Genomic DNA, 57,671 nt, shown 5'->3' on the forward strand with positions numbered 1-57,671 from the left:
TCGCCAGGGTCAGCCATTGTCGGAATGTGAGTTGAACAGGCGGGTACTTGCTCGCTAGTCTGAGCGCAATGCCTACGTAGAACGGCAGCGCAAAAAGCATGCGTAGCGTAAGCAGGGAAATCGAGTCGATGGGATACTGGTAAGCCAGCTTGATCAATATGCCTTTCATCGCAAAACAAAAAGCAGCCAGAAATACCAGAAAAGCTCCGAGCCAATAGCGAGTGTTGGACGATTGCTGCGCCATGAACCAGTCAAAAAGTGCGGCTGATAAGCGAATCGGGACCAGTCATGGATAGCTCATGCAGTAGTGAAGCTGCATCGCTAGTGACAACTGATCCCGATTTAATTTATTTCTGCCGGAAGAACACCGTAATGGGTACACCCGTGAAATCGAAATGGGCGCGGATTTTATTCTCCAGGAAGCGCTGATACGATTCCTGAACGTACTGCGGTAAATTACAGAAGAACACAAACGTGGGCGATGGTGTCGGAACCTGCAACATGTACTTGATCTTGATCAGCTTACCTTTCAACGCCGGGGGCGGATACGCTTCAATCTCAGCCTGCATGGCCTCGTTGAGTTTTGAGGTGGTGATCTTCTTGCTTTTGTTCTCGTACACTTCCATCGCCTTTTCCATCACCTGAAAAATGCGCTGTTTTTCGTGAACCGACGCGAAGATGATCGGTACGTAGTCGATCGGCATCATGCGCTGGATCATTTCCTTACGGAGAACATCGGCTGTACGGTGATCTTTTTCGACCGCATCCCATTTGTTCACCATAATCACGATGCCTTTCTTGGCCTTCACCGCCTGCCCGATGATGTTCAGATCCTGCGCTTCAAGACCCCGCGTCGCGTCGAGCATAATGATACACACGTCCGAATCTTCCATCGCTTTTATGGCCCGAAGCGTCGAATAGAACTCGATATTGTCCTGAATGCGGGCTTTGCGCCGAATACCAGCGGTGTCGGTCAAAATGAAATCTTTGCCGTACGCTTTGTAACGCGTGTTGATAGCATCGCGGGTCGTACCGGCAATGTTGGTCACGATGCTGCGCTCCTGACCCGTCAGCACGTTCAGGAAGGATGATTTACCGACGTTGGGACGGCCAAGAATGGCAATGCGGGGAATCCCGGCGTCCGGATCGGCTACACCCTCGGTCTGAAAATGCTTGATAACGTCATCAAGAAGATCACCCGTTCCGGTTCCCGTCATTGATGAGATCGGATACGGATCACCCAGCCCCAGTCCATAAAATTCGGTGGCACTGTGTGAGCGTTCGGCGGTTTCGGCCTTATTAGCAACAACGATCACTGGCTTTTTCGACCGGCGCAGCACATTTGCGAAATCTTCATCCAGACCCGTAATGCCGGTTTGCGTATCGACGACGAACAGAAGAACGGTCGATTCCTGAATGGCTATTTCAACCTGCTCCCGGATCGATTCTTCGAATACATCTTCTGATCCGACAACGTAACCACCTGTATCGATAACGGTGAAATATTTATCATTCCACTCGGAGGTGCCATAATGGCGATCGCGAGTAACACCACTCTGATTATCCATAATAGCCTGACGCTGTTCCGTTAACCGGTTAAACAGCGTAGACTTACCCACATTTGGGCGGCCAACTATTGCAACGATATTTGCCATTTTTTTGAAGAAGGAAAGGGAGTAAGGGGAAGATGAAGCCGATCAGAAAACGGTCTTCCTGTCCTGCCTCGTGTCCTCTTGCTCCGGTACTAATTATTCGTCGTATCCCAACCGTTTGAGCATCCGGTCTTTCTGGCGCCAGTCGGGCTCCACCTTGACGAATTGTTCTAAGAATACCTTTTTGCCAAAGAAGCGCTCAAGTTCTTCACGAGCCATAATGCCCGTTTTCTTGATCATTTTGCCGCCTTCACCGAGCAGAATTGCCCGCTGCGTAGCCCGTTCGACCAGTATCTCTGCCTGAACAACGATAATGTCTTCTTTTTCCTTGAAGCCAATGACAACGACTTCACTGCTATAAGGCACTTCTTTCTTATAGTTCAGAAAAATCTTTTCGCGGATAATTTCGGATGCGAAGAACCGTTCGGGTTTGTCGGTTAGCTCGTCTTTCGGGAAGTAAGGCGGATGCTGTGGCAGGCGACTGATAATTTCCTCGAAGACGCGTTCGGTATTGAACTTGTTGAGGGCCGATATCGGAATGATTTCCTGGGCATTGAAGTGTTCCCGCCAGTACAGAATCTTCTCATCGACCTGTGCTTGGGTTGCCTGATCGATTTTGTTGATCAGCAGAATGACCGGCACTTCTGACTTCTGAAGCCGTTCAATAACATCGTTCTCATCGTGTTGCTCGAAGATATCCGTGACAAACAGGACCACATCGGCATCTTCGATCGAGCCGCGCACGAAACTCATCATGGACTCATGGAGCTTGTAGAGTGGTTTGATGATGCCCGGCGTGTCCGAATAAACGAGCTGGAATTCCTGGCCGTTATGCGTTCCGTTGAGGATACCCATAATACGGTGACGGGTGGTTTGCGCTTTGGCGGTGATGATTGACAATCGCTCACCAACGAGCTGATTCATCAGGGTAGATTTACCAACATTGGGCTTGCCAACGATACTGACGAAGCCGGCCTTATGATCGACCGGAAAATTTTCGATTACTTCTGTATTCATTTGTAGGTGATCCCGCTGGCTGATTTCCAGCGGCTTTAGAAACAACTCTCTCCTGAAAAAAAACGTTTCAGAGAAGGAATAAAACTTTTTTTTACAAAGGTAATTGTTTTTCTGAAAATGTGTCTTACCTTTGCAATCCCAACATCGCGGGATGGAGCAGTTGGTAGCTCGTTGGGCTCATAACCCAAAGGTCGCTGGTTCGAGTCCAGCTCCCGCTACTCAGTAAACGCCTAATTAGCTGTAACAAGCCGATTAGGCGTTTTTCGTTTCTGATCCTGTGAGCATTGGAATGACCGAAGACACGGATAATTGTAAAAAAGCCCGACCTCAAATTGTGTCGGGCTTTCCGTTTCTATCCACACCAAGACAAACTTGTTCGAAAACAGAGCTTGTCTTTCGGTGCAAAAGTAATATTTGTTCGTTAAGATACCTGATTGAAGAAGCCAAACAGAGTAGGTATATTTGACAGGACAAGGTTAAGTATGGTCTTGCTTACAGTTCTCCGATTACCAGACTGCGATTGGTGAAAACCGCCAATGTAACTCATCATTTAGCGCTTCGATGAAAAACGTTTGATCTCCACGGGTCGGGTTGATCCGTCAATGGTCCAGTCAAGAGCAGGATATTGGCCTGTCTCACTAACGGTAAACGATGTTGTTTTTACAATTGCCTGGGGCTGTCTGCCATAGTCACGAACAAGCAATGTGTAGGTGCCGGGCTGCAAATGGACGGAAAAACTGCCATCCGGCAGTGGGCTGGTCGATGAAATGACTTGTTGATTCCGTTCTATATCAATAGAAAACCGGTTGAACTGACAAACCTGATCATACGCGTTCGTTTTGCACTGTAGCTGACCCTTGATCCGGAATGTCCGCGCTAAAGGAATCTGCTTCGTAAATGACCCGGTAATCGTGAATTTTTCCTGATACAGTACCGGATCGCCAATCCGACCGGCACTTATCGCCGAAACCGTGTACGTGCCGGGCTGAATGTTGCGATAGATAATGTTTCCTTTGGCGTTGGTCATCAATACATTTTCGTTGACCGTGACGAGTAAACTATCCATCCATCGCTCAGTAGGGTCTTTAAGTCCGTTACTGTTCGAATCCTCGAAAAAGGTTAGGTTTAATTTGCCTCGATTTCCGAGTTTGAGCTGGCTGAACCGTTTGGTAACATCCAGCCGATATTGGCTGAACGCTAATTCAGGCCGTTGACTATAAGGCGTCGCATTTCCCTCAAGGCGCATAGACAGAGTAGGTGTCGCGTCGAATTGCACACGCCCCACGGCAATATAGCGGACTCCGTTATTACGCGCGTCAGACAGATAATTGACGCCAACGGAACCTGCCAGCCGCCTGTTCAACAAATCGAAATTGACCATTGGCGTGATCGAAACGGAGGTCAACTGCGCCGGGTCAACGCTGGAAAGATCGAACAGGAAGTAGGGTCCTTTTTGCAGATACGCCAGCAGACTGAATGACCGTGTAAGCACTGATCCCATAATTCGCTGGCTCAACAAACGCGGCTGCGCCGAATGGCTCCGGTCTACAAGGGAACCAAGATCGTAGTTCAGTTCGAATCGCTGATTATTGTGCGTATAAAACAGCGAAGGGGCTATTCGGTACGCATCTGCCCGTTGGCTTACCGGCGCAGCGAGGTCGGTTTGGGCGTACCAGTAAGGACGTAATGTGAATTTTAAGGCACCCAGTTGCTGATTCAGGCTCACTTCAGCTATCGTGTTGCCAAACTCGCTTCGGTAGGTGTCAGACGGCGACGTAAACCGCACTTGCTTGTAATAGACATGGTTGAGATGAGCCGCTAGTATGGTTTTGGCCGACACCTGCCAGATCAGCTGGCTGTTTACGAGGGTAGCTCCTTTCTGAAAGCCCGTGTAAAGAGGACTACTGACATAGGAACGCAACACCCAGCTCAGCGCGGAGCCCGTGTATGTGTAATTCAACAGGCCAGCCCAACCGTAAGTCTCAGCGCGGTTGGCACCTGATCGAGCATATTCGACACTATGTCCGCCCAGCATTTCCACCGAATGCCGTTCAGATCGGTTGAGTCGGAATGCCGCAAAATTCAGATAGCCCGCCCGCAGGGTAGTAGGTTGAGTAAAGTAGTTACTGCTCCACGACCAGGATGCACCGGGCAATTTTATCAGCTGGCGATCGTAGCGAACCGAGAATATGTTGCCTGACCAGGCATTGGGATCATTAACCAGCCAGTTCGGTTGTGAGTTAATGGCCCAGACCGTCCACTGGTAGTTCGGTTGGGTAACGTTCACCTTCAACCCTTTGCCAAAGAGGGGTAGTTCATGATAGTCGAACGAACTGCCCAACCGGACAAACGCGTGCTCGGTTCGGTAGGTGATGAACGAATTCTGGAGTTGCTGAAACTGACCCGATGAGTAGTCCAGGTAGTGGACCTGAAATTCGACCTGTCCCTTACCCACCGAGTCCTGACCCCATACGCGCATCTCTTTGGCCAGTTGATTGTTACTTAACTTAGTAATGGCTGCACTGACACCATATCCTGACCGTCCGAATACATCCCGGGTGATGAATCGTTTGTCGGACGTTGCTACCACCAGTTTATACAGTACGGTGCCCACAATCGATTCCGTTTCGTCCCTCACGGTTACGATTAACTGACAAGGCGTACTGACCGACCAGTGTCGTGCTGGTTTCACCAGCATGGATAATGTGGTGTCTTGTTGAGCAAGCAGATCGATTTTCAGTGGAAACGTTGGTTGATCCACTTCTTGTGGTATGGAGCTTACTTCTATTGTAAAATTCGCTCGTTTGAGTCGGTTATGAACGATCCGGAGGGGCAGCTGTACTGGGTCGATATCTGCGTAGGTAACGATCGTTTCTTCGGGTGCGTAGAGCGAGACGGCTGACTGACGCTTTTCTTTGGTAATGAGCCGGAAAGCTACCGTTTTCGAAAAATCGCCGGATGAGTTACGCAGTTGAACCGTCACCTGATTGGCGAGCGAATTGCTTTCCCGATTGATAAGTCCTTTCACCGGAACCATAACTACTTCGCCGGGAGTCAAGGCCAGTTTCTCCGGAATTGCCGATAGCATCTGGATAGACGGAGATACCTGTAGCGCAAGAGCCAGGTCCTGTTGTTGTGAGCCTGTGTTGGCTATCGTTATGTAGTTCGTGAATGTGGTGCCGGGCGAAGTCACTATAGAATCCCGCCAAAGCGTCGTATTTATGGACTGAGCCAACAGACCATCCGCGGAAATAGTAAATATACTTAGAAGGATCAGTATTCTAAAAATGGTAACCATATTTGGTAACAGTAAGTCATCGTGGAAAAGCTGGATGATTTATTCTTACCACAAAGAAAGTAGTATTTAGTTAATGTAAGTACTTGTCTGTAAGCGGTCTATATGATGTCACTGGTTGTGCTTATCCGTAACTTACTGACAATTAGGTTAGTAACTAAAAAATGTATTTTTTGTTTTAATTATTTTAAAAAAATTATTTGTTGTAACTATGAAGATAAAAAAATTAACTCTAGGTTTGTCTTAAATATACTTAGTTCATTTTCTTCATAGTTTAAAATTTACCTCTAACAACATGCTGAATTCTATTAAAAAAGGGGCTGTCTTAGCGGCCATTGCCTTGTGTGGTCTGAGTGCCAACACGCACGCTCAAACCAACAGTCTTACCCCGGCTGTAGTCACGGTTACCCTGGTTGATATCTTAGCGGTAGCTGTTTCAACGCCTGCCATTCCAATCGTCTTTGCAACTGTTGCCGACTATCAGAATGGTAAAACGATTCCAATGCCATTGCACGTAATCGTCAGCAGTAACAGGCCGTACGATTTGAAGGTAAAATCTGCTGGCGATTTGACAAGTGCGCTCCCGAATACACCGGCTATTCCGATAAACAACGTCTCAGTGCAGGTGACAACGCCCGGAATGAACGCAGCGGCTGCCCAGGCACTGTCAACGTCGGATGTAACCCTGACGACTAGCTCGCCCGCAGCGATGGCCAGAGCGATCGACGTGACGTATTCAACGGCGGCTGGCAATTCAGCCTTCGTCAATACTGGTGTCTACACGGCAAACCTGACGTATTCGGTTACAGCGCATTGATCCTGATGTAGTAAAATGACTGGATCGCTGATTCCCCGAATGAGCACCCTGTTCCTGATTCTGTGCCTGATAAAGAACTCACTTTGTCAGGCACAGGTTGGTTTTCAGATCTCGCCCGCAAAACTTTATTTCACGCAAAAAGGGACTGCCGAACAAACGGCCCGACTGCACGTGACCAATACCATGAACGTACGATTGGTCTTGCAGACATCCTGCTCCGACTGGCGTCGTGATTCAATGGGCACAAAAACCTATTACCCGGCAGGCTCGTTGAGTACGTCCTGCTGCTCCCTATTCAAATTTACCCCCAGTATTATTGAACTGGCACCGGGCGAAGCGCGTGATGTGCTGGTTACGCTGGTAGCCAGTCCACAGGCGAAAACGAGCTTTGTTCGTAATGGCATGTTGTTCCTGACGCAGTCGAACGAACAGGAGATGGCTCGGCTGCAGGGCGCGTCTCAATTCGTGATCAAAGTACAGATGGGGGTGCATCTTTACGTGCAGCCCGAAGAAGGGTTGCAGCCGGAGATTGCGATTACGGGTATGGAGGTGGCCAAATCGGGGGAGCAAAATCTGGTGAAGGTACAGGTTCATAATGTTGGTGGAGCGATGCTGGAGAGTCAGTTGCGACTGGAATACCTGAATCTGGAAACAATGGAAGAGGTGAAGGCGGAGGCCATTCCAGTCAATACGCTGCCCAAAGAGGGTTTTAAGGTCACTGCTGCTATTCCGTCAACCGTACCGCCGGGCAAATACCTTATTGTTGCCATACTGGATAGTGGCCCGAGTCAGGCGTTAAAAGTGGCCGAACTGGAAGCTGTTCTAAAATGAATATAGTCTATAAAATAGGGCTCCTGATCGGTCTGCTACTGTGCGGATCAATGGTCGCAGCACAGCCTATGGTGGTTGACGAAGAGCCCATTGCCACGACGGCTCCCTCCTTGATTGGCGTAACGATCTTAGGAAATCCAGCCTTGAGCTTCTCGTCCGTCAATGATTACCAAAATGGCGTGTTGCTCAATCACAATACGCTCCAGCTGACTGTATCGCTTGGGCTAACCTGGTCGTTGCAGGTCCGCGCTACCGGTGATCTGCGCTACCAGACTAACTCGATACCTGTTTCGGCGATTGGTGTGCAGTCAGTTAGCTTGGGCTCCCGACCGGAGGTTTTCCTGTCGACAACCGATCAAACGCTGGCATCCGGTCTCGCTACGTCCCTTCTGAGTGCCATCATGTTGATTCGTTACCGCACAACCGGGGGGCCTAACTTTCTTAAACCGGCGGGTTCGTATACCACGGGTTTAGTGTTTACGTACAGTGCGCTGTAACCAAGAGTCTGGGCCTGGTCAGTAGCCCAAGCCATACGATACGATTTTTCCTGTCAGCACTATAGTCAGTTGCCTTCTGTATAGGTAGCTGACTATTTTTGTTTGACACGATAAACGCGATCAGATTTGACCAGAACGGATTTCTGTACCACGCTTTTTAATGGGATGCCGCTAAAGCCAAAACAACTTCCGTAGATCATAGCTTACCTATTGATAACGTTCACCAAAGGAGAGACCTATGAGATCGTATTTGATTGGCGTTGTTGCGTGTATAGCGTGCCTATACGCAACCACTGTTAACCTTCATGCCCAGCAAACGCCCGATTTTCGCGCTGTGCGTTGGGGATTAAGACCGAAAGAAGTCCGGGAAACGGAGACGTTGAAGCCCTCGTCGGTCAAGCGGGAAAAGTTAACCTATACCGGTGTGCCGCTGGCTGATCGAACGGTGGGTCTTGACTACGACTTCAATGGTGATTCACTGGTGTCGGCCTCCTATTTTCTGTATACGACGGCATCCGTTACTAAAGATGATATCATGGCCGCATCGGCTGAATTTGAAGCTTTACTGAATGCGAAATATGGGCCGGGTAAAAAGTCATTGTTGGGTGATGTCCGGAACACCGTGTGGCAGACACCGCGAACGCAGATCAATCTTTCGGTTGGAAACGTTGACCGGGGGTGGTCGCTGGAGGTGCAGTATCTATGCCGTGTCTGTACCGAAGGTCAGCCGAAAGCGCCTGCGCAAACTACCTTCAAGCCACGAAAAGACATCAAGGATTTTTAGGGAATTAATCGGTGCTACTCGGCAATAGCATAAGAAAAATAGGGCTAGCACTGTTTTTAATAGGGGCATCGACTGACCATTAACGCCGAGATGAGTCATAATAAGAGCCAGGTCGCGCAACACTCATCAGACCAGTCGTCATAAGAAATTAACAGAATGAAGAATAGCTATTCGCTTGGTCTATTAATCAGTATAGTCGCGTTTTTTTTGGGATGTAAGGAGTCTTCGGTCAATGCACCAAAGAAAATAGCCTGTATTGGTACGAGCATAACGGAGAGCTATGGACAACCCTCCGATAAGGCGTATCCGGCAGTTCTTCAGACGCTTGAAAACCCTTCGGGCAACAAAGTGCTGAATTACGGTGTCGGCGGCTGCACTGTGCTTAAAAAAGGCGACAGTCCGTACTGGCTGGCGCAGAAATATCAATACGCAATCGATTGGAAACCGACCATCGTTATCATTGAGTTCGGAACCAACGATTCGAAAAAGCAGAACTGGGCCTACAAAGGTGATTTCAAGAACGATTATCTGGCCCTGATTAAGTCGTTTCAAAACTTATCCAGCTCACCCGAAATATACCTGTGCGTACCGCCACCGGCGTTCAGCAAAAATTTTGACATCGATTCGACAGTAGTAAAAAATGAGATAGTGCCTTTGATTCGTACCCTGGCGAAAGAAAATAACCTGAAAATGATCGATCTGTATACACTCCTGCTCGATAAGAGCAACTTGTTTATCGATGGAATCCATCCGACGCAGGAAGGTAATGTGTTGATAGCGAACGAGGTGTTTAAGGTTCTTTCGGAAAATTAGGCGAATGGCATAGCCTCAGAAATTAAGACGAACATGGAGTCTCTAGTGTGTGTTGAACCCCGGCAATTTGCTTATCGGCAGGCCGTAAAACCTGTTTTAACGGCTGGAAATGCCCTGATAAAGATACGGCGTGTCGGCATTTGTGGCACTGATTTACACGCGTTCGAGGGGACACAACCCTTTTTCAATTATCCCCGGATTCTGGGTCACGAACTGGCGGGCGATCTCGTCGAAGCCGATGGTGCGCCTGATTTTCTGGCTGGCGAAGCCGTTACGTTTATTCCTTATTTTAACTGCGGAGTCTGTATTGCCTGCCGGTCCGGAAAGCCCAACTGTTGCGTACGACTTCAGGTGTCGGGTGTTCATATCGATGGTGGTATGGTCGATTATCTGTCGGTGCCGTCCTACTCGCTGGTACACGGTAACGGGCTAAGTTACGACGAGCTGGCGCTGGTTGAACCACTGGCAATCGGTGCGCATGGGATTCGTCGGGCCGACGTACAGCCCGGTGAAGTCGTGCTTGTCGTGGGCGCCGGACCGATTGGCTTGGGCGTGATGGAGTTTGCCCGGATTGCGGGAGCTACCGTTATCGCGTTGGACATCAATGAGTCACGACTTGCTTTTTGCTGCAGTCGGCTAGGCGTTGCGCACACCGTCAACGCCCAGTCATCGGATGTTGCTCAGCAGATTGCGGCCATTACCAACGGTGATATGCCAACTGTTGTCATCGACGCAACGGGAAGTTTGCGGGCGATCAATACGGCGTTTGCGTACCTGGCTCATAGCGGTCGGTATGTACTGGTTGGCCTTCAGAAAGGGGATATTAGTTTTTCGCACCCCGAGTTCCACAAGCGGGAAGCTACGTTGATGAGTAGTCGGAATGCAACACGCGCTGACTTCGAACATGTTATTGCCAGTATGAAAAACGGTCAGGTTGATCCAACGACGTACATAACTCACCGGGTCGGTTTTGGGCAGGTGTTGGACGAATTTGAGGACTGGCTGAACCCTGCCAACGGGGTCATTAAAGCAATGGTAACAATGGCATAAGCTGCGATTGGCTTATACGGGAAAACAGACCAGAAAACCATGACGAACCGGTGCCCGCTGATCATTACGCTGCTTTTGGCTTTCAGTATGAGTCAATGGCGTGGTTTATGTCAGGCTCAATCGCCGTTTCCTGCCAATGTGCATCGCGTCTTGTTTCTGGGTAACAGCATCACCTACGCCGGAGGGTACGTCACTGATATCAATGCCTACATCAACGTTCATTACCCGCAGGCCGCGCTTGAGTTTATTAATGTAGGACTGCCCAGCGAAACCGTTTCCGGTCTTTCGGAAGAGGGCCATGCCGACGGCAAGTTTGCCCGCCCTGATTTACACGAGCGGCTGGCAAGAGTACTGGTACAGACAAAGCCAGATTTGGTATTCGCCTGTTACGGTATGAACGACGGAATTTACCTGCCCTTCGACGAAAATCGGTTTCAGAAGTTCAAGGATGGAATCAATTGGCTTCATACCGAACTAGTCAAGTCGGGAGCCCAGGTTATTCACTTGACGCCACCCATTTACGATGACCTCAAGGGCGGTAAAACGGGTTATGCTGCCGTGCTTGACCGGTATGCAGATTGGCTGCTGAACCAAAAAGCGTCGGCCAACTGGGAGGTGATCGATATTCATTATCCAATGAAGCGGTTTCTGGATGCGCACCGGAACGTGGATGCTACCTTTGCCATTGCCGGGTTTTCGCTGGCCGACGATGGTGTCCATCCGGGTGCTGTCGGGCATTGGATCATGGCGAAAAGTATTTTGCTGGGACTGGGAGAAAAAACGGTAGCAAATGCGCCGGACATTAAATCAGCCATCGCTGGTCACCCGAATGGTAACCAGATTTTAGCACTTGTTTCCGAGCGCCAAAATCTGATGAAAGATGCGTGGCTCACCGCCACCGGCCACCAGCGACCAGGGATGAAGGTCGGTTTGCCGCTGGCCGACGCTCAAAAAAAGGCCGCTGAACTTGATGCCCGGATACAGGCACTCAGTCATTAGCTTGTATGAGACAATGGCCTAAGTAGTGGAGTGCTGAATGTATCCGTCCGTACGACTGCATCACTTCTTCACGAAGCGCAGAACACGGCTTCGATCCCCGTCACTAAACTGTAAATAGTAGATTCCTGCCGGTAAGTGGTTGACTGGTAAGGTGCTTTGGATTAGTCGATTAACCGGTTTAAGCGCGACTGGGGCTTGCTGGATTCGTCCCTGACTATCCAGGATACGGACCACCACACTAGCCGCTATTGGGTAGGCATACTGAACGGTGATGCTTTGTTCCGCCGGATTCGGATAAAGCCGAAATGCAGTATCGGATGGCGTGGATAAGCTCGTTATAACGGGCAGATACACTGTCCGTTCAGCCGACCAGCCTATGCAGTTCTGCTGGGTAACCCGAACGTTGTAGACGCCCAGTTCACTGACGGATAACTGAGCGCCTGTAGCCGTAGTCAGCAAATGCCCATTACGATACCATTGATAGGTGTAGTCTGGTTCGGCAGGAGCGGATAACGTCACAGTAGCCTTTTTCAAAAGCAGCAAGTCCGTTTCATCCGGCTTGAGCGTGATCTTATCAACCGTGCTTCGCCGGACCACAACTGTATCGGATAGCGTTTGGCATCCTTGCTGCGTGAGCCGGGCCTGATAGTGCCCCGTTTCGCCGATGGTCAGGGTAGCCGACTGGGCATTCGGTAGCACTCTGCCATCCCGTAACCAGTCAACTGGTAAACCCGTTGCATTCGTCACGACCAATTGGAGCGGCTTTCCGTCCGGGCAAAGCCATTGGTCAACTGCTGGACTGAGTGTAGCTATTGGCGTTTTCAACTGAATAAGTATCGGCGAGGCCGTTGCCACACACCCGCTCACATCGGTGATTCGCAGGACATAGGAACCGGCCTGCGTAGCCTGATAATCGGGACCTGTCGCGTTTGTTAGTGGTTTGTTATTGAGGAGCCACTGATACGTGGACCACGAGCGAACGTCGGAACGAAGCAGAAGGCTCCCGCCTTCGCAAAGTGTCGTGTCGCCTTTGGGCGAGCTGGTTACAGCAAACTGACACTAAGAACGACGAAGGCCGCTTATGATGAGGGTGAACGGTTGCCCGGCGTAGGTCATTTTCCCCTTGTGTGAAACGGTCAGGGTATAGGCCTGGCCGGGCGCGGGGTTTGGTACATAGATCTGCTCGATCGTATCAAGGTTGTTATCGCCGGAAGTCGCTGGCCGGTCCGGGTTGCCAGGATCGAGAACAAACGGCAACGCTATTGTTTTTCCGTCGGTCAATCGGCAGTCAAGGTCATTGATGAGCTTGGGCGTTCGGCTATTTACGTAAGCAGGAGCAACGGTGGTGGCCGCTCCCTCCGGGTCTGTCCAGCACAGCGTTATCAGCAGTGGCTCATTGCCCTGTGCGACGACACGCTCGGTAAACGTTCCTCCTGATTCAAGCGTTTTTGCTAGTAGGCGGTGTGCCTGATCCGTGTTCAGAATTACGCGCGCAGCTGCTTCGGTATTGAGCAGCCCCCATCCTTGCCGGTAGTCGGGTCCGGAGGCCGGGTTGTTTCGGGTAGCCGTATGAAGAACGAGTCCCCGCAGTGTTGCCGATCGCATAAATTGGCTGCTGATCGTGTTCTGGGAAGCGAGTGCCGTTGCGCTTTTTTGTTGAGCGTAGAGTTCCTGGAGTAAAGCCAGTGAACCCGTCACGTTGGCTGATGCCATCGACGTACCCGTGTAGGTGCCATAAGCCGTCGAACTATCGGATAGGGTAGAGAACACATCCGTACCCATTGCCAAAAGATCGGGCTTGATGCGTCCGTCGTCGGTTGGGCCCCAGCCGCTGAATGCGGTGCTGCTGATCGAAATGGCTTGGCTTTTTGGATTCACCAGAACAGCGGCCGCACCGACCGTCAGTACGTTTTTTGCCGTTGCTTCGGCGGGTATTACGTCATAAGCATTGTTGTGATTTCGGGGTAGTGTACTTTTATCGTTCGTATTTTTTAGAAAATAAGCCGTACCTGCGGGCGGGCCCGTTTCGGCCCGTTTATTATCCGCCGACCGAACCATCAGGTAAAACGGATTATTGTACGCAATCCGGTCGAGGTCGCGGGCTTTAGCCGTGTAAAAGCCAAACAGATAATCGTCCGTTGCGCTCATCGTCGTATTTCCCCACCATTCCCATTTGAGTGTTGGGTCTGTTCCAGGTCGGGACGGATTGTAAACCCAACCCACTACGGGGCCATAAGCATGATTGGATAAGAGTAATCCGGGTGCGGCTGTGGTGATTTCGCTTAGATCGTCGGTATAATCCCAGATCGACAGATTGGCCCCGTAGGCCATGCCCCGTGCTTCGGAATTGATACCGCGCGCGATCAGCGTTCCGGCAAGGTGCGTTGTGTGATTGTTCAGTGCCGAGCCTTTATCCATCTGCTGAACGGCCGATGCGTTCGCTGACAAACCAATTAATTCCTGATGCGTCGACAAAGCCCGTCCACCATCCCACATCCCCAGCTTACCCCGTAGCGCGCTACTGCTGCCTGACAAGTTCAGTTGCAGGTTTCCTCCTGTGTACAACGACTGCGTTTTGGTCGCGTGGGCTTCCTGGGCGTTATGGAGCGTGTAATAAATCGGTTGACCAGCCACATCGACTTCCTGAAGTACCAGTTGTCGGCTACTGGAATAGTTTTTGTAGCGGGGCCAGCCGTACTCCTGAGCCAATTTACGCGTTTGCTTTCGCAGACTGTCGTACCGTTGACCAAGCTCGATCTGCCAGTTTTTTTGAGGAATCAGCCGCGTCTGTGCCGGACACATGAATACGTCCAGCAGGCACACCACAAAGCAAATAGCGGTTTTTGTAATGCCTGAGCCGCTACCTGTTGCTTTGCGTTGTGCCTGAAGAATCGATGAATTAGTGGAGACGATTACCCTATTGTTTACGAATGCGCCGAACCCAGCTAGTCTGAGTTTTATCATCCGTAACCACTACAAAAAATGTACCACCGGGCAAATCGGTGACATCCAATTGTACCAAATACTCTTTTCCGTTTCGTTGAAGTGTCGCCGTTTGTATCGTCAGCCCACGTAAGTCGGTCAGACGAACGGTTGGTAGCGATTGAAAGGTCGTTGCCGAGGATAGGGAAATTGTTAGCTGACGGGTAGCCGGAATAGGATAAACGTTCAGCGTATTGTCGTCAACGACGGGCTCGGTAGCCAGAATTACCAGGTAAACATCCGCTGATGTTAGTGCGCCACAGCCGTTCACATTACCCCGAACCGAATAGCGTCCGGTTTGTACAACGACATAAGTTGGGTTTGTTGCGCCGGTGATGGGAACGCCGTTGAGTAACCATTGAATATCGGATGTGGCGTTAGCCGTCAGCGTAAAACTGTTCACCGTAATGACCGGCGTTTGGGCCGTTCGAACCGTAACGGGTATGGCTGTAGATACAACCGGTAAACACGCGTTAGCTACCTGAACCGTATAGTTTCCCGCTGTAGCCGCCAGAATCGTACTGCTTGTTGCGCCTGAAATAGGTTGTCCATTGCGCAGCCATTGAAACGTATAATCGGTGCCCGTTCCTGCCCGTAGTGTCACACTGTTGCCCTGACAGATACTGGTTGAACCGTCGGCGCTGATACTGGCCGTAGCCGCTGTTCCAGTCGTTGACGTGACAGGCGTACGCTGAACGGAAGGGCAATCGAGCGAGCGAACCTTGAGGTTGTAAAAATAATACCAGGCCGTTTTTAGCGTATCGTATGTGGTACCGTTCTGGTAGAGCGATCCCTTGATGCTGACGATGGGTACCCCTGACTGGGTCTTCACCTGGTAGGGAAATCCGGTAACGGCGGTGTTACTCCGAAAAATCGACGCGCCACCGGCATAATCGATGGTTATCTGGTAATCCCCCGCGTCCGGAATGCGCAGATTGAGGGGATAAACAGCGCCCTGATCATTCGGATCATCAACAAGTTGCCCATTGACAGTCGCCGTCAGGCTCTGGTTTCGCGTAGGAGCCACATCTAGCGTTACGCTCGAAATGGCCGTATTGTCGTATTTGCGAACGGTGAACGTCAACTGACCCGCGCTGGCTATGTAGAGCCGGGCACTTTCAAGCGTCAGCGGTACTTTGGTCGTGATCAGTGGAGCTGGACCAAAGTTTCCGGCGTAACTACCTCCGCCAAATACCCGTTTGTCGGTGGGTCCGATAACCGCTGAAAATTCGTTCAGGGCGGCATAAAACTGTCCGCTGGTCGGCAAGGTCGGCACACTCGTCTGATTGCCAGCCGCCAGTAGATTCCCACCACTTGGCGCGTCGTACCAGAAGGCAACGCCACCGCCCGTGTTTCGTAGCGATATGGCCGCATCGTTGCTACAAAGCAGAGCACTGAACAGACCATTGGTGGGAGCCGGGGCCGTTGTGCGGGTTTCGGTCAGGGTGTTGTTGGCCGGATTCTGATCCGTACTCAGGTTGGTCACCACCGTAAACCGGTATGTCTGACCAGCGATCAACGTCACACTCGCTGGCACCTGAAACGTGAGCACACTATCGCGGAAGGCACCAATCTGCTGGATAGTGCCGTTGAGCGTCGTCACCGTAGTGCTGTTCGCATCCGTGATTTGAACGGTAACCGGTACGTTCCGCTGGACGGCTGTGCCAAGGTTACGGACCCGAACCGATACGATCAGTTCGCTGTTCGTCTGCCCGCAAAAATTAGTCACCGGTGAAACTAGCGCTACGGCACTCAGGTCGTTGGCTGTACGAACCACGTTAAGCACGTAATCCTGCGTTTCGCCGTTCGCGTAACTGCCGCACGAAAGCACGTTGGCCGCGTTATCCGTTTCACTCGCTACGATGCGCAGGCGCAGAATCTGGCCGCTCTGCGCGCTGGCCGAGATGGGAACCGTTGCGGTAAATTGACCGGTGTTACTCAGAACCGCAGATGTGGCAACGGTTTCTCCGTCATCGTCGAAACTGCCGTTCTGGTTCCAGTCGATAAACGCTTTCACGATTGCGTTCTTGGCGGCTCCGCACGTACCCAGTGAGACGGTTAGCGGAATCTGCTGCCCCGCCTGAATAGTGGTGGTTACCTGCGAAAAATCGGTATACGAAGTGCATCCGTCTGTACCCGCCTGATTGATGCTGCCGAACTGTACGCGACTGATTTTGGTATCTGCCGTTGAAGTGGGTGCGGATGCGCAGTAAACTTGCCCGCCAATGCCGCTTATCAGCAACGCATAATCCTGTTTTGTGCCGCTCAACGTGCCTTTGTGGGTAACGGTAAGCGTATAGCTTTTACCCGGTATCGGATTGGTGATCAGCACCTGTTCAACATTATCGCGGATATTGTCACCCTGCGTGGCTGCATTGGCCGGGTTCGTCGGATCGAGAACCCAAGGCTGCGACGTCGTCTGACCATCGCTGATTCGCAGGTCGAGGTCATTGACGAGTTTGATGGTTCGGTTGTTTAATCCAGAGCCTGCCGTTCCGGCGGGGTCGGTCCAGCTGGTGGTTGCCACTAGTGGCCCACGTCCCGAAGCGACCACCGTCAGCGAATACGGTTCACCCTGATTGATTGTTCGTTCGTCGATCAGGTAGCTTTGATCGGCGTTTAAGATGGCGCGTCCGGCCCGTTCCATATTGAGCAACCCCCAACCGAACCGATAATCCGGGCCGGGAGCCGAACCAGCCTCATCGGCGGTATGAAGAACCAGCCCTTTGAGCGTCGATGAACGAAGGAAACGACCGCTATTCCGCTGTGAGAACAACTCCTGCAATAGAAAAATTGAGCCCGCTACGTTAGGCGATGACATCGATGTACCACTCAACGTCGTGTAGGCACTGTCGCTGTCAGAACTGGTCGAGAGCACACTGACGCCTACTCCGGCAATGTCAGGCTTGATGCGTCCATCGTCGGTAGGCCCCCAACTGCTGAAATCGGCCAGCGAAACATCGGCAGGCTGATTATAGCCATTGGTGAGGTAGCTCACCGCAGCCACCGACAGGATGTTCTTGGCCGTGCCATACGTACTAATCAGATCATAGCCATCCTGGTTGGCCCGCGCCACGGTGCTGGTGACGTTGCTGCTACCCAGGTAGTAAGGTTGACCGGCACCGGGACCATTTTCGCCCCGGTCGTTACCCGCTGACTTGACGATCAGATAGTTAGGGGAGTTTACCGCAATTCGATCCCAGGAAACGGCATTGGCATCGTAAAGACCAAATTTATAGTCGTCGGTTTTGCTGACCGTAGTGTCACCCCACCATTCCCATTTGGTGGTGGTGGTTCGGGCGTCGTTGTACACCCAGCCCGCCTTAGACCCGTAAGAGTGATTGGAAACGAGCAGGTTAGGCGCTGCCGTACTCATCTCCGAAATATCGCTGTTAAAGTCATAAGCCCGTAGATTGGCCGCATACGCCATGCCCCGTACCTGCGCATTGACACCCGCGGCCACCATGATGCCTGCTACGTGAGTCGCGTGTAAATCGACCGTACTGGCGTTGTCGATCTGCGAAATACGGCTGGCTGTACCGTTTCTGAACTCGATATGCGTATTACGTACCTTGCCACCATCCCAGTAAGCCAGTTTATCTTTCAACGTACTGCCCGACAGCGATACGCCCAGACTTCCTCCCGCGTAAAGCGTATTTGTTTTTGTGGTCTGACCCGCCCGCGTAGTGCTGTATGTCATATCGTACAGCAATTCCCCCCGCTCCGTAACACCCCGAAGAATAGACACGGTACCGTTGGTATGGCGCTGCTCGATGGGCCGATTCAGGCGTTGGGCTATAGTAAGGGCCTGTTGGTAATTGGTAAGCTGTAGCTGCGTCAGCGTCTTTTGAAGCGCCTGCTGACTGGCCCGTTGCTGCGTGTTATATTGAGGTAAAGGCTGCGCTTTAAGAACTGTACTTGTCAGGAAGAAAAGCAGACCTACCAGTGGCCGTAAACGTTGTTGCATAAGGAATTGCCGAACCACATCGGTCGGCTATCGAAGGTATATAGTAGATACGAGAAAAGAGGTGATTGTGTTGCGGGGGCCTGCTGACATAAAATCGTTTAAATGGAAATTTAATCATGCGTTCCTGGGGTTAACAACCAGTGAGAAGAGCGATTGATTGGTCCTGTTCCAAAAAGCTCGTTCATGATACAGTACCTGCGCTAAGCGTATAGCACGTCAAGACTTGATGGAGAATGAATCAATAAACTGGTTGATGGCAAAAAGTGTCATCGTCTGTTCTGGTAATTGTCAGACGATGAGCTATCTATAAGCGAATTTTAATTCGTTGTCCGTTAAACGCTCATTACCTTAGTTTGTCCTAGTAGTATAGCCAGTCAATGAGGCCTATGGATAAACTGAGCAGACAGCAACAAACCCGCTACCTCTTCACGCGGGCCGGTTTCGGGGCTACGCCGGCTGAACTTGATGAAGCCGCCCGAAAATCAATTCGGAAAGTCGTTCGTCAGTTAATGAAGGACAGCGAGTCGTTTACGGAATTGCGCGTCGTCGAACCCGACGAAAACGTGACGAAGAAGGCGCTGAAAGGGCTGGTGAAAGACGGCCAGCTTGACCGGGACATGCTGAAAGAACGCATTCGGATGAATGCCGAAAAGATCCGAGATCTGAACCTGCAATGGCTCGATCGGATGGCATCCGGGCAGGGCGTGGTACGGGAGAAAATGGCCCTGTTCTGGCATGGTCATTTTGCCTGCCGGACCATGGGCCAGAATCCGTTGTTCATGCAGCAATACGCCAACACGATCCGTAAACATGCACTGGGTCGTTTCGGTGATTTGCTGATGGCGGTGTCGAAAGAACCGGCAATGTTGCAATTCCTCAACAACCAGCAGAACCGGAAGAATGCGCCCAATGAGAACTTCGCCCGTGAGTTGATGGAGTTGTTTACGCTGGGACGCGGGCATTATTCGGAATATGACATAAAAGAAGCCGCGCGGGCATTCACGGGTTGGCAGTTCACGTCCGACGGGCAGTTTGTCTTTCGGGAGCGCGTTCACGACGAGGGTGATAAGACAGTTTTCGGTAAGACCGGTGCGTTCAATGGCGACGATGTGATTGCCATGTTACTCGAAAATAAGCAGACCGCAACGTTTATAACCACCAAAATTTACCGGTATTTCGTTACGGACAGCCCGGCCAACGACGCTGAAAGCACCACACGAATTGAGCAATTAGCCGAGCAATTCTATAAAAGTGGGTATGACATTGCCGGTCTGATGGAAAGCCTATTTTCCACCGACTGGTTCTACGACCCCAAAAACGTCGGATCGCACATTAAGTCGCCGGTTGAGCTACTGGCCGGGATGCGCCACACGCTCAACCTAACGTTTCAGCAGCCGCAAACGCAGATTTTCGTCCAGCGGACATTAGGACAGATTCTCTTTTACCCGCCCAATGTAGCGGGCTGGCCGGGTGGCAAGAACTGGATCGATTCGTCGAGTTTGCTGTTCCGGATGCAGCTGCCAAGTTACGTTCTGAACGATGCCGAGGTGACCGTTCGGCCTAAAGAAGACGGCGACATCAACACGCAACTTCTGGCCCGAAAAGGTGGGCAACGGTTTCAGGTAACGATCAACTGGGACGGCTTCGAGACCATATTTGCCAAAACGCCCGACAATGACCTTCCCGACGCTATCGCGGCTGCTTTGTTGCCATTCCCGCTCAAGGCTGAACAGAAGAAATTGATCGAAACGCAAACCGCACATGATCTAACCCGTTCCCGGCGCATCCACGCCCTAACGGCGGCCCTGATGAGCTTACCCGAGTATCAGCTTACATAGTGGTGAACGAGTGAAAGGCAAAAGGGCGAAACGCTGACGCGTAAGCCAGTTGTTCACTCGTTCATTCATTTACTCTTTCGCTCTTTAACCATGAACCGCAGAGACTTTGTAAAACAATCGGCCCTGACAACCGCGGGAACCCTGCTGATTCCGCATTTTCTGAAAGCCTACGAAACGCAGGCGATGGGTCAACTGACCGGATCGAACGGCAAGATTCTGGTGATCGTGCAACTGTCGGGGGGTAATGATGGCCTGAATACGGTTGTCCCCTACCGCAATGATATTTACTACCGCGAGCGGCCAACGATTGCTATTCGTCCCGAGAAAGTGCTGCCGTTGACCGACGAAATCGGTATTCATCCGGCAATGGGTCCGCTGAAAGCGCTGTATGACGATGGATTGCTGACGGTGATTAATAACGTGGGGTATCCCAATCCGGACCGGTCGCATTTTCGCTCGATGGACATCTGGCAAACTGCCAGCGATTCGGACCAGTACCTGCGTACGGGTTGGATTGGGCGTTATCTGGATGCTGCCTGTGCCGGAAAAGAACAGCAGCCGTTCCGAACGATAGAGGTCGATGACACGCTTAGCCTTGCGCTGAAAGGAAACAGCCTGAACGGAATGGCTGTCCTGGACCCTAAAAAGCTGTATACTCAGACGCGCAGCGGGCTGGTGACGAAACTGAGCCGCGATCATCACGACGAGCCGGAACCGGTTGCCTATCTCTACAAAACGCTGGCCGAAACGGTTTCGTCGGCTGAGTACGTGTATGACAAGGCCAGGATACAGCACACGCCAGCTACCTATCCGAACCATGAACTGGGCAACCGGCTCAAAACCGTCTCCCAGTTTATTCAGTCGGGCGTCGGAACGAGCGTTTACTACATCTCGATCAGTGGTTTCGATACGCACATCAACCAGCCGGGTCAGCAGGAGCGACTACTGGGGCAATATGCCGAAGCTGTTGGCGCATTTATGACTGACCTGAAAGCGGCCGGGCGACAAAATGATGTCATGCTGATGACGTTCTCGGAGTTTGGTCGGCGGGTGAAGCAGAACGCCAGTAACGGGACCGACCACGGAACGGCCAATAACGTGTTTCTAATCGGTGGCGGTTTACCGTCGCGCCGGGTGCTGAACGAAGCGCCTGATCTGACTAAATTAACCGATGGTGACCTAACGTATTCCGTTGATTTTCGTCAGATTTATGCTACGCTGCTTCGTGACTATCTGGGTACGGATGATGTAGCGATTCTCGGGCGAAAATTTGAACCGCTGAAGATCGTTTGAGAAGGCTGGTCACAATAGGTAGCAACCCGAGTTTTGTCGTCCTGGTTACTTACGATAATATTTCACGCGCTTACCATAAAAGTCTGCGCTAAACTGCGTTACTTCGCAAAGAGTCAATTTGTATTATTCTGAATGGTAGGTATTATTATGGGGAGCCTCTCGGACCGTAAGGTCATGCAGGAGGCTGCCGAGATTTTAACCACGTTGGGTGTGGTATGGGAGATGGACATCGTTTCGGCGCACCGTACACCCGAAAAAATGGTTGATTACGCGAAAACAGCCCGTGACCGGGGTTTGCGGGTCATTATTGCCGGGGCGGGTGGCGCGGCTCATCTGCCTGGTATGGTAGCGTCATTGACTACATTGCCCGTAATCGGTGTGCCTGTCAAATCGAGCAATTCCATCGATGGTTGGGATTCTGTCCTGTCAATCTTACAGATGCCGGCTGGCGTTCCTGTGGCCACAATGGCCCTCGACGGCGCGCGTAACGCAGGTATTCTGGCTGCGCAAATTATTGGCAGTGCCGATGAACGGGTTTCTCAAAAGCTGACGCAGTTTAAAGAAGAATTGAAAGAAAAAGTGGCTGAGATGAGCCGCCAGCTGACTACGCCCTAATTAATACATGCTCAATGGAAACTGATAATCAAACGACAAATCCACGTCCGACCGGAAGCTCCGGTTTGCCCGCTCTTACGCTCATTGTACTGGTCGGCCTGATCGCGGCTTTGCTTTATGTTGGTTATGAATATATTTCCGACGATACCAATGGCTCCGATGAACTGACGAACGTTGCCCTCGACACAACCTCTCAGCAACCAATTGCGCAGGAAAATGGGGACATGCTGATGGCACCTGAGGAAGTGGATACCTCCTCACAGCCCGCTCCGGTCGATCTGTCGCAGGCGGCTCCCCCTGCCGATGCGCCCGAAGCCAATACGCTGGCTGAAGAGGTTGCCGAAGGAAATCGGGAAACGACCGCTGGTAAACCCGGACCAAACGAAAAGGCAACCGTGGTGAAACCGGCCGCTGAGAAACCGGACGTAGTCAAAAAAGAAGAGAAACCAACGGTCGAAAAACCGAAAGAAGAGGTTGCAACCGAAAAGCCCAAAGCGGAGAAACCGAAAGAAGAGGTTGCAACCGAAAAGCCTAAAATAACCCCCGGTGGCTTGTCAAGGGCGTACACCGTTGGATCGGGAGAAACCTTTTATGGCGTAGCCAACCGCTACAACATGAAGGTGAGTACGCTGAAAGAGCTAAACCCCAATGTATCGGAAAGCGATGTGAAGGCGGGCGTTACGAAACTGAACGTGAAAGTAATGGCGGTTCATACTGTTGGACCGGGTGATGTACTGCGTGTAATAGCCCAGAAGTATGGTGTAAGTAAGGAAGCTATCATGCGGGCCAACAAACGAGATAAAGACATCGCCACGCGGGGCGAACGACTGATTATCCCATTCCCGGAAAAGAAATAATGTAGAGACCGCACCGGCGGACCGGCAATCCATTATTTTTTCTCATAGACCAGCCCCACCGTAAAGCGGAGGTCGTTATTCTGGCGGCCGGGAACGACCAGGCTTTCGTACGCATTCGCCAGTGTTGTTCGCAGACTGGTTGTTGCGGTTAGTTTTACCTGAACACTGGCACTGGCATTCCAACGGATATTGTACTGACCTAATGCGGGTTGATAAAATGTCGTATGGGTAACTGTCCAGCGGTCGTGATCGAACGTGTACTCGCCATAGAGCCGTAGCGAATTTCGGAAAATGTTGATGTCATTCAGTTCCAGAAAGTCGGTGTATTCCTGCATCAGAACGTCCGTGATGGAAATGTAAGCCCGCTTCTGGTTCAGCACTTTAAAGCCCGCTCCACTCGCAACGGTCCACCGATGGTTGATCTGTCGCAAATTACTTCGCTCGTAAGACCCAAAAGCCAGATAGTATAGCCGTTTTTCGTGTCGGTACGTCGTTCGTAGATCGCCAAACCACTCGCGTTCGGCCAGTAGTCCATTCTGCTTTCCGTAGACGAACGATGGATTGCTGGACAGTTTGAAATAATTGCTAAGCTGGTAATCGACAGAACTGGCCAATTGCAATAAAGCCCGCTCGACGTTACCGGATGTGATTGTGCCATCGGCCGCGAAGCGGTACCGGAAGAGGGGCGTTGGTGGGACGGGCGCTGCTTTAGCTGTATCCTTACGGCCGGTTATGGCCTTGCTTGAGTCGGTCTTGCTCGTGCTGATAGAGTCTGGTGTTGAGGGTCGTAACGGATCGGGCTGCTCCACGATCTGGGAAAAAGCCCTAAAATGAAAGACACAGGTACTGAAGATAAGAATAAAGACGTGAGCTATTTTCACGGTATGTTGCGTTGGTAAGGGGCGCAACTTAGGAAAAAAGTATAGATTTGACCGATGGCCGACTGGCCTATTTATCGAATAGCCTTCACTCAATCAGTAGCTACATGATCCGCTGGGGAATCTTAGGACCGGGCCGCATCGCCCATAAATTTGCGCAGGATTTGCTGACACTGCCCGATGCACAACTATACGCTGTCGCTTCGTCCAGTCAGCAACGTGCCGATGAATTTGCGCAACAGTATGGCGCTGAACATGCGTTCGGAACCTATGAAGACCTATTAACGCTACCCGATCTGGATGTGGTTTATATCGCTACTCCGCACACACAACACCACGAAAATACCATGCTGTTGTTGAACGGTGGCGTGGCAGTGTTGGGGGAGAAACCCTTTGCCATGAACAGCGAGCAGGTGCGCGAGATGGTGGAAACCGCCCGATCGAAAGGGATTTTTTTGATGGAAGCCCTCTGGAGCCGGTTCATGCCCGGCATTGTGAAAGCACTGGAACTAACGCAGTCGGGCGCGATCGGTAAGGTTGTTTCGGTAAAAGCTGACTTCGGCTTCAAAGCGGAGTTCTCCCCCGAAGGCCGACTGTTCAACAAAGCACTGGGCGGTGGAGCCTTGCTCGATATTGGTATTTATCCGCTTTTTCTGTCTTATCTGTTGCTCGGAAAACCGAAGTCGATCAAGGCATCAGCCGTATTTGGCCAAACCGGGGTCGATGAGCAGTGCGGTATGGTGCTGACGTATGAGGCTGGACAGTTAGCCCTGTTGGATTGCACGTTACAGGCAAAAACCGATTGTGTTGGTGTCATTCAGGGCGAGTCGGGTCAGATTCGCATCCATAGTCGTTTTCACGAAACGAAAGGCGTAACGCTTCTGATCGACGGGCAGGAACCGGTCGAGTTTGATTTTGATCGGAGCACGCACGGCTATGACTTTGAAGCACAACACGTGATGGACTGTCTGACCGAAGGCCGGACCGAAAGTAACAGTTGGTCGCTTGACGACAGCCTGAATCTCATGGAACTGCTGGACGCGATCCGGGCCGAAACGGGTATCGTTTATTAGACTTGTGTAACGCGGGAGGAAACCAGCGACCTTTGACATCGCTGGTTTCCTCCCGCGTTACATCGAAAACATTGGTTCCTGAGAGGGAAGGGGCCGGCGTTTTTTCAGTCTTTTTGTCCCGCTCTTCCCATTCCTCCTTACCTTTGTGGCATGACCGATCGTTACGCCCAACGCGGAGTTTCCGCCAGTAAAGAAGATGTTCACAACGCCATAGCCCAGCTCGACAAGGGATTATTTCCCAAGGCGTTTTGCAAAATCGTGCCCGATACGCTGGCTGGCGATCCGGAGTATTGCACCATCATGCATGCTGACGGAGCTGGAACAAAATCATCGCTGGCCTACCTGTACTGGCGCGAAACGGGTGATCTGAGCGTCTGGCGGGGTATTGCCCAGGATGCGGTCGTCATGAATACTGACGACCTGATCTGCGTTGGTGCCACTGGTCCCATGCTGCTATCGTCGACCATCGGGCGTAACAAAAACCTGATTCCGGGTGAAGTGATTGCCGAACTTATCAATGGTACGGAAGAGGTGTTGCAGATGCTTCGCGACCACGGCATTGAGATCTACAGCACGGGTGGTGAAACCGCCGATGTCGGTGATCTGGTTCGCACGGTTATTGTCGATAGCACGGTCATTGCCCGGATGCGACGCGATCAGGTCATCAGTAATGATCGTATCCAGGCGGGTGATGTCATTGTCGGACTCGCTTCATTCGGCCAGTCAACCTACGAAACAACCTACAACGGCGGCATGGGTAGCAATGGGCTTACGTCGGCCCGGCATGATGTGCTGGCTCATTACCTTGCTGACAACTACCCGGAAAGTTTTGACCCGGCAATTGATCGAAATCTTATCTATAGCGGATCGAAACGACTAACGGACACCATCGCCGTCGGTACTGGCGAGACGGTGACGGTCGGTCAACTGATTCTGTCGCCCACGCGTACGTACGCACCCGTCGTCAAAATGCTTCTCAATGAGTTGCGCCCATACATTCATGGTATGGTGCATTGTTCGGGTGGTGCACAGACCAAGGTGCTTCATTTTATCGATGATCTGCACGTTATAAAAGATAATCTGTTCCCGGTTCCGCCTTTGTTTCAGCTCATTCAGCAGGAGAGCGGTACGAGCTGGCAGGAGATGTATAAAGTCTTCAATATGGGGCACCGGTTGGAAGTATATCTGCCCGAAAATGTCGCTCAGCGTGTTATCGATGTGGCAAACTCATTTGGCATTGCTGCTCAATTAATTGGCCGCGTGGAGGCTTATAGCGGCAAGCGAGTCACCATAAATTCGGATCAGGGTACTTTTTTGTATTAGATTTCTTGTAAACTTCCGGTAAGTAGCTAGATTGCAATTCGTAGTGACACTGCGAATTGTTCTATCTTGCCATGAAGGTATCGGTTACGATTCTTTTGCTGTTGCTCTGTCAGCTTGCTAGTGGGCAAGTGACGCCCTTTAGCGCCAGATGGAGTTTTGAAGGGAGTGATGCCGGTAGCTCATCCAATAGCCTGATTGCTGTTTCGGATGTCAGCTACGCGGGTGGGGTGAGGCCATTGCCCGTTAATCCTTATACATCAGGCTACGCGGGGTTGGGTGTAAACGTACAATACTGGTCGACAACCCTTTGTAACCAAACACAGTACGTCGAATTTACGGTGAGACCGCTTGGCACGGCCCAGCTCACCATAACCTCGTTGACATTTGCCTTTTCCCGTTCCGCGAGTGGACCCCAGGACTTGAGCGTTCGATCCAGCGTTGACGGGTTCAGCAGTGACATTTATGCCCAGGGTACCTCAACGAACTACCAGATGGCATCAGTGGGATTAAGTAATCCGGGTTTCAGTGGCCAGACGAATTCGATAACGTTTCGCATTTACGCCTGCAATCCCACCGCCAGTAATACCGTCCTTCATCTGGACGAGATTGCCATCAACGGCCAGGCGCTACCCATTATGCTTGTGTCTTTTGTGGCCAAACCCCAGGGCGAGCAGGTGCAGTTGAGCTGGGAGACGACCTGGGAACGCAACGCTGATTACTTTGCGATTCAACGTAGCCCGGACTTGGGTGAATTCGTCACGCTGGGGCGGGTTACTGCCAACGGGAATACCGACCGGCGCCAGCACTACGGCTTCACGGACCAACGCCCGCTGGATGGGGTCAATTACTATCGACTGAGGCAGGTTGATGTGAATGGTCAGCTGGCTGATTCTAGGCCCGTTTCCGTTGCGATGAACGAGTTGACGCCTTCCCTTGAGTTGCTGGGCAACCCGGTAGATGACCAGCGAATTCTTATTGCGGTGCGGAATATGGCCAACGCTGTCTATACCCTTACGATCCTGACCGGTCAGCAGTGGCCAGTGAATGTTGAGCCTCGGCCTGATGGTTCGATGCTTGTACTCCCTGTTCAGCCACTTCCCGCTGGTATGTATATGCTACGGGCTCACAGCGGTCCAAAGCAATTGGTGCAGAAAATAGTGGTGCGATAAACTAGATGAGCCACCGTATCGTGTTGCCTTGCAATTACAGAATGCGCTCATCTTCTGAACGAGTTGCCAGTCGGGTTTAGACGCGTTCTGCGAAGGCGGGTGAGAAAGAAGCAAGAAGCCTTTTTCAGACTTCATAGAAGCGTAAATTATTCCCGTCGGTCACACGAGCTATGCATTGGTTCATTAGTTTTGGGTAACGAACGGTTACCGACGCATGCGTAGGCTTTTCCCAGAAATCAGTCGGTTAATCTTTTGGCTCAATTCGTTATCTAACAAACAAATGCTAAAAGAACCAGTACTTATGAACCGTTGGTTGCGCTTGTCTTTCCTACTGTGGCTAACGCTGGGGTTATCCTTTCTGGCCCATGCCCAGTTGCCGAAAGGATATACCCTTGGTGATGCTGTAGCCGATTTCCAATTGAAGAACGTTGATGGGCGAACGATATCACTAGCCGACTACCGGCCTCAGAAGGGGTTGATCGTTGTTTTTACCAGTAATCACTGTCCTTTTTCGAAAGCCTACGAAGATCGTCTGATTGCCATCGACCGTCGATTTTCCGCACAGAACTATCCGGTGTTGGCGATTATGTCGAACGATCCGACCGCTTACGAAGATGACTCCTTCGAAAATATGAAAAGCCGCGCTCGCGACAAAGGCTACTCGTATGCCTATGCAATTGACGAAACGCAGCGCGTTGCCAAGGCGTTTGGCGCTACCCGAACGCCGGAGGTCTATGTGTTGAAGCAAACGAATGGACAATTTATCATCGAATACGTCGGCACTATTGACGACAGCCCACAGGATGGGGCCAATGTGCAACGTCGCTATGTAGAAGAAGCTGTTACTAGCCTGTTGGCTGGTCGTCCCGTTCAGTCGCCCCTCACCAAGCCCATTGGCTGTGCCATTAAATGGAAAAATTAGCCGATTACAAACCTAAAGGTATGTGAAGGTAAAGTCAGTTGCGCTTTCGTCGTATTCACGTTTTGGCACATCATTTGCCAATCCGGTTTGTGACAATCAAACTACACTTACGTATTATGAAAAAGACTCAACTGGGTTTTTCCCAACTCAAACACATCGCCGGAACGATTATGCTTGTTGGATCGCTGGCCCTTCTACAAGCTTGTGGTACAGACAACAAAAAAGAGTCACGTACGGAAGACGCTTTAGAAAGAACGGGTGATGCCGTTGAAGCAGATACAAAAGAAGCCACTGCCGAAACGCGGGAAGATTTAAAAGAAGCGGGTGACAAAGTAGACGCTAAAACAGACGAAGCTGCTGCTGACTTTAAACGTGAACGTGACGAAGCTGTGGCTAAAATGAACATTCAGAAGGATAAATTAGACGCTAAAATCGATGGATTGCGCGCCGATATGAAGCGTGAAGGAGCACAGGCAAAAGCTGAATCGAAAGAGCAATTGGCTAAACTCGAAGACGAGCGTAAGGAATTAGGCAACGACATCGACAAAGCGAAGAACGCGACTGCTGACGCTTGGAAGGATATAAAAACCGGGTTCAAACGGGCCGGCCGCGAAGTAGGCGATGCCTTCGACAGAGCAGGCGACAAACTGGATAACGATAAAAACTAAGCTAAACAAAGGTTTACTTGGTAGTACAAAAACGCCGGTCACTAGTGTGGTCGGCGTTTTTTGTTGGGGAATTGTGGGGTAATTCTTCCACAAACGGGTAAGCCACAAGCATGAACAAATTGCCGAATAAAAAATATAGTTAGCTATCTACATAAGCTTACCGGTACAAATCTGCTGGTAGAATTGATTGACAGCCGCTGAGTGAATGTTCTTTTCGTGATGCTGAAAAAACATCTTACACCATATTTAGGAGAACATCGATGTAAAAGAATAGTCTTCTACAGGATTAAGTCAGGTCGTCTTTTTATATACTTCGGTGAGCAGGTGCGCCGTTTACAGACATTCAACAAGTAAAGTCAACTATCTAAGAGCCAATCTGCTTGTATTCGAACGAGGAAAATTGTTATTTTGCGGGCTAAATTGTACGTATAAAGCGAAATGTCTGTCATTAACAAGATCAGAGAACGTTCAGGACTGGCCGTAGGCATTATCGCCGTCAGCCTGATTCTGTTCATTGTGGGGGGGGATTTGCTCGGCGGCCGTAGTTTGCTGTTCGGCGGGAACCAACAGGAGGTCGGTGAGATTGCTGGCCAATCCATTGATTATCAAGAATTCAATGCCAAAGTAGACGAACTTCGGGCACAGTTTGAGCAGCAATCGGGCCGGGCTCCGGCTGAGCAGGATATGGCTCAGCTTCGCGAACAAGCCTGGAATCAACTGCTGTTCGAAATCGCTTATCAGAAAGAGTTTGATAAACTCGGCCTGAAAGTATCGCCCGAAGAGCTGGTCGACATGGTTCAGGGCAATAACATCAGCCCAGCCGTACGTCAGGCATTCACGAATCCCCAGACGGGCGTATTCGATAAAAGTACGATTATCAATTACCTCAAAGGCTTGAAAAACCTGCCCCCACAGCAGCAGGCTGCCTGGGCAAGTTTTGAGAAGAACCTGAGCTCTGACCGGCTGCGTGAAAAATACGAAGGGCTGATGCGTCTATCTGTATTTGCTACAACCGCCGAAGCGCAAAAAGAGTATCAGGCTCAAAATTCAAAAGCGGACATCAAGTTCCTGTTCGTGCCTTACTACACTATCAATGACACGACGGTGAAAGTGACGGATTCGCAGTTGCAGGACTATCTGAACAAGCACAAAGATGAGTATCCGGGTGTGAACACGCGTTCGCTTCAGTACGTAACATTCTCGGTCGCGCCCTCTAAAGACGATAGCGCAGCGCTCTACAACCAGATCAAATCGCTTGCGCGTGGCCTGGGTGCGGCTCAAAACGATTCCGCGTTTGCGCTTCAAAATAGCGACGTTCGTGTTCCCCTGTATATCACGGCGGGTGAAATGCCCGAACAACTCCGGGCCTCTATCCCAACATTCTCGCCGGGCGGTATTTATGGTCCTTTCCGCGAAGGAAATACCTACTTCATTTATAAGTACGGTGGTTCTAAGAAAGACACCAGCTTTACGGCTCGTGCCAGCCATATCCTGATCCGTCCAACTGCACAGACCGATTCGGCTAAATCCGAAGCACGTCGTCGGGCCGAGGGTATTCTGCAACAGATTCAGGGTGGTGCCAGCTTTGAAGCATTGGCGCAGACCAATAGTGCCGATGGATCAGCCCAAAACGGTGGCGATCTTGGTTACTTCAAAAATAATGGACAAATGGTGAAGCCATTTGAGTCGGCTGTTTTCGGGGCTTCATCGGCGGGCCTGATCCCACGTATCGTAGAAACCGATTTCGGCTACCATATCATCAAGGTAACGCAGCCTAAGACTGATGTACTGTATCGGATTGCAGCCATTGGTAAAACAATTGCGCCAAGCCAGACGACGCGTGACGAAGCCCTGCGCAAAGCCGATCAGTTTGCCTCTGACGTACACACGAAGGAAGAATTCGATGCTAAAGTGAAGGAAGACAAGTCAATAGTCGTCGCTACTGCTGACCGGGTTCCTGAAAACGCCAGTAACATTAACGCGCTGGCCGACGCTCGTTCGGTTGTACGGTGGGCGTTTGACGATAAGACAGACCTTAATTCTGTATCTGAGCCATTCGAAATCGGTGATCAGTATGTTATTGCTGTCTTGACGAACAAAACGAATAAGGACGACGTAAAGGTTGAGGACTACCGCACGGAACTGACGGCTAAAGTTCGTAATGAGATTAAAGGTGAGCAAATCATCAGCAAGCTGGGCAATGCCAGCGGCACACTCGAATCGATTGCGCAGAAATACGGTGCAGGTGCGCTGGTTGAAACCGCCGAAGACGTTAATCTGGCAAACGGATTTCTCCGCAGTGCTGGGGTCGATCCTATTGCGTTAGGTAAGGCGTTTGGTCTTAAGCCTGGCAAACGGTCCAAGCCATTTGCGGGTGATGGTGGCGTGCTGATGGTTGAGACGACCCGCTTAACGCCTGCTCCAGCTATCGCTGATTATGCGCTTTATAAAACGCAGATTCAGCAAAATACGGCATCGCGTATTGGATTCTATATTAACGAAGCCATCAAAGAAGCGGCCAAGGTAGAAGATCGCCGGGCTAAGTTTTATTAAGCACTGCTTTTACAACCCACCAAAAGAGGCCCAGTCCGTTACGGATTGGGCCTCTTTTGGTATTGCTCTAGGAACCTACAGAACACAGGCTGATATGGTTGAGCCTATTTCTAGATCTCGACTTCAACGTTGATCGAACTTATACGTTAACCTGCTGATCCAAATAAGCCACCATTTTGGTCAATGCCTGCGACCGATGACTTATTTTGTTCTTCTCATCCATGCTCATTTCGGCGAAGGTGCGATCATATCCATCGGGCAAGAAAATCGGATCGTACCCGAAGCCGCCTATGCCACGTGGTTCCAGTAAAATCTGTCCGTCGACTACTCCGTCAAACTGGTGCTCAACCGGTCCGGCGTTCCGGTCGTGTAGAAGCAGCGTAAAGACGGTAATAAAGCGTGCCTTTCGATCAGTAGTTCCGTCCAGATTGGCTAACAGCTTTTTTATATTAGCAGCCGCGTCCCGACTGCCGGAATAAAACGCACTGTCTACTCCTGGCTCACCGTTCAGCGCAGCTACTTCCAGTCCCGAATCATCGGCAAAGCAGGAAACGCCGAAGTGGGTCCACACATAATCTGCCTTCTGGCGTGAGTTACCGGGAATCGTACCCGACGTTTCCGGTAGCTCGTCCGTACAGCCAATAGCGCTGAGCGTTTTCAGGTGGAAAGCACCACCCAGTCGGGCCGATACTTCCTCGAGTTTGTGTTGGTTATTTGTTGCAAAGCAAAGCTCCATAAGAAAAAGAAAAGCCGTTCGCAGGTAAAACTACGAACGGCTTTTCTAAGAAACGAAAAATAATGCGGCTGATTAACGACCAGGCTGTGGCATTCCCTGCGGCATGCCTGGCTGAGGGGCCTGTCCTTTCTGAATGTCGATCAGGTCAATATCGAACAACAACACCGAATTTGGTGGAATGCCCTGGTTACCGCGTGGACCGTAAGCAAGCGCCGAAGGAATGATAAGCGTCGCCTTCTCGCCTTTGTGCATTTTCATGACACCTTCTTCCCAACCCGGAATCACCTGACCGACACCAACCGGGAATTGTACCGGCTTTCCACCCGCCTGCGGGTTTGTTTTTGAACTATCGAATACTTTCCCGTCCAGCAGTTTGCCCGTGTAATGCACCTGCACTACATCACCACGCGAAGGTGTACGACCATCACCCGGTTGGGTAACAACGTAATAAACACCTGACTCTGTTTTCTGAGCCTTGCCACCTAAACCGTTCTTGGTAATATAATCCTGTATAATTTTGGCATCGACCCCCTTCTGTTTTTCGAAGTCAGCGGCCTGCGTCTTTTTGTATTCCTCTTCTGACTGCACATTCATTACCTTCACCGCAATGCCGATGTCCGTACCTTTCTGAACACCCGGAGGCAGAGGTTGCATTGCCCGTGTGAACAACGAATCGGCGCTAACATAAAATGTTGCGCTGTCGCCCTTGCCAAGCAAGGTTAGCCCTTCTTCGTAACTACCTTTAAAAGGAGGTACCTGCAACAGCATCTGGAAAGGAGCCCCTTCTTTATGCGTATCGCGCAGAATGGAGTCTTTGTTGTTAAGCAGGGTTAGGTGCAACGTCATGATGTCGCCAACTTTACCTTTGCGAGGGCTATCGGCCTGCTTGTGAATTTTGTACTTCAGGCCGTTTTCCGTTACCTGAACGCGGTTCTTACCGCAGGCCGCTACTACAGCGACAATCAGAGCGGCTTTCCCGAAATTTTTAAAAGACATGTGAAAATACTGGTTTATACTGAGAATGAGTTCGTAGTTTGTTTTCGTTTAACGTTTATGGCTGTCGATAACTACAAACAACAAACCATGAACAATGCGGTAAGGCTTAAACAGTTTTCAGCAATTGCTGCTGATACTGAGGCAGGATGGATAACAACTTCTGTTCGGTTTCGGCAAGGGACAATTTAGAGCGCCCACCAGCGGCATTCCGGTGACCTCCGCCGTTGAAATGGTTGCTGACCAGATCACGGACTGAGAAATCACCAATAGAACGAAACGAAAGCCGGATTTCTTCATTGCGATCGATCAAAATCGCGGCCATAACAACCCCATCGACGGATAAGGCGTAATTGACCATGCCTTCTGTATCACCCGTTTTAGAACGGTATTGCTTCAACTCAGCATCGGTCAGTGTGATGTACGCAAATTTGTACTCCGGGATTACCTTCAGCTTTTCGTTCAGAATATAGCCGAGGAGCCTAAATTTATTGAGTGATACGTTGTCGAAAATTCGGCGGTGAATACTGCTGACATCAATCTTGAGATCCAGCAGTTGCGCGGCCATCCGATGAACATTGCCAGTTGTATTCGAGTGGCGGAATGAACCTGTGTCGGTCATCAGGCCAGCGTATAAACACTCCGCTATTGGAATATCCAGCAGGTCTTTGTCGCCTAGCTCGACAATGAGCCGAAACACCAGCTCGGCCGTAGCGGCAGCCGTTGGGTCCCAAAGAGCCAGATCGGCAAATGATTCAGGTTCCAGGTGGTGGTCGATCAATATTTTCCGGGCCCGCGACTGCCGGACCATGGGAGCCAGATCGCGGATACGGTCCAGACTCGAAAAATCAAGACAGAAAATAACATCGGCTTCCTCCATCAGCTGGGCTACCGTTACCCGAACTTTCTCGTCAAAAGCAATAACACCGTCATTGCCTGACATCCAATGCAGGTTTTGTCCGTAGTCGGTAGGCGTTACGACCGTAACGTGATGGCCTTTTTTGCGTAAGTAACCCGCCAGTCCCAGAGACGATCCCATTGCATCTGCGTCAGGATTCTGGTGAGTGGTAATCAGTACAGTTTGCGCGGAAACACCGGTTGGGTTCCCGATAACTGCACCAATCGCTTCAATATCTTGCATAAACAAACAGCCGAAGCCGTAATCGAAACTCAAAAGTACGAATAATTTGGATATCAGCGGGCTAATCGACCTACACAGCATATCAGGTAAACTGCTTACCTTTACGCCTAACCCGCGCAGGGCGGCCCGCGAAGGGTAACTAAAATTTGGATTCAGAAAATTACCAATGGCTACGAACCAGACGTTCACCATGATTAAGCCCGACGCCGTAGAAGGCGGGCATACCGGTGCAATTATCAAACTGATTGAAGAAGCGGGCTTCCGTATCGTCGCAATCAAAAAGACACAGCTCACACCCGAGCGCGCCGGTCAATTTTATGCCGTGCATCGCGAACGGCCGTTTTACAACAACCTGCGCACGTACATGTCGTCAGGTACTATCGTGCCAATGATTCTGGAAAAAGAGAATGCGGTGGCCGACTTTCGTAAGCTGATCGGTGCGACAAACCCAGAGCAGGCCGAAGAGGGAACGATTCGCAAGCTGTACGCAAAATCCATCGAAGCAAACGCTATTCACGGGTCTGATTCCGACGAGAACGCGGCTATCGAAGGCAGTTTCTTCTTTGCTGCGACCGAACAATTCTAAGGTAGACCGGGATTACGCAGATTTGAGGATTTACAGAATTCAGCTTTCAGGAGAAAAAGTCTGACGAAGTTTGATACATTCTCAAATCTGCGCAATCCCGGTTCTCGCATTCTTCTCGTAGTATTTACAAAAATCCCGTAAGGCGCATATGTTGCACTTGGGGGTGCGGGCTACGCACACGTATCGTCCGTGAAGAATAAGCCAATGGTGCGCTTTAGGAACGTATTGTTTCGGGATATAAGCCATGAGCGCCTTCTCGACAGCGAGCGGAGTAGTAGCCGTTAGAGGGGCCAGCCCTAACCGATGCGAGACGCGAAAGACGTGCGTGTCAACAGCCATCGTTGGTTCGTTGTAGACCACCGATAAGATTACGTGGGCTGTTTTGCGACCAACACCGGGCAGCGTCTGTAATTCCTCAACCGTTGCCGGAATCTCCCCGCCGAATCGTTCCATTAACGCCGTTGCCATGCCCACCAAATGCTTTGCCTTGTTGTTGGGGTACGACACGCTACGGATGTAGGTGAACGCTTCATCCGCCGATGCAGCGGCTAATGATTCCGGTTCCGGAAAGCGCTGAAAGAGAGCGGGCGTAATCTGGTTGATTCGCTTATCCGTACACTGAGCCGACAAAATGACCGCCACCAGCAACTCATAGGGGTTGCCGAAGTTCAGTTCTGTTTTGGGCTCTGGATAATGCTGGGTAAAGTAATCGAGGAACCGCTGAAAGCGTTCTTTCTTCTGCATAAACAGAGGACATCAGCAGATAGCTAACTCACCGAAGGCCAAAATAGGCAAACGAGAAGCTAGCTATCTGCTCATGTCTTAGGTACTGACAAGCTCACAGGCGCTCTACGAATGTCGCAGACGGGCGGGCGGGTTTGCCGGGTGATGTTTTGAGTAATTCAGAATTGTCTGAACGGTACTTGTTCGGGGCTGACGTTCAATTTTGTTCAGCAAGGCCCGCATTTCGAGGGCTTCGAGAAAGAACGTCATCAAGTCCGGTTCAGACATCATTGCGTCTTCGATAAGCAGGCTTTCCTCGGCGGAAGTCTCCTCATAGACATACCGGATTACATCATCTTGGGTAAATGTTTTTATCATAACTCAGCGAACGTTTGCTCAGTTGCTTGCGCAGATTAATCAGCGCATAACGCATACGTCCCAAAGCTGTGTTGATGCTGACTCCGGTTGCATCGGCAATCTCCTGGAAACTCATTTCCTCGTAGTGCCGCATGATAAGCACCTGACGCTGTTGTTCCGGCAATCGCTGAATCAGTTCGCGCAAATGCTCGTGTGTTTCCTGGCGAATTTGGAGGGATTCGACAGAATCCTCAGCAAACTCAAGCGTATTAAACACACTGCTTCCGTCTTCAAACACCACACTGGGGTAGCGTTTATCTTTTCGGAAATAGTCAATTGCCAAGTTGTGAGCGATGCGGATAATCCAAGGTAGAAATTTTCCCTCCTCGTTATATTTACCAGACTTAAGGGTGTCCACCGCTTTGATAAAGGTGTCCTGCATTAAATCTTCGGCCACATATTGATCTTTAACGATCAGATAAATGGTAGTGTAAATCTTCGATTTGTGCCGTTGCACTAATTTTGCAAAGGCTTTTTCATTACCACGGATATACAGGGAAATCAACTCACTGTCGTTTACCTGGGCTTTTTCCATTTTCAGTAAGACAATTAGGTAACGTAGAGCAGTGTTCCGATAGTGTGTGCTGGGGTTATGTTTTTTGTAAATCCGTATAATGCCGATACCAAAGTAAAGCGTTTAAAGGCTCATTTGCAAATGAATAGTCCAAAAAATTTATCAAACGACTCGTAATCTTTGGGAAATTTTAACGATTCAATAAAAAACAGGCTTCGACGAAAATTTTTAGGCCAATCTGTTTATTTGGAGAAAATATTGGACTTACGTAAGGATGTATGGTATAGATTCTTTTTAAGGGCGCCCCGTTTAATTTGAGTGAGAAAAAAAGTAGATATCTATTTTATGGTGAGTACATACGAGTTCGGAAAACGTATAATCAAGTGGTAAAGGCTAGTGTAAAAATGAAGTTTTTTTTAGGATAAAGGCTTGATTATCTGCCTTTCGTATTTACTTTTAGCCTACTTAGAAGTGGGGATTCAGTTTGGGTGGTGAGCGATGAGAAGTTTAATGATCTGGATTGTGTTGGTCAGTCTTGTTGAGCCGTGTCTGGCACAAACACGACCCCTATTGCCTGATCTTAATTTTGACCGTCAGGGTGATTATCAATACATGGACAGCCTCCGTACGCTAGGTCATCGGTATATACGAACTACGGAACGGTTACCTCATACGCTACATAACGATACGATCCAGCTGGAAGGGTTGCGTTATATGGCGATCGTATTTAAGCAATGGCGTAATGATACGAGCGATAGTAGCCTCTTTTACGCAACAAAATTGGTTCATCAGGCACAAATTCGTCGCAATACGCTCTATCTAGTCCGGGGGCTAATGTTAGAAGAGTACTATTATCGTGTTCGAAAGAACGACTATCCTAAAGCCCTGCAAATTAACCAGCGCGCGTCCATACTTTGTAGTGGATTACATAAAGCCAATTCTCCTCTTTGGCAGGTGCAAATGAACATGGGTGGTATTCACGTGCTGCTACGAGACTATCCAAGAGCTTTGCAAAGCTATCAGGCTTCGCTGGCGCTCCTGCCACAGAACACGCTTGTTTCCAAACAGAATCGTAAACTGCTCATGGCACAGGTGGTCATGCAGATTGGGGACATTTATGAACGGCAGCAAAAATTTGACGCAGCCCGTAGTCAATTTGAAGAGAGCCGTCGCCTAAACCGGGAGACGACTTCGCTGACGAATAGTATTTATGCTGATGATCGGCTGGGTGACTTCTATACCACGCGCCACCAGCCCGAAAAAGCGATCCCTTACTATCAAGAATCGCTGGTAGGGTGGAAGCAGTTGAATAATCCGGTTGGTGAAGCATCGGTGTGGGCACGTCTGGCAGAGTGCTATGTGCAAACGGGTAATGTAGCCTTGGCTATTTCGTATGGTGAACAAGCTATGGACGTTGCCAAGCGTCAGGACAATCTACGCATACGGCAAATGGCCAGCCAGGCTCTGTATCATGCTTACCGGGCCGACAAGCAACCGGAGAAAGCGTTGGCCCAACTTGAAGAGTTCAATGTAGTTAGAGATAGCCTTACTAAGCAGAAGCGGATTGATGAAACGCTGGCCTTACAAAATGAATATGCCATTCGTTTGGTACGGGAGGAGGCAGAGAAGCGGCAGTTAATCCAGCATCAGGAGCTGATGGATGTTCGTCGCCAGTCCGAAATTGCCCGGTTACGGGCAGAAGCAGAACGCGAACAGATTGCGGGCGAAAACCGGATGAATCAACTTCGTCAGCGGATTGAGACGGAACGGTTGCGGGCTGATTCGCAACGGAGCCGGCTTGAACAGCGGGGCCGCATCGAGTCGCTGAGTCACACCATCGAGCAGGCATCCCTGATGCGCTTATTTCTGGTATGCATGTTAGCCATGTTGCTTATTTTTTTCGCGGTCTATTATCGGAAAAGTCGGCTTATTGCTCATCAGAAACAGGAAATTGAAGGGCTGAATCGAGGGTTGGAAGGAAAAGTAACCGAGCGAACGGCTGAGTTAAAACTGGCCAACGATCAGCTGCGTGCCAAGAATCGGGAAATCGAGGATGCGTTGTTGCGTGGCCAAACGCTTGAACGAAAGCGCATGGCTGCTGACCTGCACGATAGTCTCGGTGGTCTGCTGGCTGCGATAAAAGTAAGCCTGTCGGCGTTGAATCCAACGCAACTGCCAGAGCGGGAACAGCAAATTTATCGAAACCTGCTTGGAATGACTAAAGAAGCCTTTGCCGAGGTGCGTTACCTATCGCATAACTTACAGCCCGACGAACTGGAAAAACAGGGTTTATCGGAAGCTTTGGCACGATTAGTCAACAAACTCAACGCATCGCAGCAGGTTGCGTTCCAGCTGGATAATGAACAGCTTCCCCGGCTGGACAAAGCGATAGAGTTTAATCTATATTCGATCTGTATTGAGCTGTGTAGTAATATTTTACGCCATTCGGAGGCAACCGAAGCCGACATTATTTTTCGACGCTTTCCAACCGAACTGAACATGATCGTGAAGGACAACGGTTGCGGTATGGACCCTGCTGACGCTACAGGTATGGGTTTGCGCAACATTCAGGCGCGCATGGATGCCATCCGGGGACGCTATGAAGTACATTCGGGTGAAAACGAGGGTACTACGTTCATTTTTATCCTGCCGGCATCGTCCGATGTGGCCTCCTCATTTCCGGTATGAGAAGGCAGGCTGATGATTCGTTGTTCCAGTCAATGACCGTTCGACCGAAAAACAAGGTGTATCTGGTAGCATCTTCTTACTTTCGGCCTATCGCTTTTTAACCGGTATGCCTCGCCTTTCAGTACGCTTCATTCTCAATCTATTTCTGTTTCCAGTCGGTGCACTGGCACAAACGATAACTACGGTTCCCAATACCGCACAGACGGACGCTATTCAGGTTGATTCGACCCGGCTGGACGCGACGGGCACGGACAAACAATCCGTTATTTTTGCACCGGCTAAAAAGCGGGTAATTATTCAGGCTACCGAAATTCACGATCGGCTGAAAATTGACGGTCATCTGGATGAAGCGGTCTGGCAGCGGGCCAAACCCATCCGAAAGTTTACCCAGGTCGATCCGAAGCAAGGACGCCCCGCATCATTCGATACCGATGTTCGGGTACTGTACAACCGAAATTTCCTGTACATAGCCGCGATCAACCGCGATTTACTGGGCCGGAGAGCACTCCGTGTTCCAAACTTCAAGCGTGATTTTTCAGCGCAGGCGCACGATTTATTCAGTGTGTCGATCGATGGGTTCAATGACCAGCGCAACGCAATGGCCTTTGCCACAAATCCCTATGGCACTCAGCGCGATTTGCTATCGTTCGATGATTTTCTGTACGATACGGACTGGGATGGCCTTTGGAAAGTACGCACAAGCCGGACTGATTCGGGCTGGGTAGCCGAGATACAGATTCCCTGGCAGACATTACGATATGCCCAGTCGACGGATTCTACCCAGTCGTGGGGCATTAATTTCCTGCGAAACCGGCGTTATTCAAACGAGATCTCGGCCTGGTCACCTTTTCCAAGAGCGTTCACGGCAACCCGAATGGCTTATGCGGGCTTGATCACGGGTCTTAAGCCACCGCCACCATCGCCCAATATCCGCGTTCAACCTTATGTACTTTTTGCCGACGACCGCTATAACGGCACTGAAGTAGGAATACGTCAGAACGCTAAGGTCAAAATTGGGGGCGATCTGAAATGGGCCATCAATCCCAATACGGTTCTGGACGTGACCTTAAACACCGATTTTGCGCAGGCCGATGTAGACCGACAGGTCAATAACCTGACTCGGTTTTCGGTGCTGTTTCCCGAACGTCGGGCCTTTTTTCTGGAGAACGCCAGTTTGTTTGGGGCCGGTTTGCCCGGTAATACGAACACGGGCGAGGGCGGAAGTATGGTTATCCAGCCATTCTTTAGCCGGACGATCGGATTGGCTAACCTGCCCGACGGGACTAGTACACCCGTTCCGATCGATGCCGGGGCCAGACTGGTCTATCGGTCGCTGAACCGGAATTATGGGGGAATGTATATCCGGCAACGGGGTATTCCCGGCAGCCCGGCTACGGATTTTGCGGTGGGGCGTTACGTCGAAAACGTTGGTAAGCAGAATCGGATTGGGGGCCTGTTTGCGCTTAAGAACGTACACGATGGCGATGGTATCGACGGCCATCAGAACGGCACAGTTGCTATCGATGGCTTTTTCAGACTAGGGCAGTCTCTTTCGTACAGCGCCATGATCATTGGTTCGCTGACGTCAGGGGCTAGTCAGCAGGGGATGGCCGCTTACAGTCAGTTTATGTACCGTTCTAATCAACTTGTCGGCTGGTTGACACAGTCAATTGTGACAAAGAGCTTCAATCCTGAGATGGGTTTCGTTTCCAGGAGCGATGTCATCACGACGACCCCCGGTTTTTATCTGGTCAATCGGTCAAAATGGCTGCCGAAGTGGGTGCGCAATTTCGAGCCTGGGTTCTTCGTCGAGCTTTATCACAAAGCCTCTACCGGCTACTTGCAGGAAGCGCAATACAATGCGAACCCGATCTGGCTGACCTTTCAGAACGGAGGGAATTTTGGCTTGTTCGTGAATCCGTCCTTCCAACGCCTGGACGACGGTGATTATCGCCCGTTGAGTCTTAACATCGCATCGGGAAACTATCGGTATACGCGTTACCAGGCTATGTTCAGCAGCGATCCGTCGAAGAAAATATCGTACCAATTCATGGGTGAAACAGGGCGTTATTACGATGGGCGGCTTAATTATGGCCGGGCCTCGCTTATTCTGGCACCCATACCGCACGCGGCCTTTACGATGAATGCGGAAGTAAACGAGTTCGACAATGTCGGTCAATACTCCGGAACGATCAAGCTCTACAGCGTGGAAAGTCGGCTGGCGGTGAACCCACGGTTGCAATTGATTAGCTTTTTCCAGCGGAATACCTACACTGATAAGAACGTCTGGAATATTCGGCTTGCCTGGGAGTTTCAACCGCTGTCGTTCCTGTATATCGTGTATAATCACGGAACCTATGCCGGATCGATTCGGGCAATGGATCGCCAGCAGGAGCAGCACATTATCGGCAAACTATCTTATCTGAAGCAGTTTTGACGAACGATTTCTAACCGGAAAAATAAAAGCCACTCCAGATTAAGGAGTGGCTTTTGTGTTGATTGCAGGCTATATACGGCTCTATCGCCGTCCGCGGCCACCACGCCGGTTTTCACCTTTGGCAGCTGTACCTTCTTTACCCCGCGACGAAGAGCGAGACTGATTGTTATTGCGTCGACTGGATTGACCCGACTGACGACCAGCTTTGGAGTCCTGAACGTGACCGGCTTTATCGCTGACCAGCGCAAAGTCCATGCTCCGGCGGCCAAGATTCGTTTCCTTCACCCGAACCTCTACCTGATCGCCAAACGTGTACATCTTTTTGCTGCGTTGCCCAACAATACGGTAGTTGTCCTTATCGAACTCGTAGAAATCATCGCTCAGGTCCTGCATCCGAACAAGTCCCTCACAGCTGTTCTCCGTAATTTCGACAAAAATACCGAATTCGGTAACCCCCGAGATCACACCAGCAAACGTCCGATCCGGTTCCATGCGACTCATGAACTCAACTTGTTTGTATTTGACGCTGGCTCGTTCGGCATCAGCGGCCATTTTTTCGCGGGCCGATGCGTGTTTGCACTGATCTTCCAGTAAGTCACGTTCCGCCGGTTTTCCCTTATCCAGGTAATGTTGCAACAAGCGGTGAGCCATCATATCCGGATAGCGTCGAATCGGTGAGGTGAAATGCGAGTAGCGCCGGAACGCCAGACCAAAGTGGCCTAAATCTTCCGTGCTATACCGCGCTTTTGACATGGTCCGCACCGCAAGTTGCTGAAGCATATTTGCTTCGGGTTTCCCTTCGATGCTGGCCATAAACCGGTTCATCGAGTTCGACAGGTGATCGTCATCCAGCTTAAGCTTATAGCCCAACCGTCCGGCAAAATCAGCGAATTGCTGTAGCTTCTGATCATCAGGTCCTTCGTGAACCCGGTACACCATCGTGTTTTCTTCTCCGCCCTTATTGCGTTTGGATAACGAATGGACGAATTCCGCTACGCGTTTATTGGCCAGCAGCATAAACTCTTCAATGAGTTTATTAGTATCCTGCCGGAGTTTCGGGTAAACTGACAAAGGCACGCCGTTCTCGTCTAGTTTGAACCGTACCTCAACCGTCTCGAAGTTGATCGCGCCGTGTTTGAAACGCTCGTCGCGCAGTTTATACGCTAGTTCGTTCAGTAGCTGAAGTTCAGCCAGATAATCGCCCTTGCTGTTGTTGAGGATTTCCTGCGCTTCTTCGTACGAAAAACGACGGTTCGAGTGAGTCGCTGTACGCCCGAACCATTCGTTCACGATTTTAGCATCGGGCGTTAGCTCAAATACCGCCGAGAACGTGAGTTTATCCTCATTTGGCCGTAGCGAGCACAACCCGTTCGACAATTTTTCGGGAAGCATCGGCACAACGCGATCGACCAGATAAACCGATGTCGCGCGTTTGAACGCTTCTTCTTCCAGCTTTGAGCCGGGTTTGACGTAGTTTGTAACATCGGCAATGTGCACGCCAATTTCGTAGTTGCCATTGTCGAGCATCTGTACCGACAAGGCATCATCGAAGTCCTTCGCGTCGACGGGATCGATGGTGAAGGTGGTCACGTCGCGCATGTCGCGCCGTTTCGCCAGATCTTTTTTCAGGATTTTTGTCGGAATGGCTTCGGCTTCCTGTTCCACATCCTCCGGGAAATGAATCGGCAGACCAAATTCCGCCAGAATCGCGTGCATCTCCGTATTGTTCTGCCCCGCTACGCCCAACACGGTAACGACTTCGCCTTCAAAGCGTTGTTTGCTGCTGTGCGGGTCCGGATATTTCACCAGACGTACGATAACTTTGTCGCCGTCGTTGGCGGCACCCAGTTTTTCTTTTGGAATGAAAATGTCATCGTAAATCTTTTTGCTGTCGGGGATAACGAAGCCGTAGGTCGGCCATACCTCGATACGCCCAACAAGCTCCGTACGACCACGCTCAATGATATTAGCTACTTTACCCTCGATCCGGCGTCGCGAACGTCCGCCCGATTCATTGCGCGAGTCAGCAAAGCGGACTACGCGCACCTTGTCGCCATCAACGGCTCCGGCAAGGTCTTCGGTCGATACCCATATGTCGTCGTTGCGGTCGCCCCTCGTACCAGTGAGCGAGGTAGGAATAACAAAGGCAAAGCGCGAGTTGACGTGATCAACGACACCCTCCGTAAGATTCGCATCTTCATCGCTCTGGTAACTGCCGTCGGGATGACGGACCAGCGTACCCTCGTCGGTGAGCTCGCCCAGCAGGCCATGTACGAGCAATTTCATTTTCCGGTCAAACACGTCGAAGTGCTCAAGCACCTGTTCCTGCGTAAATGACTCCTTGTCGTTGATCTGAAAAAACGCCATCAGGTCGTTTTTCAACTCATCCAGGTACGAATCAGCCTGTATAATTGGCCTGGCCTTGCCGGATTGTTTGTCGAGGCCCTTTTCCCGCGAGCGAGACGGAGTCGAACTACCTGTCGTGGGCCGGCTCTTTCCCGACCGGGCTCCATCAGGCTTACTATATTTATTCTGTTTTGGTTTTTCGTTCTTCATGTAAAATGCTCGGCTGAATCAGCGAGCGAAAATGGTTAAACACAGAGCAGACCGGGCGCTTCACAGAGTGTACAGAGACGTCTGCCCCCCGTTTGTCCTCTTTTCTCTGTGTTTGATAATCCGTCAGTCACTCATGACTATATGCTCGTCGGCCACGAGCGGGGCACCTACCATGCGCATGTATACCTGCACGAGCATGACCATTGAGTCGCGCGCATACTGCTCGATGCGGGGCCAATCGTGATCTCGGTAGTAAACGTCGCTAGTGCGGTCGCCCATCCATTCGAGTGGGCGCGTTGGTACATTTAGTACGGCTGCCAGCAGATCGAGCGGCACAAAATGCCGCTTATCGCCAAACTGCCATTGTTCGAGGGTGTCCTTGTGTAGAATTTCCCACGGTTTTTTGCCCGAAATCTGTAAAGCGGGTGGCAATGGCAACCCATTGACCATCAACCGTCGGCACAGATAAGGAAAATCAAATTCCTTGCCATTATGGGCGCAGAACGTCAATTCGCCGGGTGGGTAGCGGTTGACAATGGTTAGAAACTCCTGTAAAATAGCTCCCTCATCGTCGTTACTCAATACTTTGACCTTCAGATGCGGCTTGTCATCGTCGTCAAAAAATAAGCCGCCAACACCAATGCAGATAATTTTTCCAAACTCGGCAAACGAAGAAGCCCGACGGTCGTACCAGCCAGCAGCCGAAAGCTCTTCTTCGCTTTTAAAATAACGGCTTTTTTCTTCCCATTGCCGCTGCAAGCGTGGTTCTACTGACAATAGCGACGGCTCACCGGCTACTGTTTTGAGGTCGATAAACAGAAAGTTTTTTAGACGACGTTTCCAGGAGACGGCTTGGGGCATAGAAAGCGATTAAGAAATTTATTCATGCAAAATTCCTTCCAGACCCAGCGCCGGCACCGTAACAAGGTGTTCTTCGATAATACTGTCTGGCACGAAGATAAACTTTTTGTCAAAAATCTGATCGCCGATGAAGTAGCTGACCCAGTACTCGTTATTCAAATGAAAAACGTCGGGCATAATGGACTCAACAACCTCATACGCGTTTGGTTTGATCTCGACGAAGAAGTGCCGTAATGTTGATGTTTTTTGCTCTTCATCCTTTAATTGACCGTATCCCTTCGACGTAACGAATACGGTTGTGATGGGCACTTCGTTCTGATTGATCAAAAATACCTGCCAATCATACGTCCCAACTTCATTCTTTTTCCGGGCAATGACTATCTGTACGCCCTCGACGGGCAAAAAATTAATGTCTTTTTTCATGTTCAGGAACGCGGACGGAACCCGCGTCTATGCCAACAAGGTGCGGATTTCGGCCCGCGTTACTAAATTCATTTCAAACAAATCAGCCATGTGTCCCTGAACCCGACCGGCGACCTCAGTCAAGGGTACGGGGTGGCCCAACTCTACTGCCAGCGATGTAACCGCTTTATCGGCAATGCCACAGGGGACAATATGGCCAAAATAACTCAAATCTGTATTGACGTTCAACGCAAAACCGTGCATCGTTACCCAACGGCTTGCTTTTACACCCATCGCACAGATTTTTCGTGGATTTGGCCCGCCATCATAATCGAGCCATACGCCCGTCGAACCGTCAATCCGCCCCGCATTCAGGCCATAATCGGCCATCGTCAGGATAATTGACTCTTCCAGCAAGCGCATATACCGGTGAATATCGGTAAAGAAATTATCTAAATCCAGAATCGGGTAACCGACCAGTTGGCCGGGCCCATGGTAAGTAATATCACCACCGCGTCGGATCTTAAAAAACGTGGCACCAAATTCCTGATTTAGTCGGGCTTCATCGACCAATAAGTTATCCTCATGACCGCTCGTGCCGAGCGTATACACGTGCGGATGCTCGCAGAAAAGCAGGTAGTTAGACGTTGGTTGCTGCTCGGCCGAAGGACGACTTCGATTGAGCAGTTTCTCATTGACGATTGTGGCAAACAGACGCTCCTGCTCATCCCAGGCCGCCTGATACTCAATCAATCCCAATTCCCGAATGTCAACTTGCTTATTGATGCGACTATTCATTGCTTTGCCAAAAAACGGGCTTTCACGTCAGCGTATCCGTCATCTTAACAACAAGAGAAATGCCCGATTTCGTTCGATTCGTACCTTGTAACACACGTAGTCAATGGCCCAACACAACGAAACCGGCAAGCAGGGAGAAGCCGAAGCAGTTCGCTATCTGCAAGACAAAGGCTATGAAATTATGACCCGAAATTACCGTTACCAACACGCCGAAATTGATCTCGTAGCCAGAAAAGGGAAGATTTTGGTTTTTGTAGAGGTCAAAACCCGCAGTAACCTCAGCTACGGAAATCCGGAAGAGTTTGTCTCCTATACCAAGTCCCGGCTCGTGATGAAAGCCGCCGAACACTACGTTTTCGCCCATAATTGGCTGCACGACGTTCGCTTCGACATTGTTGCCGTTACGCTGGCTGGTAGTGAGTTGCGTGTCCGGCATATTGAAGACGCGTTTTATTGATACCGTGATTACTAACTCGACCAGAAGGTGCAGTTTCGTTCATTAAGATTTAATCCAGGTTTCGGTTTTTGCTAAATTATTCTGGTGCTATTAACGTTACTATAAAGCAATTACATTTGATTTCAACCCATTCTATGACGAGAAATTCTTTTACGCGCCCTGCACTGCTTTTTGCGCTTTCAGGTGCGTTATTGCTCACTTCATGCAAGAAAAACAACGATGTTAATCCAGCTACGGGTTCAACCGGTACGTCAGTAACCAGCCCTACTTCAACAAGCCAGGGGGTCAACGACTGGATACTAGCCAACATGCAGTATTACTACCTTTGGAATGATAAAATTCCGGCTAATCCTGACAAAACTCTGGGACCCAAAGAATTTTTCAACTCGCTGCTGTATGACATTACCAACACAGCTAATGTCAACCGGGACCGCTTCTCCTGGATTCGGGAAAGTGCCGAAGAACTAAAAGCTTCATTGGGTGGGCAGTCAAAAACGACGGGTATTCAGTACAGACTCTATTATAAAGACCAATCGAAAACCAATCTGATCGGGTCCGTGCTTTACGTGCTTCCCGGATCACCAGCGGTTGCGGCTGGATTTAAACGGGGAGATATTTTTACGAGTGTGAATGGACAGATACTAACGCTCAGCAATTATGCCGAACTGTTAGCTGCCGACGCATTGACCTTCGGTATGGCTAGTCTTGTCAATGGCGTTCTTACAGAAAATGTCCAGAAAAGGCAGGTGACTCCCGTTGTGTTTCAGGAAGATCCTGTATTGCTCGATACAACCTACACGATTGGTGGCAAAACGGTTGGCTATGTGGTGTACAATCAATTTATTCCCGGCGTCTACAACGGTAGTTCTACGGATAAGACCTTCGACAACAAGCTGGATAATATCTTCAGCAAGTTCAAGCAGAAAGGCGTGAACGAACTGGTACTCGATCTGCGCTACAATCCGGGCGGGTACGTGAGTTCGTCAACGAATCTGGCTAGTCTGATCGGTAGAAATATCGATGCCTCGAAAGTTTTCTACGCCCAGCAGTGGAACGCAACGGTCACCGCAGACAATGACAAAAAGTACGGGTCGGGCTGGAACACGCAGAAGTTTTCCGCAAAAGCTGCTAACATCGGTGGAAACCTGAGCCGGTTGTTTGTGCTGACATCGAACAGTACCGCATCGGCCAGTGAACTGATCATCAATGGCCTTCGTCCGTTCATGACCGTAACGACAATCGGGACCACAACGGTTGGTAAAAATGTCGGCTCGATTACTATTTCTGACGATACAGGTCAGATCAAATGGGGGATGCAACCCCTTACATTCAGGTCGGCCAATGCGCAGGGCTTTTCGGATTATGCGACCGGTTTCGCTCCTACTGTTGAGGTGAAAGAGCCGTCGACGGGCATGAAACCATTTGGCGATCTAACCGAGCCATTGCTGAGTGAAGCCATCTACCAGATTAGCGGAACGCGGACGACGACTCGCCGGGGCGTTGCGAATGCGGCTGTTCTAGTGGATGTGGCTTCCTCGATCGATCAGAAGGCTGGCGGTGGCAATATGTTCCTGGAAAAATCGGGTGAATTGCTTAAATAATACGCCTTCTCCGCTTAATGCAAAAGGGCAATCCATTGGATTGTCTTTTTGCTTGTTATACGAATTCCCGGCAAGGCAAGTTAGGACTTGAAGACGAACAATGGGCCTGGAATGGGCGTTTTTGGATACGACGGGCGTGGCTTTTGAATCTTTATATCCGTAACTTTAGCATCAGCAAGCAGCTACCTACCATGTACGAAAAGAATATAGGTACTAAACAGAAAGCATTACGAATCAACCTGGATCGCCGTATTTACGGCTCTTTTGCGGAGATTGGAGCGGGGCAGGAAACAGCGGCCATGTTTTTTAAAGCCGGTGGTTCGTCAGGTACGATTGCCAAAACTATGTCGGCCTACGACATGACGTTCAGTGATTCAATTTATGGCGTCGAGGAGAGCGGTCGATATGTAGTTGAATCGCGACTCGTCAAGATGCTTAGTAAGGAATATAGTCTGTTAGAGAAACGATTAGCTGAAAAACGTGGTCCCGATACCACGTTTTTTGCGTTTGCCAATACCGTAGTCGCGCTTAATTACCAAAAAACGAATGACGCCCACGGCTGGATCGGCTGCCGGTTTCAGCTGACGCCACAGGGTGGTTACAACGATGTGATCATCCACGTCAGAATGCTGGATACCGAGAATATTTTACAGCAACAGGCGCTGGGTATTATTGGTGTTAACCTGATTTATGGGTGTTACTATTACGCCAAATCACCCGAAACGCTTGTGTTGTCGTTGATGGACGATTTGTTGCCGGAGCGTATTCAGATCGACATGATCCGGTTCAGCGGGACCGACTTCCCCGATGTCGATAACCGGCTAATGAGTCTGCACCTAGTGAAAAACGGGTTTACCGATGCCGCCTTGTTCGGTCCCGATGGTCAGGTGCTACAGCCGTCGGAAGCCCTCTACAAAAAGCATATCCTGGTCATGCGGGGCCGGTTGCGGCCGGTCACGAATGTGCAGATGGACATGATCGAAAACGGCCTGAAGCAATTCGTCGCTGAACCCGATGTAGACGGAAATCGCGTGGTGTCAATGGCCGAGTTAACGCTTCATAACCTGAAGGCCAATGAACAGGGAATCGACGAAAAAGACTTTCTTGATCGGGTAGATATTCTGTGTTCTATGGGCCAGACAGTAATGATTTCCAATTATTTAGAGTATTATAAATTGGTCGCTTATCTGGCTCGTCTTACCCGGTTGAAGATTGGTCTGGTCATCGGTATTCCTAATCTGGAGTACATTTTTGAGGAAGGCCATTACGAGTTTCTACCGGGTGGCATCCTGGAATCGTTCGCGACACTGTTCAGTCGGAAGGTTAAGCTATTCGTATATCCGACGCTGCGTAACAATGCGATTTACAGCTGCAACGAGTTTCAACTGCCACCAACGCTCGAGCCTTTGTTCAATTACCTGTCCCGCAACAACAAGATCGAGGATATTCGTAATTACAACGAGCAGAATCTACATATCTCGACCGACCATGTGCTGGAAATGATTCAGGCGGGGGAGGATGGCTGGGAGCAGATGGTCCCCGACCGGGTGGCAAAGCAGATCAAGGACAATTGTCTGTTCGGCTATCCCTGCGAAGTGGAATATGTACCCATTGGGCAGCAGGTCCGGCAACAGCAGGAGGAGCAGGTTGCCGGTAGTTAAAATGGCGTTTGCCTGGGCTCGCTGATGATTTGGTAAACCCAGTCAAACTTTACACTCATCAATCGTTCCTTCCAGTGAATCATGCTGACCAGTGGCTACTACTCTCCCCAGCTGTCGGGCCACTGTATCAGTATGTTGAGAATAGCCAGATGAAGTCTGACGAACCCGCCGGAATCGCAAACTGGTAATCAGTTATTTATCTCGTCAGACAATGATCACATTGAGCTATGGCGATCACCCGCTAAAACAGCCACTGTATAGCTTATTGCTGTTAACCTGTTGTGTCTCCAAGCTGAAAGTAAAGGGGCTAATTAGGTGTGTTGATCGAGGTAAAAAAATATATACGTATAAATACTTAGTATACAGGCCTAAATGGTTCTTTTTTACCTCAATATTTATCGGTTTACTCCAATTAAAGATAAAATAAGGTAAAAAAAACTGTGTAGTGATTAAAATATAGTCAGTAGAACACTAGTGCTTTCTACTTTATCCTGTGAAACAAAAACAGGATAATTTCATGAAAAAACAATTTACGGGCAAGAGGCCTCTCCATTTGGACGGGGACTCTTTTGTGGAAAATATGGGGCAGGCGCGCGGCAGTACTGTCGGTTTCCTGCTCCTATTTTGCCTTCTTTGTTCGTTTGGGGCATTTGCTCAAACGAAGGTTTCCGGAAAAGTCGTTGATAGTCAGGGGTTAGCACTGCCGGGAGTGAGCGTGCTGGTGAAGGGGACGACGACGGGAACGGTTACAACGGCCGACGGTGACTATACCGTTAACGTGCCAAACAGTAAGTCAACGCTGGTTTTCTCCTATATTGGCTTTACTACGCAGGAAATACCTATAAACGACCGCTCATCCATCAGCATCACCCTTGCTTCGGATGATAAGATGCTGAGCGAAGTCGTTGTCGTTGGGTATGGCGAGCAGAAGAAAGAAACCGTAACGGGTGCTGTAGCTACCGTAAAAGGATCCGATCTGGTTAAGTCGCCAGCCGTGAACCTGACTAACTCGATTGCTGGACGGATGCCGGGCGTTATTGCGACCAACGCTAGTGGTGAGCCTGGCTATGATAATGCGGCCATCCGGATTCGGGGTTCCAACACATTGGGTAACAACGATGCGCTGATCGTTATCGATGGCGTGCCAGCGCGGGCTGGGGGTATCGACCGTTTGAACCCGGCGGATATTGAAAGTATGTCGGTTCTGAAAGATGCGTCGGCAGCGATCTATGGCTCACGGGCGGCTAACGGGGTAATTCTGGTAACGACCAAACGGGGTAAGAGCGGTAAGCCAGAGCTATCGTACAGCTTCAACCAGGGCTTTGGCCAACCAACCGTCATTCCCAAAATGGCGTCAGCGGCTGAATATGCGCAGCTGAACAATGAAATCAACCTGTATAACAACCTGCCTGCGGGGTATTGGAAAGATGCCAATGCCGCCTTCAACACAACGGGAAGTTATACCCGGCCTGACAATGGAACGATCGTTAAAGCTGCTTACTCGCCAGACGACATCAAGAAGTTCCAGGACGGTTCTGATCCTTGGGGACATCCGAATACCGATTGGTTCGGCGCAGCGTTGAAAACCTGGTCTCCGCAGTCGCGGCACACGTTGCAGTTAGTGGGCGGTTCAGAAAATATCAAGTATCTGACTTCCGTCAACTACCAGAATCAGGATGCCTACTACAAAAACTCGGCTACGGGCTATAAGCAGTATGACTTCCGTCTGAACCTGGACGCTAAAATCAGCAAGTATATCAACCTGGTAACAGGTGTTGTTGGTCGTCAGGAAAACCGCTTCTTCCCAACGGTTGGTGCCGGTGATATTTTCCGGATGCTGGCGCGGGGCTATCCAAACAAGCCGGCTTTCTGGCCTAATGGTTTACCGGCTCCTGATATCGAGAATGGCCAACAGCCTGTACTGGTTACGACTAGTGCCACGGGTTACGACCGAGATACCCGGTACTATCTGCAAAGTAATGCTAGCTTGAATGTCACCAACCCCTGGGTACCGGGTTTGAAATTGACGGCCAGTGTCGCCTTGGACAAATACATCCAGCAAGGCAAGCGGTGGCAGACACCCTGGTTCGTCTATAGCTGGGATTATACGTCCTACGATGCAACAACGAAAGAACCGCTTCTCCAGCGTGTGCAGAAAGGGCCAGCTCAGTCGACCCTCAATCAGTATACGAACGATCAGTTCAACTCGCTGCTATCGGGTATCTTATCTTACGACCATACTTTCGGCGCAAGCCATGCCATTACGTTACTGGCTGGTATCACGAAAGAGCAGTCTAACTCAAACGGTTTTTCGGCTTTCCGTCAATACTTCAACTCGACGGCTATCGACCAGTTGTTTGCGGGTAGCCAGACCCAGCAGGTTGCTAACACAACGGCCGCCTGGCAACGGGCTCGTATGAGCTATTTTGGCCGGGCAGCTTACAATTACAAAGAGAAATACCTGGCTGAGTTCCTGTGGCGGTACGATGGTTCGTACATGTTCCCTCGTTCGAGCCGCTGGGGTTTCTTCCCGGGTGTAACGGCGGGCTGGCGTATTTCAGAAGAAGACTTCTTCAAGAAAACGTTACCAGTAGTTAGCTCACTGAAACTGCGGGCATCGTGGGGTCAGTTGGGTAACGACCAGGTGTATTTCAATGGTAATCTGCGCGAGTATGATTATCTGCCAACGTATGCCTATGGTGATGCCGTCAATTCGAACTGGGGTTACGTGATCAACAACCAGGTGGCGCAAACGCTGTACGAAAATGGTGTTCCCAATACGAAGTTGACCTGGGAAGTTGCCAACAACGCGGATATTGGTTTGGAAGGATCGTTGCTGAATGGCAAAGTATTCTTCGAATTTGACGTCTTCCAGAACAAACGGTCGAATATCCTGTGGCGTCAAAGTGCTTCGATTCCGCAAACGACGGGAGCTACCTTGCCCGCTACTAACATCGGGAAGGTTACCAACAAGGGCTATGAGTTCCGGGTTGGCTATAACGGTCAGGCTGGCGAGTTGAAATACAGTGTTAGTGTGAATGGTGGCTATGCGAAAAACACCATTACGTTCTGGGATGAAACGCCGGGTGCACCGGAGTGGCAGCGGTCAACGGGTAAGCCAATCCCCAGCAACGTGAACGATCCGAACCAGCAAAATGGTACGCTTATGTATCAGTACGATGGTATCTTCTCTACGCAGGCCGATATCGATGCCAACAAGCTGGACTACAGTGGTGTTGGAGCTAGCCTACTGCGCCCTGGCGACATGAAGTTGAAAGACATCGATGGAAATGGTAAAATTGATGCAAACGACCGTGTACGGGCCGACCGCAACAACCAGCCTCGCTTCCAAGGTGGTCTGAACGCCAGTGTTCGGTACAAAAACTTCGACCTCAGCATTCTGTTTCAGGGTTCGGCCGGTGGACAGATCTTCCTGCAAACGGAGTCGGGTACTATTGGTAACTTCCTACAGTATAGCTACGATCATCGCTGGACGGTGGACAACCCAAGCACTGTTGACCCACGCATCGTTGACCGCAGCAATCAATACTTCTCCAACGGTACAACCTACTGGCTGAGAAGTACAGATTATGTACGTCTGAAAAACCTGGAGTTGGGTTATTCACTACCAAACACGATTTCGGGCAAAGTCGGCCTGAACAATCTGCGCGTGTATGTGAACGGTCTCAACCTGGCTACGTATGCACCGGCTATGAAAGGTATATACGATCCTGAAGCGACGAGCAGCAGTGGTCAGTATTATCCACAGGCGCGGGTTATCAACGCGGGTTTAACAGTTAGTTTCTAAACGATTAATCAGATTAAGAGTAGTATGAATTATATAACCAAGTGTCTATCGTTTAGCCTGCTGTTGGGCACAACGATGATCGCCTGTAACTCCGATTTCCTGGACACGAAACCGCTCGATAAAGTATCGGGTGACGCTGTCTGGGCCGACCGTGCCCTCTCCGAAGCTTTCGTAACGGATGTGTACAACGGTATCCGGGATGGTTTACTGGATCAGATGAGTTTTGACTGCCAGACCGATAACGCCCTGTATAGCTTTGGCAAACAGGACGTGAACGAAGCAAACGTTAGTCCATCGAACACGGGTACGGTTAAAAGTACGATGGAATGGGGAGCTGTCTACGCTCGAATCCGGGCTGCCAACATTGCCCTGTCGAAACTGGCCAAGCCTACGTTCGATAATAGCGGTGATCTGGCCGGACGGATGCGGGGCGAGATGTACTTTATGCGCGCCTATTTCTACAACCAGCTACTGCGTTATTATGGGGCTGTTCCTATCATCAAATCGGCTTACACGCTGGATGAGGGGGATTTTACGGTTGGTCGTAACACGTACGAAGAGTGCGTCAACGCTATCGTGACCGATCTGGATTCGGCTACAACGCTGTTGAAAGGTCGGAGCATGGCCGCTGGTCGGGCTACAATGGGCGCTTCGATGGCCCTTAAGGCACGGGTTCTGTTGTATGCTGCCAGTGATTTGCACGACATTCCAACGGCTAAGGCCAAGTCGAGTGTCATTGCCAGTTTCGCTAAGCCTGAACTGTTGGGTTACGTGAGTGGCGATCGGACAGCCCGCTGGAAAAAAGCACAGGACGCAGCCAAGGCTGTTATGGACCTGAACCAGTATGGCTATAAACTGAACCTGTCTGCTCCCGTTACGGCTGCCGAAGGTCAGCAGAACTACGTAAACCTGTCGCTGTCGCAGAACGGTGGAGAAGCCGATGGTATTTTCCTGAAATACTACATTCGGGCGTCTAACGACGACTGGGGTTCCTGGTTCCCGCGTAACAACATGCCGAACGGATACCACGGCTGGACATCCAGCGAACCGACTCAGCAGATGGTGGATAACTACGAGATGATGGATGGTACCAAGTTCGACTGGAACAACGCAACCCATGCCGCAGCGCCTTACGAAAACCGCGATCCCCGCTTCTACGCGTCGATCCTGTATGATGGTGCGCAGTGGAAACCCCGTACGCCCGATGGCGCTGGTATCGATCCCGCTGGTCAGATTCAGATGGGTGAATACGAAGTGGGTACCTCGGCTGCTCCAACCAAGTTTTCGGGCTTGGACACGCGGAATAGCACGATCGAAAACTGGAACGGTACCTGGACTGGCTACGCCATCCGTAAGTTTTTCAACACCGACGTTTCTATTGTGGATCAGAACATCCGTCAGGAAATTCCTTCCATCCAGATTCGTTACACGGAAGTTGTACTGAACTACGCCGAAACCTGTTTGATGCTGGGTCAGGAAGCAGAGGCCAAAAAATGGATCAATGCTGTTCGCTTCCGGGCTGGTATGCCAGCCATCACCGAAACGGGTTCTGCGCTGATGACGCGCTACCAGAATGAGCGGAACGTTGAAATGTTTATGGAAGATCAGCGTTTCTACGACGTTCGCCGGTGGATGATCGCGCCAACCGTACTCGGCCAGCAAGCCCGGATCATTGCAATCACGGGTAAACTAAAGTCGGGTAAGTCGGTCACGACCTACAAGTATAGCAAAGACAACTATACCTATACGTACAAAGTACAGGACTTAGGAACGGGTAAAGAGAATCGGAAATGGGCCGATAAGATTTACTTCTTGCCGATCAGCCGGGACGAAATCAACCGGAATAACAAGCTGATTCAGAACCCAGGTTACGAATAGTCGAGTAAGTAATTATTCTTACAAAAAATGTCAGTACTGCTTAGTAAGTACTGGCATTTTTTGTTTTATTTTTGGTATATTTTATTTCTAGAACATTGCGTACCACGACGATTGCCCCCTGGTTTATACTGTTCATAGCGAGTTTTTTCGCACTTGCTGGATGTAACCAGTCCGCCACCGATAAAACCAATACCAGTCCCACATCGCCACTCTTTACCTCGCTTACCCCCGAGCAGACGGGCATCACCTTCGCCAATACACTGACCGAAGGGTTGAACACCAACGTGCTGATGTACGAATATTTCTACAACGGTGGGGGCGTAGCGGTAGGCGATTTGAACGGCGATGGGTTCGATGATGTCTACTTTAGTGGCAACATGGTTCCGAATCAGTTGTACCTGAACAAAGGGAAAGCAGCCCCGATGACATTTACCGATATAACCGCCACTGCTGGCGTTGCCGGTCGGGAAGGACCCTGGCGGACGGGCGTTTCGATGGCTGATGTCAATGGCGATGGACGGCTCGATCTGTTTGTTTGCTATTCGGGCAGTTTACCACCTTTCAAACGAATTCCACAGTTGTTCATCAACGATGGCAGCGATGCGCAGGGCGTTCCTCATTTTTCGGATCAAACGGCGAAATGGGGACTGGATAGACCCGGGCAAACTACGCAGGGTACGTTTTTCGACTATGACCGTGATGGCGATCTGGATTTGTTTCTGCTGAACCATAATCCGCGCCTGTTACCCGTACTTGATCCGGGACCGACGGCATCTTTGCTGAAACAAAGTAATCCGGAAATTGGCGTTCGTCTGTTGCAGAATACTGGTACTCGGTTCAATGATGTTACCGAACGCTCGGGACTAAGCAGTTCCGTGTTGAGTTATGGCCTCGGATTAGGCGTATCGGATTTGAATGCCGACGGATGGCCCGATCTGTACATCTCTAACGACTACACCATACCCGATTACCTGTATCTGAACAACCAGGATGGCACGTTTACGAATCAACTGAAAAACAGCGTTCGACACACATCCCAGTTTTCGATGGGAAACGATGTGGCTGACGTGAATAACGACGCGCGGCCCGACATCATGACGCTCGACATGCTGCCCGAAGATAACCGGCGGCAGAAACTATTGATGGCGCCTGACAATTACGAAAAATTCAATCTGGCCGTGTCGTCTGGATTCCATTATCAGCATATGCGTAATATGCTGCAACTCAATGAAGGTGGTGACGTAAAAGAAGGGAAAACGGTGCCTGTGTTTAGCGAAGTTGGTCAACTGGCCGGTGTGTCGAATACCGACTGGAGCTGGTCGCCCCTGTTGGCGGATTACGATAACGACGGCTGGAAAGATATCTACATTACAAACGGCTACGTCCGCGACTACACGAATCAGGATTTTCTGAAATACATGACCGACTACATGCAAAATCGTCCCGCCAATTTTCGGCGCGAAGATGTGCTGGAACTCGTGCATAAGATACCCTCGTCCAATGTCATGAACTACATGTTTC

General features: G+C 50.4%; 44 protein-coding genes and 1 tRNA gene (2 of these 45 running past the window's edge). 27 read left to right on the forward strand and 18 right to left on the reverse strand.

Annotated elements, in window-relative coordinates:
* From GK091_RS01480 to era, 3 genes are all read right to left on the reverse strand, one after another.
* Positions 1–244: the 5' portion of a DMT family transporter gene (locus GK091_RS01480; RefSeq protein WP_164034860.1), read on the reverse strand. It extends 692 nt beyond the left edge of the window; only the first 244 of its 936 coding nucleotides appear in the window; the start codon lies at positions 242–244; its stop codon lies off the left edge, out of view.
* Positions 245–347: 103 nt separating this feature from the next.
* Positions 348–1,655, reverse strand: a complete 1,308-nt coding sequence (gene der / locus GK091_RS01485) for a ribosome biogenesis GTPase Der (protein WP_164034861.1) — start codon at positions 1,653–1,655, stop codon at positions 348–350.
* Positions 1,656–1,748: 93 nt separating this feature from the next.
* Positions 1,749–2,669: a GTPase Era gene (gene era, locus GK091_RS01490; RefSeq protein ID WP_164034862.1), complete on the reverse strand. Its 921-nt coding sequence runs from the start codon at positions 2,667–2,669 to the stop codon at positions 1,749–1,751.
* A 145-nt stretch (positions 2,670–2,814) separates the two neighbouring features.
* Between era and GK091_RS01495 the strand changes: the two genes are divergently transcribed.
* Positions 2,815–2,887, forward strand: a tRNA-Met gene (locus tag GK091_RS01495).
* A gap of 332 nt (positions 2,888–3,219) precedes the next feature.
* On the opposite strand, the gene GK091_RS01500 is transcribed toward GK091_RS01495, so the two are convergent.
* Positions 3,220–5,904 carry a hypothetical protein gene (locus GK091_RS01500; protein ID WP_164034863.1) on the reverse strand — a complete coding sequence of 895 codons (2,685 nt, stop codon included), beginning with the start codon at positions 5,902–5,904 and terminating at the stop codon, positions 3,220–3,222.
* 355 nt (positions 5,905–6,259) lie between these two features.
* On the opposite strand from GK091_RS01500, the gene GK091_RS01505 reads away from it, so the two are divergent.
* The 7 genes from GK091_RS01505 (at position 6,260) to GK091_RS01535 (ending at position 11,755) form a co-directional block, all read left to right on the forward strand.
* Positions 6,260–6,781: a hypothetical protein gene (locus GK091_RS01505; RefSeq protein ID WP_164034864.1), complete on the forward strand. Its 522-nt coding sequence runs from the start codon at positions 6,260–6,262 to the stop codon at positions 6,779–6,781.
* A gap of 15 nt (positions 6,782–6,796) precedes the next feature.
* The gene (locus GK091_RS01510) at positions 6,797–7,612 is read left to right on the forward strand and encodes a hypothetical protein (RefSeq protein ID WP_164034865.1); all 816 of its coding nucleotides are present in this window, start codon (positions 6,797–6,799) and stop codon (positions 7,610–7,612) included.
* On the forward strand, positions 7,609–8,109 hold the full coding sequence (locus tag GK091_RS01515; RefSeq protein ID WP_164034866.1) for a hypothetical protein: 501 nt from the start codon (positions 7,609–7,611) through the stop codon (positions 8,107–8,109). The genes GK091_RS01510 and GK091_RS01515 overlap by 4 nt, the downstream gene beginning before the upstream one ends.
* Before the next feature lie 238 nt (positions 8,110–8,347).
* A complete protein-coding gene (locus GK091_RS01520) occupies positions 8,348–8,893 on the forward strand; it encodes a hypothetical protein (protein ID WP_164034867.1) in 546 nt (181 codons plus the stop codon).
* 156 nt (positions 8,894–9,049) lie between these two features.
* Positions 9,050–9,706, forward strand: coding sequence for a GDSL-type esterase/lipase family protein (locus tag GK091_RS01525; RefSeq protein ID WP_164034868.1), 657 nt, complete (start codon positions 9,050–9,052; stop codon positions 9,704–9,706).
* 33 nt (positions 9,707–9,739) lie between these two features.
* A complete protein-coding gene (locus GK091_RS01530) occupies positions 9,740–10,756 on the forward strand; it encodes a zinc-binding alcohol dehydrogenase family protein (RefSeq protein ID WP_164034869.1) in 1,017 nt (338 codons plus the stop codon).
* Between the two features lie 39 nt (positions 10,757–10,795).
* A complete protein-coding gene (locus GK091_RS01535) occupies positions 10,796–11,755 on the forward strand; it encodes an SGNH/GDSL hydrolase family protein (protein WP_164034870.1) in 960 nt (319 codons plus the stop codon).
* 60 nt (positions 11,756–11,815) lie between these two features.
* Here the strand turns inward: GK091_RS01535 and GK091_RS01540 are convergent, their stop codons facing one another.
* The 3 genes from GK091_RS01540 to GK091_RS01550 all read right to left on the reverse strand — a co-directional run bounded on the left by GK091_RS01540 (position 11,816) and on the right by GK091_RS01550 (position 18,704).
* On the reverse strand, positions 11,816–12,580 hold the full coding sequence (locus GK091_RS01540; protein WP_164034871.1) for a T9SS type A sorting domain-containing protein: 765 nt from the start codon (positions 12,578–12,580) through the stop codon (positions 11,816–11,818).
* Between the two features lie 234 nt (positions 12,581–12,814).
* Positions 12,815–14,719 (reverse strand): S8 family serine peptidase, encoded by a 1,905-nt coding sequence (locus tag GK091_RS01545; RefSeq protein WP_164034872.1) that lies wholly within the window; start codon positions 14,717–14,719, stop codon positions 12,815–12,817.
* Positions 14,673–18,704: a S8 family serine peptidase gene (locus GK091_RS01550; RefSeq protein ID WP_164034873.1), complete on the reverse strand. Its 4,032-nt coding sequence runs from the start codon at positions 18,702–18,704 to the stop codon at positions 14,673–14,675. The genes GK091_RS01545 and GK091_RS01550 overlap by 47 nt, the downstream gene beginning before the upstream one ends.
* A gap of 386 nt (positions 18,705–19,090) precedes the next feature.
* Between GK091_RS01550 and GK091_RS01555 the strand changes: the two genes are divergently transcribed.
* From GK091_RS01555 to GK091_RS01570, 4 genes are all read left to right on the forward strand, one after another.
* Positions 19,091–20,542, forward strand: coding sequence for a DUF1800 domain-containing protein (locus GK091_RS01555; RefSeq protein ID WP_164034874.1), 1,452 nt, complete (start codon positions 19,091–19,093; stop codon positions 20,540–20,542).
* Positions 20,543–20,632: 90 nt separating this feature from the next.
* On the forward strand, positions 20,633–21,835 hold the full coding sequence (locus GK091_RS01560; RefSeq protein ID WP_164034875.1) for a DUF1501 domain-containing protein: 1,203 nt from the start codon (positions 20,633–20,635) through the stop codon (positions 21,833–21,835).
* Between the two features lie 132 nt (positions 21,836–21,967).
* Entirely contained in the window at positions 21,968–22,450 is a 483-nt protein-coding gene (gene purE / locus GK091_RS01565; protein ID WP_164034876.1) for a 5-(carboxyamino)imidazole ribonucleotide mutase, read from the forward strand.
* A 14-nt stretch (positions 22,451–22,464) separates the two neighbouring features.
* Positions 22,465–23,307 (forward strand): LysM peptidoglycan-binding domain-containing protein, encoded by an 843-nt coding sequence (locus tag GK091_RS01570; RefSeq protein ID WP_164034877.1) that lies wholly within the window; start codon positions 22,465–22,467, stop codon positions 23,305–23,307.
* Between the two features lie 32 nt (positions 23,308–23,339).
* Here the strand turns inward: GK091_RS01570 and GK091_RS01575 are convergent, their stop codons facing one another.
* The gene (locus GK091_RS01575) at positions 23,340–24,182 is read right to left on the reverse strand and encodes a DUF481 domain-containing protein (RefSeq protein ID WP_317166311.1); all 843 of its coding nucleotides are present in this window, start codon (positions 24,180–24,182) and stop codon (positions 23,340–23,342) included.
* A 110-nt stretch (positions 24,183–24,292) separates the two neighbouring features.
* Here GK091_RS01575 and GK091_RS01580 point away from each other — a divergent pair, with 110 nt between their 5' ends.
* From GK091_RS01580 to GK091_RS01605, 6 genes are all read left to right on the forward strand, one after another.
* The gene (locus GK091_RS01580; protein ID WP_164034878.1) at positions 24,293–25,258 is read left to right on the forward strand and encodes a Gfo/Idh/MocA family protein; all 966 of its coding nucleotides are present in this window, start codon (positions 24,293–24,295) and stop codon (positions 25,256–25,258) included.
* 150 nt (positions 25,259–25,408) lie between these two features.
* Complete coding sequence (locus GK091_RS01585; RefSeq protein WP_164034879.1) at positions 25,409–26,581, forward strand: AIR synthase related protein; 1,173 nt, start codon at positions 25,409–25,411, stop codon at positions 26,579–26,581.
* 71 nt (positions 26,582–26,652) lie between these two features.
* Positions 26,653–27,750: a fibronectin type III domain-containing protein gene (locus GK091_RS01590; protein WP_164034880.1), complete on the forward strand. Its 1,098-nt coding sequence runs from the start codon at positions 26,653–26,655 to the stop codon at positions 27,748–27,750.
* A gap of 301 nt (positions 27,751–28,051) precedes the next feature.
* The gene (locus tag GK091_RS01595; protein WP_164034881.1) at positions 28,052–28,672 is read left to right on the forward strand and encodes a thioredoxin family protein; all 621 of its coding nucleotides are present in this window, start codon (positions 28,052–28,054) and stop codon (positions 28,670–28,672) included.
* A 116-nt stretch (positions 28,673–28,788) separates the two neighbouring features.
* Positions 28,789–29,340, forward strand: a complete 552-nt coding sequence (locus GK091_RS01600) for a sll1863 family stress response protein (RefSeq protein WP_164034882.1) — start codon at positions 28,789–28,791, stop codon at positions 29,338–29,340.
* Positions 29,341–29,778: 438 nt separating this feature from the next.
* Positions 29,779–31,893 carry a peptidylprolyl isomerase gene (locus GK091_RS01605; protein ID WP_164034883.1) on the forward strand — a complete coding sequence of 705 codons (2,115 nt, stop codon included), beginning with the start codon at positions 29,779–29,781 and terminating at the stop codon, positions 31,891–31,893.
* A 139-nt stretch (positions 31,894–32,032) separates the two neighbouring features.
* On the opposite strand, the gene rdgB is transcribed toward GK091_RS01605, so the two are convergent.
* From rdgB to GK091_RS01620, 3 genes are all read right to left on the reverse strand, one after another.
* Positions 32,033–32,629: an RdgB/HAM1 family non-canonical purine NTP pyrophosphatase gene (gene rdgB / locus GK091_RS01610; protein ID WP_164034884.1), complete on the reverse strand. Its 597-nt coding sequence runs from the start codon at positions 32,627–32,629 to the stop codon at positions 32,033–32,035.
* A gap of 72 nt (positions 32,630–32,701) precedes the next feature.
* Positions 32,702–33,625, reverse strand: a complete 924-nt coding sequence (locus GK091_RS01615) for an FKBP-type peptidyl-prolyl cis-trans isomerase (RefSeq protein WP_164034885.1) — start codon at positions 33,623–33,625, stop codon at positions 32,702–32,704.
* Between the two features lie 106 nt (positions 33,626–33,731).
* Positions 33,732–34,763 carry a DHH family phosphoesterase gene (locus GK091_RS01620; protein WP_212592968.1) on the reverse strand — a complete coding sequence of 344 codons (1,032 nt, stop codon included), beginning with the start codon at positions 34,761–34,763 and terminating at the stop codon, positions 33,732–33,734.
* 166 nt (positions 34,764–34,929) lie between these two features.
* Here GK091_RS01620 and GK091_RS01625 point away from each other — a divergent pair, with 166 nt between their 5' ends.
* Positions 34,930–35,349, forward strand: coding sequence for a nucleoside-diphosphate kinase (locus GK091_RS01625; protein WP_164034887.1), 420 nt, complete (start codon positions 34,930–34,932; stop codon positions 35,347–35,349).
* A gap of 81 nt (positions 35,350–35,430) precedes the next feature.
* On the opposite strand, the gene nth is transcribed toward GK091_RS01625, so the two are convergent.
* The 3 genes from nth to GK091_RS01640 all read right to left on the reverse strand — a co-directional run bounded on the left by nth (position 35,431) and on the right by GK091_RS01640 (position 37,024).
* The gene (gene nth, locus GK091_RS01630; RefSeq protein ID WP_164034888.1) at positions 35,431–36,093 is read right to left on the reverse strand and encodes an endonuclease III; all 663 of its coding nucleotides are present in this window, start codon (positions 36,091–36,093) and stop codon (positions 35,431–35,433) included.
* A 105-nt stretch (positions 36,094–36,198) separates the two neighbouring features.
* Positions 36,199–36,450, reverse strand: a complete 252-nt coding sequence (locus tag GK091_RS01635) for a hypothetical protein (protein WP_164034889.1) — start codon at positions 36,448–36,450, stop codon at positions 36,199–36,201.
* A complete protein-coding gene (locus GK091_RS01640) occupies positions 36,425–37,024 on the reverse strand; it encodes an RNA polymerase sigma factor (protein WP_162389048.1) in 600 nt (199 codons plus the stop codon). The genes GK091_RS01635 and GK091_RS01640 overlap by 26 nt, the downstream gene beginning before the upstream one ends.
* A 549-nt stretch (positions 37,025–37,573) precedes the next feature.
* On the opposite strand from GK091_RS01640, the gene GK091_RS01645 reads away from it, so the two are divergent.
* Both GK091_RS01645 and GK091_RS01650 read left to right on the forward strand, forming a co-directional pair.
* Positions 37,574–39,691: a tetratricopeptide repeat-containing sensor histidine kinase gene (locus GK091_RS01645; RefSeq protein WP_246202114.1), complete on the forward strand. Its 2,118-nt coding sequence runs from the start codon at positions 37,574–37,576 to the stop codon at positions 39,689–39,691.
* 106 nt (positions 39,692–39,797) lie between these two features.
* Positions 39,798–42,128 carry a carbohydrate binding family 9 domain-containing protein gene (locus GK091_RS01650; RefSeq protein WP_164034891.1) on the forward strand — a complete coding sequence of 777 codons (2,331 nt, stop codon included), beginning with the start codon at positions 39,798–39,800 and terminating at the stop codon, positions 42,126–42,128.
* Between the two features lie 81 nt (positions 42,129–42,209).
* Here the strand turns inward: GK091_RS01650 and rnr are convergent, their stop codons facing one another.
* The 4 genes from rnr to lipB all read right to left on the reverse strand — a co-directional run bounded on the left by rnr (position 42,210) and on the right by lipB (position 46,745).
* Positions 42,210–44,684 carry a ribonuclease R gene (gene rnr, locus GK091_RS01655; RefSeq protein WP_164034892.1) on the reverse strand — a complete coding sequence of 825 codons (2,475 nt, stop codon included), beginning with the start codon at positions 44,682–44,684 and terminating at the stop codon, positions 42,210–42,212.
* A 123-nt stretch (positions 44,685–44,807) separates the two neighbouring features.
* Complete coding sequence (locus GK091_RS01660) at positions 44,808–45,545, reverse strand: 3'-5' exonuclease (RefSeq protein WP_164034893.1); 738 nt, start codon at positions 45,543–45,545, stop codon at positions 44,808–44,810.
* Between the two features lie 18 nt (positions 45,546–45,563).
* Positions 45,564–45,968, reverse strand: coding sequence for a hypothetical protein (locus GK091_RS01665; RefSeq protein ID WP_164034894.1), 405 nt, complete (start codon positions 45,966–45,968; stop codon positions 45,564–45,566).
* 27 nt (positions 45,969–45,995) lie between these two features.
* The gene (gene lipB, locus GK091_RS01670) at positions 45,996–46,745 is read right to left on the reverse strand and encodes a lipoyl(octanoyl) transferase LipB (protein WP_164034895.1); all 750 of its coding nucleotides are present in this window, start codon (positions 46,743–46,745) and stop codon (positions 45,996–45,998) included.
* A gap of 103 nt (positions 46,746–46,848) precedes the next feature.
* Between lipB and GK091_RS01675 the strand changes: the two genes are divergently transcribed.
* From GK091_RS01675 to GK091_RS01700, 6 genes are all read left to right on the forward strand, one after another.
* The gene (locus GK091_RS01675; RefSeq protein WP_164034896.1) at positions 46,849–47,202 is read left to right on the forward strand and encodes a YraN family protein; all 354 of its coding nucleotides are present in this window, start codon (positions 46,849–46,851) and stop codon (positions 47,200–47,202) included.
* Between the two features lie 134 nt (positions 47,203–47,336).
* On the forward strand, positions 47,337–48,803 hold the full coding sequence (locus GK091_RS01680; protein ID WP_164034897.1) for a S41 family peptidase: 1,467 nt from the start codon (positions 47,337–47,339) through the stop codon (positions 48,801–48,803).
* Between the two features lie 191 nt (positions 48,804–48,994).
* A complete protein-coding gene (locus tag GK091_RS01685) occupies positions 48,995–50,464 on the forward strand; it encodes a TonB-dependent receptor (RefSeq protein WP_164034898.1) in 1,470 nt (489 codons plus the stop codon).
* A 580-nt stretch (positions 50,465–51,044) separates the two neighbouring features.
* A complete protein-coding gene (locus GK091_RS01690) occupies positions 51,045–54,272 on the forward strand; it encodes a SusC/RagA family TonB-linked outer membrane protein (protein ID WP_394351871.1) in 3,228 nt (1,075 codons plus the stop codon).
* A gap of 24 nt (positions 54,273–54,296) precedes the next feature.
* Positions 54,297–56,150 carry a RagB/SusD family nutrient uptake outer membrane protein gene (locus GK091_RS01695; RefSeq protein WP_164034900.1) on the forward strand — a complete coding sequence of 618 codons (1,854 nt, stop codon included), beginning with the start codon at positions 54,297–54,299 and terminating at the stop codon, positions 56,148–56,150.
* Positions 56,151–56,245: 95 nt separating this feature from the next.
* Positions 56,246–57,671 carry the 5' end (the start) of a VCBS repeat-containing protein gene (locus GK091_RS01700; RefSeq protein ID WP_246202115.1) on the forward strand. Its footprint extends 1,970 nt past the window's final position, so the window shows 1,426 of its 3,396 coding nt (coding positions 1–1,426); it begins with the start codon at positions 56,246–56,248; the stop codon falls past the right edge of the window.

The organism is Spirosoma agri (assembly GCF_010747415.1).
Taxonomy (GTDB): domain Bacteria; phylum Bacteroidota; class Bacteroidia; order Cytophagales; family Spirosomataceae; genus Spirosoma; species Spirosoma agri.

Bases quoted from the DNA above. Each gene is read 5' to 3' on its own strand.
- der (WP_164034861.1), bottom strand. From the start codon at position 1,655: ATGGCAAATATCGTTGCAATAGTTGGCCGCCCAAATGTGGGTAAGTCT.
- era (WP_164034862.1), bottom strand. From the start codon at position 2,669: ATGAATACAGAAGTAATCGAAAATTTTCCGGTCGATCATAAGGCCGGC.
- GK091_RS01505 (WP_164034864.1), top strand. From the start codon at position 6,260: ATGCTGAATTCTATTAAAAAAGGGGCTGTCTTAGCGGCCATTGCCTTG.
- GK091_RS01510 (WP_164034865.1), top strand. From the start codon at position 6,797: ATGACTGGATCGCTGATTCCCCGAATGAGCACCCTGTTCCTGATTCTG.
- GK091_RS01515 (WP_164034866.1), top strand. From the start codon at position 7,609: ATGAATATAGTCTATAAAATAGGGCTCCTGATCGGTCTGCTACTGTGC.
- GK091_RS01520 (WP_164034867.1), top strand. From the start codon at position 8,348: ATGAGATCGTATTTGATTGGCGTTGTTGCGTGTATAGCGTGCCTATAC.
- GK091_RS01525 (WP_164034868.1), top strand. From the start codon at position 9,050: ATGAAGAATAGCTATTCGCTTGGTCTATTAATCAGTATAGTCGCGTTT.
- GK091_RS01530 (WP_164034869.1), top strand. From the start codon at position 9,740: ATGGAGTCTCTAGTGTGTGTTGAACCCCGGCAATTTGCTTATCGGCAG.
- GK091_RS01535 (WP_164034870.1), top strand. From the start codon at position 10,796: ATGACGAACCGGTGCCCGCTGATCATTACGCTGCTTTTGGCTTTCAGT.
- GK091_RS01545 (WP_164034872.1), bottom strand. From the start codon at position 14,719: ATGATAAAACTCAGACTAGCTGGGTTCGGCGCATTCGTAAACAATAGG.
- GK091_RS01550 (WP_164034873.1), bottom strand. From the start codon at position 18,704: ATGCAACAACGTTTACGGCCACTGGTAGGTCTGCTTTTCTTCCTGACA.
- GK091_RS01555 (WP_164034874.1), top strand. From the start codon at position 19,091: ATGGATAAACTGAGCAGACAGCAACAAACCCGCTACCTCTTCACGCGG.
- GK091_RS01560 (WP_164034875.1), top strand. From the start codon at position 20,633: ATGAACCGCAGAGACTTTGTAAAACAATCGGCCCTGACAACCGCGGGA.
- purE (WP_164034876.1), top strand. From the start codon at position 21,968: ATGGTAGGTATTATTATGGGGAGCCTCTCGGACCGTAAGGTCATGCAG.
- GK091_RS01570 (WP_164034877.1), top strand. From the start codon at position 22,465: ATGGAAACTGATAATCAAACGACAAATCCACGTCCGACCGGAAGCTCC.
- GK091_RS01580 (WP_164034878.1), top strand. From the start codon at position 24,293: ATGATCCGCTGGGGAATCTTAGGACCGGGCCGCATCGCCCATAAATTT.
- GK091_RS01585 (WP_164034879.1), top strand. From the start codon at position 25,409: ATGACCGATCGTTACGCCCAACGCGGAGTTTCCGCCAGTAAAGAAGAT.
- GK091_RS01590 (WP_164034880.1), top strand. From the start codon at position 26,653: ATGAAGGTATCGGTTACGATTCTTTTGCTGTTGCTCTGTCAGCTTGCT.
- GK091_RS01595 (WP_164034881.1), top strand. From the start codon at position 28,052: ATGAACCGTTGGTTGCGCTTGTCTTTCCTACTGTGGCTAACGCTGGGG.
- GK091_RS01600 (WP_164034882.1), top strand. From the start codon at position 28,789: ATGAAAAAGACTCAACTGGGTTTTTCCCAACTCAAACACATCGCCGGA.
- GK091_RS01605 (WP_164034883.1), top strand. From the start codon at position 29,779: ATGTCTGTCATTAACAAGATCAGAGAACGTTCAGGACTGGCCGTAGGC.
- rdgB (WP_164034884.1), bottom strand. From the start codon at position 32,629: ATGGAGCTTTGCTTTGCAACAAATAACCAACACAAACTCGAGGAAGTA.
- GK091_RS01615 (WP_164034885.1), bottom strand. From the start codon at position 33,625: ATGTCTTTTAAAAATTTCGGGAAAGCCGCTCTGATTGTCGCTGTAGTA.
- GK091_RS01620 (WP_212592968.1), bottom strand. From the start codon at position 34,763: ATGCAAGATATTGAAGCGATTGGTGCAGTTATCGGGAACCCAACCGGT.
- GK091_RS01625 (WP_164034887.1), top strand. From the start codon at position 34,930: ATGGCTACGAACCAGACGTTCACCATGATTAAGCCCGACGCCGTAGAA.
- nth (WP_164034888.1), bottom strand. From the start codon at position 36,093: ATGCAGAAGAAAGAACGCTTTCAGCGGTTCCTCGATTACTTTACCCAG.
- GK091_RS01635 (WP_164034889.1), bottom strand. From the start codon at position 36,450: ATGATAAAAACATTTACCCAAGATGATGTAATCCGGTATGTCTATGAG.
- GK091_RS01640 (WP_162389048.1), bottom strand. From the start codon at position 37,024: ATGGAAAAAGCCCAGGTAAACGACAGTGAGTTGATTTCCCTGTATATC.
- GK091_RS01650 (WP_164034891.1), top strand. From the start codon at position 39,798: ATGCCTCGCCTTTCAGTACGCTTCATTCTCAATCTATTTCTGTTTCCA.
- rnr (WP_164034892.1), bottom strand. From the start codon at position 44,684: ATGAAGAACGAAAAACCAAAACAGAATAAATATAGTAAGCCTGATGGA.
- GK091_RS01660 (WP_164034893.1), bottom strand. From the start codon at position 45,545: ATGCCCCAAGCCGTCTCCTGGAAACGTCGTCTAAAAAACTTTCTGTTT.
- GK091_RS01665 (WP_164034894.1), bottom strand. From the start codon at position 45,968: ATGAAAAAAGACATTAATTTTTTGCCCGTCGAGGGCGTACAGATAGTC.
- lipB (WP_164034895.1), bottom strand. From the start codon at position 46,745: ATGAATAGTCGCATCAATAAGCAAGTTGACATTCGGGAATTGGGATTG.
- GK091_RS01675 (WP_164034896.1), top strand. From the start codon at position 46,849: ATGGCCCAACACAACGAAACCGGCAAGCAGGGAGAAGCCGAAGCAGTT.
- GK091_RS01680 (WP_164034897.1), top strand. From the start codon at position 47,337: ATGACGAGAAATTCTTTTACGCGCCCTGCACTGCTTTTTGCGCTTTCA.
- GK091_RS01685 (WP_164034898.1), top strand. From the start codon at position 48,995: ATGTACGAAAAGAATATAGGTACTAAACAGAAAGCATTACGAATCAAC.
- GK091_RS01690 (WP_394351871.1), top strand. From the start codon at position 51,045: ATGGGGCAGGCGCGCGGCAGTACTGTCGGTTTCCTGCTCCTATTTTGC.
- GK091_RS01695 (WP_164034900.1), top strand. From the start codon at position 54,297: ATGAATTATATAACCAAGTGTCTATCGTTTAGCCTGCTGTTGGGCACA.